Genomic DNA, 57,437 nt, shown 5'->3' on the forward strand with positions numbered 1-57,437 from the left:
CACCGGGCACGGGCGGCAGCCCCGGCTGGGCACCGGGCACGGGCGGCAGCCCCGGCGGGGAAGCCGGGCCGGCACCCGGAACGGGCGGGAGCCCGGGCTGGGCGCTCGGCGGAGCGGTCGAGGGACGTGCCGCCCCGGGCACCGGGGGCAGCCCGGCCCGCACGGCGAGGCCGTCGTCGCCGCGTGGCGGGGTGGTGCGCGACGGCCCTGTGCGCGCAGCGGTGCGCCGGGCAAGGGCCTCCCGCTCCGAGAGCTGCCGCTCATGGGCCCCTGGTTCCGGGGCCGGCTCCGCGGTCCGGCGGGCGGCCCGCCGACGGCCGACCCCCTCGCCCTGGCGGGCCAGCAGCTGCTCGACGGTCACCGGCTCGGCGGCGCCTCCCCTGGCGGAGTGTCCGCGCCGGGTGCGCGCGGGGAGGCCGCGAGCGTCCCCACCGTCCCGCGTCGGCTGATCCCCCACAGGTGTCGACACCTTCTCGTCGTCCGCACGTACGTGTCCCGTCGACCCACGATACGGACAATCGGCCACGGGCCACGCCGACGCGCGGCAGCCCGGTGGACCCGATGGGAGCAACCGAATGGTGGCCGATCGGCGCGGTGCGTAGCGTCGGCCGGGTGCGCCTGCCCTCCGTACCCGGCCCGGCCGACGTCCTCGCGCTGGTGGGAGGCGTCCGGGAGGGGATGACCGACGCGCTCGCACTGGTCCCCCGGGCCGCCGCCGTCCTCGGCCGGGTGGAGGAGCTCCTCGACCGCGTGTCGGGCGTGGTCGGCCGGGTGGACTCGCTCGTCGACCGTGCCGACGACGCCATCGAACGGGTCGGCCGGACCCGGCAGAAGGCCGACGACGCCATCGAACGGGTCGGCCAGACCCAGCAGAAGGCCGACGACGCCATCGAACGGGTCAGCCAGACCCAGCAGAAGGCCGACGACGCCATCGAACGGGTCAGCCAGACCCAGCAGAAGGCCGACGACGCCATCGAACGGGTCAGCCAGACCCAGCAGAAGGCCGACGACGCCATCGAACGGGTCAGCCAGACCCAGCAGAAGGCCGACGACGCCATCGAACGGGTCAGCCAGACCCAGCAGAAGGCCGACGACGCCATCGAACGGGTCAGCCAGACCCAGCAGAAGGCCGACGACGCCATCGAACGGGTCAGCCAGACCCAGCAGAAGGCCGACGACGCCATCGAACGGGTCGGGGACACGACTGGCGCAGCCGACGCGCTGCTGGGCCGCGCCGACGGGCTGGTCGGCCGGGTGGAGCCGCTGCTGGCCGACTACGAGCCGGCGCTGACCGCCATGGCTCCGGGGGTCCGGCGGCTGGCGGCGTCGTTCGACCCCGGCGAGGTCGATGCGCTCATCACCCTGATCGACCGGTTACCGCGGCTGCTGACGCACCTCGACGAGGACATCCTGCCGGTGCTGGAGACGCTGGCGACCGTCGGCACCGACGTGCACGACCTCGTGGACACCGTGCAGGACATGCGTCAGATCGTGAAGGGCTTCCCGGGGTCCCGCCTGTTCCGGCGGCGGGGCGCCGAGGAGATCGCCGAGGACGAGGCGCGGGAGAACGCCGGCTCGTGAGCCGGCGCCCTCCCGTCCCGGCCCCGTCCAGAGGCTCGCCCCCGAGCGTGCGAGGGGGTGAGGAGGACGGGGTCCTCTTACTCGGTCGGGTAGCCCAGCGCGCGGACGACGTCACCGATCCGCTCGAACGTCTCGCCCTCCGGCAGCCGCCGCAGCTCGGCCACCACGGCGTCGGGCGCCCGGTGGTCCAGCGCTGCCTCGACCAGGTCGGGGCCGGTGCTCGGGAAGTCGGCGCGGTCCAGCCAGCGGGCCAGCTCGGCGCGCACGGCGACGGCGTCCTCGGTCATGCCGACGGGGACGCCACCGATGAGCGTCCCGGCCGGGTCGGCGTCGATGTCCGGCTCGCCCTCGGCGACCGGCTCCACCTCGCGCCACTCGTGCGACCGCGTGGCCCGCTCGGCCTTGAGCATGCCCTGCACCTCATGCTCGAGCTCCTCGTCGAGGCGCGGGTTGTGCTTGGTGCTGCGCGAGGACGCTCCGGCGAAGTCGTCCGCTGACTCGGTCACGGTGTCTCCCTGTGTGTCTGGCCCGGGACCCCGGGCACGGTGGATCAGTCCTCGTGCAGGGCGTCGGGCTTGTGCACGGCGGTCCGGCCGCTCTTGTCGCTGCGGACCTCGTACTGCGGGTCGTCCTTGCTCGCCCGCACGGTGCGCCCGGAAGCCTCGGTGTCGGACGTGATCTTCCGTTCCACCGTGCCCTCGGCCTTGGAGCCGTGGCTGTTCCAGGTGACGTGGTCACCCTTCTTCAGGTCGTCGGCCATGCCTCTCCCCCACTCGTGGACGATGCTGCTCGTGCCCTGCCCCCGGCGGGCCGCGGGCACACATCCACGTGCCGGGACCGACGGCACACCTACGCTGGAGCGACGTGACCTCTCCTGACGGCGCCGTCTTCACCGACGGCCTGCGACCGGCCGACGTCCTCACCGTCGTCGCGGTCACCGACGTGACCCCCTCGGTGCGCCGGGTGACCCTCTCCGGCGAGCCCACCGCCGTCGCCGCGGCCGGGCCGACGGTGAACCTGCTGGTGCCACGGGTGGAGGACCCCGACCCGGAGTGGCCGCACATCCAGCGGGACGGGCGGATCGTCTGGCCGCAGGGCAGCCACGGCGTCGCCCTGCGCAGCTACACCGCCCGCCGGCAGGACCCCGCCGCGGGGGAGGTGGACATCGACTTCGTGCTGCACGGCGACGGCCCGGCCGCGGCGTGGGCCGCCGCCGCGCGGCCGGGTGCGCGTCTCGCCGTCGCCGGGGCGGCGTCGCTGGCGGAACGACCGGCCCGGTGGATGCTGCTGGCCGGTGACGAGACGGCGCTGCCGGCGATCAGCCGGCTCCTCGCGGCCGCGGCGCCGGAGACCGTCGGTGTCGCCTTCCTGGAGGTGGCCGGGCCGGAGGAGGAGCAGCAGCTGGCGGCTCCCGCGGGGATCGAGCTGCACTGGCTGCACCGCGGCCCCACCGCGCCGGGCCACAGCACGCTGCTGGTGGACGCCGTCGCCGCGCTGGACCGGCCGCAGGGTGACGACCTCTTCGCCTGGGTCGGGGCGGAGTCGGCCACCGTGCGGGCGATCCGGGCCGACCTGCGCGCGCGCTGGGGCCTGGGGCGGGCGCAGCACCACGCCATCGGCTACTGGCGACTCGGGCGGGCGATGGGCGGCTCATGACTCCCGACCCCGCTTCCACACGTCCCGCGGGAGTGGGTGGCGCGAGCGGCGGGGCTCCCAGACCATTCACAGGTAGCGTCCAGGGCCGGCGCAGCCGGGCGCCCGATCCTCGGGCCATGACGACCGCACCCGCGCACGCGACCGGAGGAGCCGTGTCAGGCAACCAGCCCACGGGGGGCAGCACGCCCGAGGCCCGCCTGCTCGTGGTGGACGACGAGCCCAACATCCGCGAGCTGCTGTCGGCCAGCCTCCGGTACGCCGGCTTCGAGGTCGCCACGGCCGCCGACGGTCAGCAGGCGCTGTCCATGGCCGCGTCGTTCCGGCCCGACCTGCTGGTGCTCGACGTGATGATGCCCGGCCTGGACGGGTTCGCCGTCGTCCGGCGGCTGCGGGAGTCCGGCCGGCACACCCCCGTGCTGTTCCTCACCGCCCGCGACGCGGCGGAGGACAAGGTCTCCGGGCTGACCCTGGGCGGGGACGACTACGTCACCAAGCCGTTCAGCCTCGACGAGGTGGTCGCCCGCATCCGGGCCGTGCTGCGCCGGACCGCGGGCATGCAACGCGCCGCCGACGCCCCCCGGCTGACCTTCGCCGACATCGAACTCGACGAGGAGACCCACGAGGTCATCAAGGCCGGCGAGGTGATCGGCCTGTCGCCGACGGAGTTCAAGCTGCTGCGCTACCTCATGGCCAACGCCGGCCGGGTGCTGTCGAAGGCGCAGATCCTCGACCATGTCTGGAACTACGACTTCAACGGCGAGGCCAACGTCGTCGAGTCCTACATCTCCTACCTGCGCCGCAAGATCGACACGACCGAGCCCCGCCTGCTGCAGACCATCCGCGGCGTCGGCTACACGCTCCGGCTGCCCCGCGGGACATGACCACCGCACCTCCCGGCTCCCGGCGCGCGCGGGTCCCCCTGCGGGTCACGCTCGTCGCCCTGCTCGTCGCCCTCGTCCCCCTCGCCCTGCTGGCGACGGGCGTTGCGGCGACGTCGCTGCTGCGCTCGTTCCTGACCGAGCAGCAGGACAGCCAGCTGCGCGCCACGGCCGACTCGCTGTCCAAGCAGCGGCTGGCGCTGCTGCACCAGTGCACCGTGGGCGGGCCGGCCTACCCGGCGACCGACTACATCGCCTGCCTGCCGCCGGACGGCTCGCAGCTGGTCGTGCTGGCCGGACCGGTCGGCGACGAGGCGGAGCGCCCCGACCTCGACCGGGTGGCCGACCGGATCGCCGACGGCGGCCTCGGTGGCGGCCCGGGGGGCCCGGGACCGGGGGACGACGAGGACGGCGCAGCCGACGAACCGCCGGCGCCGCGCATGTTCACCGTGCCCGCGGAGAACCACGGCACGTCCTGGCGGGTGGCGGCCGTCGAGCTGCCCGACGGGTACACGGCCCTGCTCGCCCGCGACCTGCGCGGCGACGAGCGGGTGATGGGACGCCTGGTGGCGATCCAGGTCGTCGTCGGGTTCATCGTGCTGGCCCTGCTCGGCGTGGCCGGCTACGCGCTCGTGCGCAACAGCCTGCGCCCGCTGGCCGAGGTGGAGCACACCGCCCGGGCGATCGCCGCCGGTGACCTCTCCCGGCGGGTGCCCGAGGGCGACGAGCGGACCGAGGTCGGCCGGCTGTCGGCCGCGCTCAACGGGATGCTCGCCCGCATCGAGAGCGCCTTCCGCGCCCAGCAGTCATCCGAGGAGCAGGCCCGCGGGTCCGAGCAGCGGATGCGGCGGTTCGTCGCCGACGCCAGCCACGAGCTGCGCACCCCGCTGACCTCGATCCGCGGGTTCGCCGAGCTGTACCGCCAGGGAGCCGTGCGGTCGGAGGAGGACGTCGCCCGGCTGATGCAGCGGATCGAGGCGGAGGGCGGCCGGATGGGGCTGCTCGTGGAGGACCTGCTGCTGCTGGCCCGCATGGACCAGCAGCGCCCGCTGTCCATGGCACCGGTCGATCTGGCCGCGGTGGCCGGTGACGCCGTCCACGACGCCCGCGCCGTCCAGCCCGACCGGCCGATCAGCCTGCACCTGGACGAGTCCCTCACCGAGGTCCCCGTGGTGCTCGGCGACGAGAGCCGGCTGCGCCAGGTGGTGGGCAACCTGGTGACCAACGCCCTGACCCACACCCCGCCGGGCACCCGCGTCCTGGTCTCGGTGTCCGCGGCACCCGACGACCCCGGCGTCCTGCTGCTGCGGGTCGCCGACGAGGGGCCTGGCATGGCGCCGGCGGACGCCGAGCGGGCGTTCGAGCGGTTCTACCGGGCGGACGCCTCCCGCACCCGGGCCGCCGGTGGCACGGGCCTGGGGTTGTCGATCGTCAGCTCGCTCGCCGCCGCGCACGGTGGCTCGGCGTCGCTGGAGACGGCTCCGGGGGCCGGGCTCGCCGTCACCGTCCGCCTCCCCCGTCGCGGGCCGGCCGGGGGTCCCGCGCCGCCGTCCTGAACGGGCTTGCGACGATCTGCCGGTGACGACGACCGACGATCCCCGGGACACCGGCGCCCCCTACGACGCCGAGCTGATGGCGGCGTCCACGGATCTGGGTGCCGCGCTGCGGGAGCTGATCGAGGCCTCGGTGGTCAGCACGGTGCCGGCGGAGGAGATCGCTGCCGCCGCCGACCTGGTGCGCCGGGCCACCGCCCGCGTCGGGGAGTCCCGGCGGGCCGCCGCCCAGCTGCCCGCCCTGGACGACCCCTCCGTGGGCCGCCGCGTGTTCAACCCGGTGGTCGGCATCGGCAACGCGATCGCCCCGCCGCTGCTGGTGCGGCGCGAGGAGGGTGGCGTCGTCGCCGAGATCACCCTCGGGGTCGCCTACGAGGGTCCGCCCAGCTACGTGCACGGCGGCATGAGCGCGCTGTTCATGGACCAGCTGCTCGGCAGCGCGGCCGGCGCGGCAGGCCTGTGGGGCATGACCGCCCACCTCGAGCTGGACTACCGCGGGCCGCTGCCGCTGCAGACGCCGCTGGTGCTGCGGGCGTGGGTGGACAGCAACGAGGGGCGCAAGTCGGTCATCGCCGGCACCATCGCGCTCGCCGCCGAGCCGGACCGCCCGCTGGTGGAGGCGCGGGGCATCTTCGTCATGCCGCGGCCGGAGAAGGTGCAGGCCTACTTCGGGGCGATCACCGACGCCGCCGGCAAGCACACCCCGCCGCGCCGGCCGGGCGACGCCACGTCGGTGCAGTGGAGCTGAGCTCCGACGTCGCCGTCGCCGCCCGCGCGGCACGGGCGGCAGCCGAGGCGCTGCTCCCGTTGCGGGCGACCGGGCGGACCGGCCGCGAACTCGGCGACGCCGGGGATGCGGCGGGCCAGCGCGCGATCGCCGGCGTGCTCGCCGCCGAGCGCCCCGACGACGTCGTGTTCAGCGAGGAGGCCGTCGACGACCCCCGGCGGCTCACCGCCGAGCGGGTGTGGATCGTCGACCCCCTCGACGGCACCCGCGAGTACTCCGATCCCGCCCGCGACGACTGGGCGGTGCACGTGGCGCTCTGGTCCGCCGGGGACCTGGTCGCGGCCGCCGTCGCGCTGCCCGCGCTCGGCGAGGTGCACGTCACCGACCCCGCGCCGGTGCCGACGGCCCGCCCGGACGGACCGGTCCGGATCGCCGTCAGCCGCACCCGCCCGCCCGCCGAGGCGCGGGCGGTGGCCTCGGCTCTGGACGGCGAGCTGGTGCCCCTGGGCTCGGCCGGGTACAAGACGCTGGCCGTCGTCCGCGGGGAGGTGGACGCCTACGTGCACTCCGGCGGCATGTACCAGTGGGACTCCGCCGCACCGGTCGCGATCGCCCACGCGGCCGGTCTGGTGACCCGCCGGCTGGACGGCTCCCCACTGGTCTACAACGCCGCCGATCCGTACCTGCCCGACCTGGTCGTGGCCCGCCCCGAGCTGGCCGACCGGGTGCTGGCTGCGGTGCGCGCGGGGCGATAGCGGACACTGGAGGGGAATCCGCACCAGGTCGATCGGGTTGCGCCAGACGCCGACCCGATACCCCGAGTCTTGGAGCATGCCCGCGTGACGACCCCCGACTACCGGCTCAGCCAGCTGGAGACGCTGGAGGCCGAGTCCATCCACGTCATCCGCGAGGTGGTCGCGGAGCTCGAGCGGCCGGTGCTGCTCTTCTCCGGCGGCAAGGACTCCATCGTGATGCTGGAGCTGGCCCGCAAAGCCTTCGCCCCGGCCCGCATCCCGTTCCCGGTGATGCACGTGGACACGGGCCTGAACTTCCCCGAGGTGCTGGAGTTCCGCGACAAGCGGGTCGCCGAGCTGGGCGTGCAGCTGGTCGTGGCCTCGGTGCCCGACGCGATCGCCCGCGGCACGGTGAAGGAGGAGCCCAACGGCTCCCGCAACCGCATCCAGACGCCAGTGCTGCTCGACGCGGTGGAGGAGCACGGCTTCACCGCGCTCTTCGGCGGCGCCCGGCGGGACGAGGACAAGGCCCGGGCCAAGGAGCGGGTGTTCTCCTTCCGCGACGAGTTCGGCCAGTGGGACCCGAAGAACCAGCGCCCCGAGATCTGGGACCTCTACAACGGCCGGATCCACCTCGGTGAGTCCATCCGCGTGTTCCCGCTGTCCAACTGGACCGAGCTCGACATCTGGCAGTACATCGCCCGCGAGCAGATCGCCATCCCCTCGCTGTACCTGGCGCAGGAGCGCGCCGTCGTCGAGCGGCAGGGGATGCTCTACGCGGTCAACGAGTTCATCACCCCCCGCGAGGGCGAGCAGGTGCGCCGGGAGTGGGTCCGCTACCGCACCGTCGGCGACGCCAACCTGACCGCCGCGGTGGCCTCCCGGGCCACGGACGTCGAAGAGGTCATCGCCGAGATCGCGGTGACCCGGATGACCGAGCGCGGCGCCACCCGCGGCGACGACAAGGTCAGCGACGCCGCCATGGAGGACCGGAAGAAGGAGGGCTACTTCTGATGCCCGCCCTTCCGGCGACGGCGCCAGCGGGTCAGCAGCACCCAGGTCACGACGCCGAGCAGCGCCAGACCGGTGGTCCAGCCCACCACCTCCGGCGCCCGCCTGCCCTCCGCGCCCAGCACGTCGCAGATCCACGCGGTCACCGCGTAGCCGATCACGTAACCCAGGACGACGACCAGCAGCGCGGGCGCCGCCAGGGCGAACACGAACACGCACTGCCTCCTCGGGGCCTCCGCTCCAGCGTCCGCGCCGCCGCCGTCCTTCGCCAGGAGAACTCCCGATGAACCCCGTCGACGTGCACTCGGCCGCCGCCGCGCAGGCCCACGACATCGCCGTCGCCCGCAAGGACATCCTGCGGATCGCCACCGCCGGCTCGGTCGACGACGGCAAGAGCACCCTGATCGGCCGGCTGCTCTACGACAGCAAGGCCGTCTTCGAGGACCAGTACGAGGCCGTGGAGCGCGCCAGCAAGGGCGACTTCGTCGACCTCGCGCTGCTCACCGACGGGCTGCGCGCCGAGCGCGAGCAGGGCATCACCATCGACGTCGCCTACCGGTACTTCGCGACGCCGCGGCGCACGTTCATCCTCGCCGACACCCCGGGCCACGTGCAGTACACGCGCAACATGGTGACCGGCGCCTCCACCGCCGACCTCGCGATCGTGCTGGTCGACGCCCGCAAGGGCATGCTCGAGCAGAGCCGCCGGCACGCCTTCCTCGCCTCGCTGCTGCGCGTGCCGCACATCGTCGTCGCGGTGAACAAGATGGACCTGGTCGACTGGTCGGAGGCCACCTTCGAGGCCATCCGCGACGAGTTCAGCGCCTTCGCCGCGAAGCTCGACGTCCCCGACCTCACCGTCGTCCCGATCTCGGCGCTGCACGGCGACAACGTCGTCCGCCGTTCGGAGCACACGCCCTGGTACCAGGGCCCCTCCCTGCTGCACCACCTCGAGAACGTGCACGTGGCCAGCGACCGGAACCTGGTCGACGCCCGGTTCCCCGTGCAGTACGTGATCCGCCCCCAGTCCGACGCCCACCACGACTACCGCGGCTACGCGGGCACCGTGGCCAGCGGCGTGCTGCGCCCGGGCGACGAGGTGCAGGTGCTGCCCAGCGGGCTGACCACCACGGTGGCGGGCATCGAAGGGCCGCGCGGCCCGGTCGAGGAGGCGTTCGCACCGATGTCGGTGACGGTGCGGCTGGCCGACGACCTCGACGTCTCCCGCGGAGACCTCATCTGCCGCCCGACGAACGCGCCACACGTCACGCAGGACCTCGACGCCCTGGTGTGCTGGATGACCGACGAGCCGCTCCGGCCGCGGCAGCGGCTGGCGATCAAGCACACCACCCGCACGGTGCGGGCCATGGTCAAGGACCTGCACTACCGGCTGGACGTCAACACGTTGCACCGCGACCTGGAAGCCGGGGAACTCGGGCTCAACGACATCGGCCGGGTGAAGCTGCGCACCACCCAGCCGCTGTTCGTCGACGAGTACGTACGCAACCGGGTGACCGGCCGGTTCATCATCATCGACGAGGCGACCAACGCCACGGTCGGCGCCGGGATGCTCGTCCCCGGCTCCTGAGGCCCGCTCCGGGGCCGCGGGGGCTCCTCCCTCACGGTTGCGGGTCCTCCCTCACGGTCGACGACGAGGGAGGACCCGGAACGATCAGGTCACCTGGTCGTCAGCGGGCAGGCGGCCGACAGCCCGTGCCGGACTGCGGTGCGGCCGGACGCCGCAGTCCGTCAGCGTGGCCCCGAGGCACAGCACCGCCCCCGTCCGTGGTGCGGGACGGGGGCGGTGCAGAGCTGGTCCGGCCGGTCAGGCCTTGTCGGTCGGCGCGGGGGCGGCGCCCGGGTCGCCGTCCCAGTCCTTGCCGGCGACGTCGGCGTTCTCCGACGCGCTGTCGGTCTGCCCCGCGACGGTCTCGATCATCTCCTCGTCGGAGACGCCCTCACCGGCCGCGTGCGTGTTCTGCTCGCTCATCGCGCACTTCCTTCCTCTGGCTCGCTGCTGCCCTGAGCCCTCCCCGCTCCGGACGTGCGGCAAACCAGCGGTGGGTCACAGGCGCCGGAGACGTCCCAGCTGTGAAGGAAGTCGGCGACTTCCACCGTTCGAGGCGGCCGAAGGTCATGGGGTCTCAGAGGCGGGCGGGGCGCAGTTCGAACCAGACCCGCTTGCCGTCCCGGTGGTCCTCGCAGCCCCAGCGGTCGGCGAGGACCTCGACCATGCGCAGGCCGCGCCCCCGCACGCTCTCGGGGTCGGAGGCCTGCACCGCGGGCCGGGTCGGCGAGCAGTCGACGACGGCCAGCCGCAGCCAGTCCTCGGAGTAGGACGCCTCGAGCGTGAGGCACGACGTGCCACCGACGTGGTCCACCACGTTGGCCACCAGTTCCGTCACGAGCAGAGCGGCGTCGTCGTGGTCCTGGCGCGCGTCCCACCCCTGCAGCAGCTGACGCACGAGCCGACGAGCCACCGGAACGCTCGCGGCGATCGGCGGCAGGTCGATGCTGGCGGTGAGCGTGGACATGCTGACTTCCGTTTCTGCCGGTGGGCTGGGGGAGCGGCCTGGTGCCCGGTCTCTTCTCTTATCGGCAGGAGCAGCACCGACCTGTAAACCGGTTGCGCGCAACTATCCCGACAGCGAGGACATGACGCAACCCCTATTGCATGCCATGGGCATTGCATGCAACGGCCATTGCGCTACTGTCATACGCGTCCCAGCCCGACAGCACCAGAGAGGAGCAGCCGTGAGCGCCCCCCAGCCCGCAGGCGACGACGCGGCGACCCGCGCGCTCGTGGAGCTCATCGACCGGATCGACCGCTCCGTGGAGGAGCTGCAGCGCGCCCGGACGCGCGCCGGCCGGCTGCTGGAGGAGCGCGCGGCCGGCCGGCCCTGGCTGGAGCTGGTGACGACGGCTTCGCGGCCCCTCGTGGTGGAGAGCATCTCCACCGTCCTCTCGGCGCTGGCGACCGCCGGGCACACGTGGCGCCGCGAGGAGGCCGCCGCCCTGCAACGCGAGAACGTGAGCATCAACCGGATCGCGGCGCTGTTCGGGGTCACCCGGCAGCGGATCTCCGCCCTGCTGAAGGAGACCAGGACCGGCACCCCGGCCCCCTGAGATGCCGTCCCGGGTCCCCGAGGGGCCGGCGGACGGGGCCCTCCCTCAGGCCAGCAGCGCGTCGATCGCCTTGACGATCCGCTGCTCGGACACCGGGCGCGGGGTACCCACTGCCTGGGCGAACAGCGACACTCGGAGCTCCTCGAGCATCCAGCGCACACGGACCACCGGGTCGTCGGGCCCGCCGGTCGTCGGCACCTCGCGCCGGAGCTGCTCGTAGTCGGCGGTCACGGCGGCCACCTGCTGCATCCAGAGCTCGTCGCGGACCGCGTTGGCGGGCAGCTTCTCCAGCCGGTGGGCCATCCCCCTGAGGTAGCGCACCAGGTCGGGCAGCCGGCGTCGCCCGGTGGCCGCCACGAAGCCCCGGTGCAGCAGACCGGTCATCTGCCGGCGCAGGTCGGCCACCGCCGCCTCCGGCACCCGGCGGCCGGGAGCGGCACCGATGGCCACGGCGACCTCCCGGGCCTGACCCAGGACCGCCTCGACCTTCTGCACGACGTCGACGGTCAGCCGGTGCAGGTCGGTGCGGGCGGCGGCGACGAGCGCGGCGAACGCCTCGCCGTCCCGCGGGGGGCCGCCGGCGGCCGCGACCAGCTCGTCGGCCGCGGCGTCGACGCAGTCGGCGACCAGATCCGGGATCTCGCCGTCCGGGTTGAACTGCAGGGCGAGCCGGGCACGCGGGCCGAGCGACTTCACCACCTGCTTGGCCGGCGACCCGGCGACCAGCACGAGCAGCCGCCGCGCACCCAGCCAGGACAACCGGCGGGCCTCGGCCTGCGTCGGCACGACCCGCACGCCGACCGTCGCGCCCTCGTCGACCAGTGCGGGGTACGCGGTGACGACGTGCGCACCGCGCTGGACCTCCACCGACGGCGGCAGCGTCCCGAACTCCCACGACGTCAGACCGGTGCGCTCGAGGTCCGAGGCGGCGCGGGCCAGGCTCACCCGGGCCTGCGGGGCGACCTGCGCCTTGAGGGCGGCGAGGTCCTTGCCGGTGGCCAGCGTGCGCTGCTGGTCGTCGAGCACCCGGAACGTGGCGCGCAGGTGACCGGGGACCTGCTCGGGGTGCCACGCGTCGAGCGGGATGGTCACCGCGACAGCGCGACGGAGCTCCCGCTCCAGGGCGGGCAGCAGCGGCTCACCCGGATCGATCCGGGGCAGCACCTCGCGCACCCGGTCCGGGATCGGCACCAGGGCGCGGCGCAGCTGCTTGGGCAGGGTGCGCAGCAGCGCGGTGACCAGCTCCTCGCGCAGCCCGGGCACCGTGAACGCCAGCGACTCCCCCGACGTCCGGTCCGCCACGGTGTCCAGCACACCGAGCGGGACGTCGACGGTGACGCCGTCCTCGGCCGAGCCGGGTGCGAACGCGTAGGACAGCGGCAGGGTCAGGCCCTGCGTCAGCGCGACCTCGTCGGGGAAGTCCTCGACCCGCACGTCGGCGGCCGCCGCCGCGTTGGTGAGCATCTCGGGCGTGAAGGTCAGCAGGTCCGGCTGCTCGTGCCGGACGCGCTTCCACCACCTGTCGAAGTGCCGGGCGGAGACGACGTCGGCCGGGACGCGGGCGTCGTAGAGCTCGAACAGGGTCTCCTCGTCGACGCCGATGTCGCGGCGGCGGGCGCGTTCCTCCAGCTCGGCGACCCGCTCGAGCGCCCGCTGGTTGTCGGCCCAGAACCGGTGGTGCGTCGTCCACTCGCCCAGCACCAGGGCGTGCCGGATGAACAGCTCCCGCGAGACCACCGGGTCGATGGAGCCGTACTGCACCCGGCGGCCGACCACCAGCGGCAGCCCGTAGAGCGTGACCCGCTCGGTGGCGACGACGGAGCCGCGCTTGGCGTCCCAGCGCGGCTCGGAGTACTGGCGCTTGACCAGGTGGTCGGCGAGCTTCTCCACCGTCTCCGGGTCGATCCGGGCGACCGTGCGGGCGAACAACCGGCTGGTCTCGACCAGCTCGGCGGCCACGACCCAGCGCGGCGGCTTCTTCGCCAGCGGGGTGCCGGGGGCGAGCACGAACCGGGTGTTCCGCGTGCCGAGGTACTCGCGGCCGGGGCGGCCGGGCTTCCCGTCCCGGCCCTTCACCGGCTCCGCCTGCATGCCGACATGGCTCAGCAGGCCGGCGAGCAGGGCGGCGGTGATGCCCCGCTCGTCCGGCTCGGCCGCCGGTTCCCCGACGGTCATGCCCAGGCGCCGGGCGGTGCCGCGCAGCTGACCGTGCAGGTCCTGCCACTCGCGGATGCGCAGGTAGTGCAGGAACTCCCGCTTCACCGTGCGGCGGAACTGATTGCCGCTCAACGCCTCCTGCTGCTCCCCCAGGTAGCGCCACAGGTTCAGCAACGCGAGGAAGTCGGAGTTCTCGTCGGCGAACCGGGCGTGCAGCTGGTCGGCCTCCTGCTGGTGCTCGGCCGGGCGCTCGCGCGGGTCCTGGATGGTCAGACCCGCGGCGATCACGAGCACCTCGTCCAGGACGCCGCGCCCGTCCGCCTCGACCACCATGCGGGCCATGCGCGGGTCCAGCGGCAGCGCCGCCAGCGCCCGGCCGGTCGCGGTCAGCTTCCCGTGCTCGTCCAGCGCGTGCAGCTCCTCGAGCAGCGCCAGACCGTCGGCGACCGCCCGGCGGTCCGGCGGGTCGATGAACGGGAAGTGCTCCACCTCGCCCAGGTCCAGGGCGACCATCTGCAGCAGCACCGAGGCCAGGTTGGTGCGCAGGATCTCCGGGTCGGTGAACTCCGGCCGGCCGAGGTAGTCGTCCTCGGTGTAGAGCCGGATCGCGATCCCGTTCGAGGTGCGGCCGCAGCGGCCCGAGCGCTGGCGGGCCGAGGCCTGGCTGATCGGCTCGATCGGCAGCCGCTGCACCTTGGTGCGATGGCTGTAGCGGGAGATCCGCGCCGTCCCCGGATCGATCACGTAGCGGATCCCCGGCACGGTCAGCGAGGTCTCCGCGACGTTGGTCGACAGCACGATCCGCCGTCCGGTGTGCGGGGCGAAGACCTTGTGCTGCTCGGCCGCCGAGAGCCGGCTGTAGAGCGGCACGATCTCGGTGTTCGGCAGGGAGCGCTCGGCCAGCGCGTCCTGGGTGTCGCGGATCTCCCGCTCGCCGGCGAGGAAGACCAGGATGTCCCCCGGCCCCTCGGCGACCAGCTCGTCGACGGCGTCGAGGATCGCGGTGACCTGGTCGCGGTCGGGGTCGGCGTCCTCGTCGTCCGGATCGACGACCGGGCGGTGGCGGACCTCCACCGGGTAGGTGCGCCCGCTGACCTCCACGACCGGCGCGTCCCCGAAGTGCTTCGCGACCCGCGCCACGTCGATCGTCGCGGACGTGATGACGAGCTTCAGGTCCGGCCGGCGCGGGAGCAGCTGGGCCAGGTAGCCCAGCAGGAAGTCGATGTTGAGGCTCCGCTCGTGGGCCTCGTCCAGGATGATCGTGTCGTACTGGCGCAGCAGCCGGTCGTGGGCGATCTCGGCCAGCAGCACGCCATCGGTCATGAGCTTGACCAGCGTCGAATCCGAGACCTGGTCGGTGAAGCGCATCTTGAAGCCGACGACCTCGCCCAGCGGGGTCTGCAGCTCCTCGGCGATCCGCTCCGCCACGCTGCGAGCCGCGATCCGGCGGGGCTGGGTGTGCCCGATCCGGCCCCGGACGCCGCGGCCGAGCTCCAGGGCGATCTTGGGCAGCTGCGTGGTCTTGCCCGACCCGGTCTCCCCGGCGACGACGACCACCTGGGAATCGCGGAGGGCTGCGGAGATGTCGTCCCGGCGGCCGCTGACCGGCAGCTCCTCCGGATAGCCGACCACCGGGACCGCGGCGCGACGGCGGGCGATCCGCTCCTCGGCGGCCACGACATCGGCGACGAGTTCCTCCCGCTGCCGGTCGCGCGCCTGGGGATCACGGGTGCGCCGCAGCCCGTCGAGCCGCCGGCGGAGCCGGTGCTCGTCGAGCAGCGTGAGCTGCGACAGCCGGGACCGCAGGTCGTCGGGCGGTGCGGTCACGGTGGTTCCCGTGCTCCTCTCCGGTCCGGCGGCGTCACCGCCGACGGGTGACCCCCTCCAGCATCGCACCGTCTCCCGGGCGTGCGGGACGGCACGGGAGAACAGATGCATGAGCCCTGCAACAAGGTGTAGCGTGCACTCAGTTCTCCCGCCGCGCACCCGAGGAGCTCCGTGACCGACAGCCCCACCGACGGCGCCCTCGGCGACCCTGGCATCGGCGCCCTGGGTGAGCAGCTGCCCCGCTTCATGCGGCTCATGCACGGCCTGAAGAACCAGCACGCCGCCGAGGGCGGCCGCGACCGCGCCGCCCACGTGCTGCTCTTCCCGCTGTGCCGCCTCGGCCCGCTGCGCCAGGGGGCGCTGGCCGACCTGGTGCACGCCGACCCCTCGACCGTCAGCCGGCACGTGACCCTGCTCGTGGAGCAGGGGCTGGTCCGCCGCGCCGCCGACGAGTCCGACGGCCGGGCCAGCAACCTCGTCCTCACCGATGCGGGCCACGCCCAGCTCGACCGGCTCCGCGTCGAGCGCGAGGCCTACCTGCGCCAGGTGACCGCCGACTGGACCGAGGAGGAGCTGCAGACCTTCACGGCGCTCTTCGCGCGGTTGCTCGACGGGATCGCCGCCACCCTGCCCTCCGATCCCATGTCCACGCCTCCCCACCGGACGGTGCCCGCATGACCTCCACCCGTACGACCTCCGCAGAACGCAGGGGCGCCCGTGCGGCCGCCGCGGCGCCCGGCGCCGACGGCGTCTTCTCCCACCGGCAGATCGTGACGATCCTGGTCGGCCTGATGGTGGCGATGTTCCTCGCCGCGCTGGACCAGACCGTGGTCTCCACCGCGATCAGGACCATTGCCGACGACCTGCAGGGCTACGACCTGCAGGCCTGGGCGACGACCGCGTTCCTGATCACCTCGACGATCTCCACGCCGCTGTACGGGAAGCTGTCGGACATCTACGGCCGCCGGCCGTTCTACCTCTTCGCGATCGCGATCTTCATCCTCGGCTCGGCGCTGTGCGGCCTGGCCGACACGATGTACCAGCTGGCGGCGTTTCGCGCGGTGCAGGGCATCGGCGCCGGCGGCCTCATGTCGCTGGCCCTGGCGATCATCGGCGACATCGTGCCGCCGCGGGAGCGCTCGCGGTACCAGGGCTACTTCATGGCGGTGTTCGGCACCTCCAGCGTGCTCGGCCCGGTCATCGGCGGGTTCTTCGCCGGCCAGGACTCGATCCTCGGCCTCGACGGCTGGCGCTGGATCTTCTGGATCAACGTGCCCCTCGGCGTGCTCGCCTTCGCCGCCGTCTGGCGGGTGCTGCACCTCCCGCACGAGCGCCGCGAGCACCGCATCGACTGGCCCGGTGCGCTGACGCTGATCACGTTCCTCGTACCGCTGCTGGTCGTCGCCGAGCAGGGCCGCATCTGGGGCTGGACCGACGCCCGCTCGATCACCTGCTACGCCATCGGCGCCGTGGGCTTCCTGCTGTTCGTCCTGGCCGAGCGCGCCTACGGCGACGACGCCCTGCTGCCCCTGCGACTGTTCGCCAACCGCAGCTTCGCCGTCAGCGGGATCGGCTCGATCGTCATGGGCGCCGGCATGTTCGGCGGCCTCCTCCTGCTGCCGCAGTACCTGCAGATCGTGCACGGCTCCAGCGCCACCGTCGCCGGGCTGCAGATGATCCCGCTGGTCGCCGGCATCATGACCGGCGCGATGAGCTCGGGCATCGCGATCTCGAAGACCGGCAGGTACAAGGTGTTCCCGCTCGTCGGCATTGCGCTGATGGTGGTGGCGCTGCTGTCGATGTCGTTCGTCGTCGGGGCCGACACCTCGATCTGGGCGATCGTGCCGTTCATGGTGATGCTGGGCCTGGGGCTCGGCTTCAACTTCCAGCCCGTGATCCTCGCGGTGCAGAACGCCGTCTCGCCGCGGGAAATGGGCGTGGCCACCTCCTCGGTCACCTTCTTCCGCCAGATGGGCGGCACGATCGGCACCGCGGCATTCCTGTCGGTCCTCTTCACCCGGCTCCCGCAGGACATCGACGACGCCGTCCAGGAGTCGGTGCGGGCGAACCCGGAGCTGGCCCCGCAGTTCCAGCAGCTCGGTGCCGGCACCGGGGGCAGCCTCGACGACACCTCCTTCATCCAGGAGCTGCCCGCCGCCCTGGCCGAGCCGTTCAAGGTCGGGTTCTCGAACTCGATCGACCTGGTGTTCCTCATCGCCGCCTGCGTGGTGGCCGTCGGGTTCTTCGTGTTCCTGTTCCTCCCTCAGCTGGCGCTGAGCACCAAGTCCGGCATCCAGGCGCGGCAGGGCGACGCGGCGGGCACGGCGACCACCGACCAGGACGACGCCGGGGAGCAGGCGGTCCAGGCCGCGGGCGCCGCGGCCCCGACGTCCACCGCGCCCCCGGTCGGCCGCCCGGGTGACGCCCCGCACTGACCGCCTCCTCCGTGATGATCAGGTCGCCTGATCGTTCCGGGTCCTCCCTCGTGGTCGACCGTGAGGGAGGACCCGCAACGGTGAGGGAGGACGTCGCCCGGTCGGCGCTACGAGGACGGCGACGTCGCCGGTGCCGGCTCGGCCTACTGTGAGATGGCTCCCGTCCGCCGTCCGGAGGTTCCCGTGCCGTCGTCGTCGCTGATCCTGTCCCGCCGTGACCTGGACTTCCTGCTGCACGAGTGGCTCGAGGTCGAGTCGCTGACCAAGCGGCCCCGGTTCGCCGAGCACTCCCGCGAGACCTTCGACGCGGTGATGGACCTGGCGCAGCAGATCGCCACCGACCACTTCGCGCCGCACAACCGCACGGCAGACGAGAACGAGCCGCACATGGTCGACGGCAAGGCCGTGCTCATCCCCGAGGTCGCCAAGGCCCTCAAGGTGTTCACCGACGCGGGGTTGATGGCCGGCTCCTTCGACGAGGAGTACGGCGGCATGCAGCTGCCGCACACCGTCGGGCAGGCGGTGTTCGCCTGGTTCAAGGCGGCCAACGTCGGGACGTCGGCCTACCCGTTCCTCACGATGGGCAACGCCCGCCTGCTGCTCGCCCACGGCAGCCAGGAGCAGATCGACACCTTCGTGCGGCCGGAGCTCGAGGGCCGCTGGTTCGGCACCATGGCGCTGTCGGAGCCGCAGGCCGGCTCCTCGCTGGCCGACATCACCACCAAGGCGGTGCCGCAGGACGACGGCACCTACCGGCTCAGCGGCAACAAGATGTGGATCTCCGGCGGCGACCACGAGCTGACCGAGAACATCGTCCACCTGGTCCTGGCCAAGATCCCCGGCGGGCCGCCCGGGACGAAGGGCATCTCGCTGTTCATCGTGCCGAAGTTCCTGGTCGACGAGGACGGGTCGCTGGGCGAGCGCAACGACGTCGTCCTGGCCGGCCTGAACCACAAGATGGGCTACCGGGGGACGACGAACACGCTGCTGAACTTCGGCGAGGGCGTGCACACCCCCGGCGGACGGCCCGGCGCGGTCGGCTACCTCGTGGGCGAGGAGCACCGCGGCCTGACCTACATGTTCCACATGATGAACGAGGCCCGGATCGGCGTCGGCGTCGGCGCGACGGTGCTCGGCTACACCGGTTACCTGCACGCGCTGGAGTACGCGCGCACCCGCACCCAGGGCAGGCCCGCGGCGGGCAAGACCACGGCATCGAAAGACGCGACCTCGCCGATGGTGCCGATCATCGAGCACACCGACGTTCGCCGGATGCTGCTGGCCGCCAAGTCCTACGCCGAGGGCGGCATGGCGCTGGGCCTGTACTGCGCCCGGTTGGTCGACGAGGAGCAGACGGCCGAGGACGAGGCCGACCGCACCCGCGCCCACCTGCTGCTGGACATGCTCACCCCGGTGGCGAAGGCCTGGCCCTCCCAGTGGGGGCTGGTCGCCAACGACCTGGCGATCCAGGTGCACGGCGGCTACGGGTACACCCGCGACTACCCGGTCGAGCAGTTCTACCGGGACAACCGGCTCAACCCGATCCACGAGGGCACCCAGGGCATCCAGTCGCTGGACCTGCTGGGCCGCAAGGTCGTGATGCAGGGCGGCGCCGGCCTGCAGCTGCTCGGCGAGACGATCGGCGCGACGACCGCGCGGGCCGCGGGCACGGAGTGGGCCGGCTTCGCCGCCGACCTGGACGCCGCCGTAGCCCGGATGGGTGCCGTCACCGCCGCCCTGTGGGGCACCGGCGACCCGGACGTCGCGCTGGCCAACTCGCACGTGTACCTGGAGGCCGCCGGGCACATCGTCGTCGCCTGGCTGTGGCTGGAGCAGGCGCTGGCCTGCGAGGGCGCGACGACCGACTTCCACGAGGGCAAGCGGGCCGCGGCCCGCTACTTCTGGCGGTGGGAGCTCCCCCGCACCCGCGGCTGGTTCGACCTGCTGGAGTCCCTCGACCGCACGGTGCTGGACACCCCGCCCACGGTGCTCTGAGCGACCCGGACAGCACGGCGCCCCGCCCCTCCCGAGGGAGGAACGGGGCGCCGTCGCGTTCGGTGCGTTACGTCAAGCGCGCGCAGCCTCCGGGGCGGTCGAGCGCCCCGCGGAGGCGCGGGTCGCGCGCTGCTCCTGCTCGTAACGGGCGGTGGACTGCGTGCCCATCGCGATGACCAGGGCCGTCAGGACCAGGAACCCCAGCAGGGCCACGGCCGGCCACATCATCATCAGTTCTCCCTACATGCTGTTCCAAGCGCCGCCGGGTCAGGACCGGGCGGTACGTCGTCGGGGCACTCTGTCCCCCGTTCACAGCCGTCTCAACCGTCAATTCCGACACATCACCTGACGGAGTGTGAGCGGAACCACAGCAGGCGGCGCCACAGCCGCCCCGCTCCGGGCCCGGAGGGGGCGTGGTCTGATCGATGCGTGTCCGACCCCACAGCCGCAGCCCGTCCGGCGGTGCTGGTCGTCGCACTCTCCCTCGGCGTCACCACCCTGTCGCTGCTGCAGAGCCTCGTCGTGCCGGCGCTCGGCCGGATCGAGGAGCAGCTCGACGTCTCGGCCGGTGCGGCCGGCTGGGTGCTGACCGCCAACCTCCTCGCCGCCGCCGTCTTCACGCCCCTGCTGGGCCGCCTGGGCGACCTGCGCGGGGCCCGGCCGGTGATCCTCGGCATCCTGGTGGCGATCTCGGCCGGCACGCTGCTGGCCATCGTCACCGAATCGCTACCGCTGCTGCTGGTGGCCCGGGTCCTGCAGGGCGCGTCCTACGGGCTCTTCCCCCTGTCGATCAGCGTGCTCCGCCGCGAGCTGCCCGAACGCCGGCTCAGCGTGGCCATGGCCGTCGTCAGCAGCACCCTGGCGGTGGGCGGCGTCGTGGGTCTGGTCACCACCGGCGTGCTGACCGGGGACGACGGCGACTACCGGGACGCCTTCTGGATCGGTCTCGGCGTCGCGCTGGTCACCCTCGCGCTCACCGCCTGGCTGCTGCCGCGCCGCCCGGTGACGACCACCGGGCGGGTCGACTGGTGGGGCGCGCTGGTGCTCGGCGCGGGCCTGGTCCTCCTGCTGCTCCCCGTCTCCCAGGGGCACCTGTGGGGCTGGTCGTCGGCCGCCACGCTCGGCTGCCTCGCGGGCTCGGTCGTCGTGCTGGCCGGCTGGGTCGTGCTGCAGCGGCGGGTGCCCGACCCGCTGGTGCGCCCCTCGATGCTCACCGACCGCCGCACCGTCGTCCCCAACGTCGCCGGTCTCATGACCGGCATCGCGCTGTTCGCCTCCTTCCTCGCCGTCCTGGGGTACGTGCAGGCACCCCCGGAGGTGACCGGCTACGGCTTCGGGGCCAGCGTGCTGGAGGCCGCGGTCGTCTACCTCCTGCCCGGCGGGATCGCGGGCATCGCCCTGGCCCCGTTCGCGGGCCGGTTGGTCAGCCGCCTCGGGGCGCTGCCCACGCTCGTGGCCGGTGCGGTCTTCGGCGTGGCCGGCTTCGGGCTGCTGGCCGGGCTGCGCGGCGAGCCGTGGCAGGTGATCCTCGCCGGGCTGCTCACGCAGGTGTCGGTCACCGTCGCCTACGCGGCGCTGCCCGCGCTGGTGGTCGACGCGGTCCGGGAGGACGAGACGGGGGTGGCCAACGCGGTGAACTCGATCGCCCGGTCGGTCGGCCAGGCGCTGGGCAGCACCGTCGCCGTCACCATCATCGCGGCCACGCTCGACCCGGGCACGGGCCTGCCGCGGGCGATCGCCTTCACCCTCGTGGCGCTGATCGGCGGCGCCGCGTCGGCCGTCGTCGTGGTGGTGGCCCTGCTGGGCATGCGCGGTGGCCGGCGTCCGGGACGGCAGCCCCGGGAGGGGGCGGAGGACGTCGACGCGGCCACCGCCGGGGGGCCCGAGTGGTCGCCGGTGTCAGGTCTGCGCTGAGTGTCGCCGAACCGTTACCGGCGCGTCCGGCATGGAACGCGATCGTCCGGGGAACCGAGGACAGGACCGCCCCTCGCCGACCGGAGGACTCTTCATGGCCCGAGCCACCGGCTCGTCCAGCCGCACCGCGGCGGACACCCGCTTCCAAGGCAACCACGCAGCGAACGACCCGGCCCCCGACGACGACAACGTCAGCGGCACCCGTTCGGACTTCGCGCCCACCGGCGCGGACCCGAAGCCGACCACCGGTGGCACGCTCAAGCGCACGGTCAAGGAGTTCAGCGAGGACAACCTCACCGACTGGGCCGCCGCGCTCACCTACTACGGCGTCCTCGCGCTGTTCCCCGCGCTGATCGCACTGACCTCGATCGTCGGCCTCTTCGCCACCCCCCAGCAGCTCAGCGACGCGCTGACCACCGTGGTCCCCGCGAGCGCCGCCGACACGCTGAACCCGGTGATCCAGCAGATCGCCGGCAACCAGAGCACCGCGGGCTTCGGCCTGATCATCGGTCTCGCCGCGGCGATCTGGTCGGCGTCGGGCTACGTGGGCGCCTTCACCCGCGCGGCCAACGTCGTCTACGAGACGCCCGAGGGCCGCAAGATCTGGAAGCTCAAGCCGCTCCAGCTGCTGGTGACCCTGATCGGCGTGCTGTTCGCCGCCATCATCGTCGCCCTGCTCGTGCTCAGCGGGCCGGTGGTCGACGCCATCGCCTCGGCGGTGGGCATCGGTGAGACCGGGCAGACCGTGTGGAGCGTCGCCAAGTGGCCGGTGATCCTGGTCCTCCTCGCCCTGATGATCGCCGTCCTGTACTACTCGACGCCGAACGTCAAGCTGCGCGGCTTCAAGTGGGTGAGCCCGGGCGCCGGCGTCGCCATCCTGGTCGCCGTGGTGGCCTCGGCCGCCTTCGCGTTCTACGTGGCCAACTTCAGCAGCTACAACGCCACCTACGGGGCCCTCGCCGGCGTCGTGATCTTCCTCATCTGGTTCTGGCTGATCAACGTCAGCCTGCTGTTCGGCATCGAGCTCGATGCCGAGATGGAGCGGACCAAGGAGCTGAAGGACGGCGTGCCGCGGGCGGACAAGGAGATCCAGCTCGACGCCCGCGCCGAGCCCAAGGACAAGCAGACGACCTAGCAGGACCGCTCCCCGTTCCCGGGGAGCCGAGTGCGACGAACTCGTGGCCATCGAACGCTGATGGCCACGAGTTCGTCGCTGTCGCGGGCGGACCGACCGCGGGTCAGCGGCTGGTCGGCTGGCCCCCCGGCGCGACAGCGGCACCCGCTCGATCACGCCGGCGACCCCCTGGCTCAGCGCCCGCCGGCCGGGGCGAACCGGTCCGGCACGCGACGGATGACCGGTCACAGCACCGGTTCCGCGTGCGCGCATGCCCGGTTGCGCCAGGATCGGCCGGGTAGGCGGAGGAGCGACATCCGCCCGACGAAGAGGCAGGCCTGCGATGATCGACCACTCGACCGTCACCTCGGACTTCTACGACCTCGAGGCCCTGCTGGACGACGACGACCGGGCCCTGCTGCACCGGGTGCGCACGTTCATGGACGAGCAGGTCGAGCCGATCATCAACGAGTACTGGACGCGGGCGGAGTTCCCGAGCCAGCTCATCCCGGCCATGGCCGAACTGGGCATCGCGGGCACCTCGATCCAGGGCTACGGCTGCCGGGGCAGCTCGCCGCTGCTCGACGGGATGATCGCCATGGAGCTGTCCAAGGGGGACCCGTCCATCTCCACCTTCATGGGGGTGCACGGCGGCCTGGCCATGGGCTCGATCTACCTGTGCGGCTCCGAGGAGCAGAAGGAGCGCTGGCTGCCGGCCATGGCGCGCATGGAGCTGATCGGCGCGTTCGGCCTCACCGAGCCCGAGCACGGGTCCGACGTCGCCCGCGGCCTGCAGACGACCTGCCGCCGGGACGGCGACGAGTGGGTGCTCGACGGCGAGAAGAAGTGGATCGGCAACGCCACGTTCGCCGACCTGATCATCATCTGGGCCCGGGACGTCGAGACCGAGCGGGTGCTCGGCTTCGTCGTCGAGCAGGGGACGCCCGGCTTCACCGCGGTGAACCTGGAGGACAAGATCGCCCTGCGCGTGGTGCAGAACGCGCACATCACGCTCGAGGGCGTGCGGGTGCCCGAGGAGAACCGGCTCCAGGAGGCGCACAGCTTCCGGGAGACCGCCGACGTGCTGCGGATGACCCGCGCCGGCGTCGCCTGGTCGGCCGTCGGCTGCTCGCGGGGTGCCTACGAGCACGCCCTGCGCTACGCCCTGGGCCGCGAGCAGTTCGGGCAGCCGATCGTGGAGTTCCAGCTCGTCCAGGACCTGCTGGTGCGGATGCTGGGCAACATCACCGCCTCCGCGGCCATGTGCACCCGGCTGTCGCAGCTGCAGGGCGCGGGCACCATGACCGACGAGCAGGCGTCGCTGGCCAAGGCGTTCTGCACCATGCGGATGCGGGAGACCGTCGGCTGGGCCCGCGAGCTCATGGGCGGGAACGGCATCCTGCTGGAGAACCACGTGGGCCGGTACGTCGCCGACGCCGAGGCGATCTACAGCTACGAGGGCACCCGCGAGGTGAACACGCTGATCGTCGGCCGCGGCGTCACGGGGGCCAGCGCGATCGTCTGACGACGTCCTACTGGCGGTCCCACCAGGCGCGGGCCGCCTCGGCGGGTGTGCGGCCGTCGAGCTCGACCGCGCGGTTGAGCTCGACCAGGTCGGCCGTCGTGAGCCGTGCGCTGGTGTCCTCCAGCGCCGACCGCAGCGGTTCGGCCCACCGGTCGAGCACCTCGGCCCGCACCATGGGGATGACGTTCTCCCGCGGCTGCAACCCGCGGTCGTCGGCCAGCAGGACCACCGGCGCCACCGCCAGCCGGGCGTCGGTCGTCTCGAGCATGCCCACCTGGATCTGGCCGGACAGGAGCGCCTCCAGCGTGGCCGCCCGCGAGGGCATGCTGGTCACCGCGCCGAAGCGGAGCCCGTACCGCTGCTCGAGGCCCAGCAGGCAGAACGGCCGGTCCGGGCACTCCGGCGGACCCCCGAAGGCCAGCTCACCGGCCAGCGGGGTCAGCTCCGACAGCCGGGTGACGCCGTGCGCCTCGGCGAACTCCCTGGTGACGGCGAACCCGTTCTGGTCCTCGGCGGCCGCGGCGGCGAGGACGGCGACCCCCCGGCCGCCCATCGTCCGGGTGAGGACGGCGTGCATCCTCTCCGGCTCCGTCGGAGGGCGCGGGAAGCCGGGGCGGGCGAACGCGAGCGCCGTCCCGAGGTAGTCGATCACGACGTCCACCACGCCCTGCTGCAGCGCCGGCGACACCACCTCCCGCGTGCCGATGCCGTGCTGCACGGAGACGGGCAGACCTCGGCGGCGCGCGGCCTCGGCGTAGACCTCGACCAGGATCTGGTTCTCCGGGAAGTCGTAGGAGGCGAACCGGACGACGTCCGGAGGGTCCGGCGCCGGCCGGCCCCCCGCGCCGCACCCGGTCAGGGCAGCGACCAACAGCAGCACCGCCGCGACCGTCCGGCCACCGTGCACGGCAGTCACCTCCGCCGTTCCGGGCCCGCGCGCCGGTCACCGCCGGTCGCGCGGAGGCGGCCACCGTAGCGCCGCCCGGGGCCAAAGGGATGGTCTCGACGGCCCCGGAGGAGCAGCATCAGCCGGCATGGCGTCGCTGCCGCAGGCGCTCCCGGAGCCGAGGGCGGCGGGTCCGGCCGAGAGACCCGCACCGCCACCCGTCGCGCGCGTCCGGCGTCGTCGTCGGCCCTCGGGCGAGCCGCCGCCGCTGCCCCGGCAGCTCCGTGCGTCGGGCAGGTGGTGGCTGGGGCTCAGCGCGCTGGTGCTGCTGGCGTGCGTGGCGGTCGTGGCCACCGGCACCATCCGCTACGTCGACGTCGCCGACACCCGGGTGCTGCAGGCGATCGCCGAGATCCGCTCCCCCGCGCTGACCGCCGTCGCCGAGGTGCTCGGCCTGCTGGCCAGCGACCCGGTGCTGCACGCCATCTGGCTGGTCGACCTGGTGCTGCTGGCCGTCTTCCGCCGCTGGCGGCACCTGATGGTGTGGCTGGGGGTGGGCCTGCTGGTGATCAACGTGGGCGCCGCCATGGCCACCACCCTGCAGCGCCCACGCCCGTTCGAGGTCGAGGTGCTCGGCGAGTGGTCGGGGTTCGCGATGCCGTCCCTGCCGGTGACGGTGCTCGCCGCCCTCCTGGTGAGCACGCTGTACTCCCTGGTCCCGCCCGGCCGGAAGCGGACGGTCGGCAAGTGGGTGGTCTGCGGGCTGCTGGTGCTCACCGCCGCCTCACGTCTGTACCTGGCCCAGGACCACCCCACGGGCGTGCTGGCCGGCGTCGTGCTGGGCGTGGCCACACCCCTGGCGGCCTTCCGGCTGCTCACGCCCAACTCGGTGCACCCGGTGCGCTACACCCGCGCGCGGCCGGCGCACCTGGACGTCTCCGGCGACCGCGGCGCGGCCATCGTGCGAGCCCTGCGGGACCAGCTGGGCCTGGTGGTCACCGACGTGTCACCGTTCGGCCTGGCCGGGTCGGGCGGCTCCACCCCGCTGAAGATCACCGTCAAGGCCGACGACACCGTCCGCGCCGACGAGAGCTGCGTCTTCGGCAAGCTCTACGCGGCCACCCACGTGCGCTCCGACCGCTGGTACAAGCTGGGCCGCACGCTCCTCTACGGCCGCCTGGAGGACGAGAAGCCCTTCCAGAGCGTGCGCCGGCTGGTGCAGTACGAGGACTACATCCTCCGGCTGTTCAGCGACGGCGGCCTGCGCGTGCCCCAGCCCCTCGGCATCGTCGAGATCACGCCGGAGCGCGAGTACCTGCTGGTGACGGAGTTCATCGCCGGCGCGCGGGAGGCCGGCGAGGCCGAGATCGACGACGCCGTCATCGACCAGGGGCTCGGGATCGTGCGCCGGATGTGGGAGATCGGCATGGCGCACCGGGACATCAAGCCGGCCAACCTGCTGGTGCGCGACGGCACCCTGTACCTGATCGACTCGGCCTTCGCCGAGGTGCGCCCGAGCCCGTGGCGGCAGGCGGTGGACCTGGCGAACATGATGCTGGTCCTGGCCCTGCGCACCGACGCGGAGCGGGTGTACCGGCGAGCCCGCCTGCACTTCTCCGACGAGGAGATCGCCGAGGCCTTCGCCGCCACCCGCGGGTTGACGATGCCCTCGCAATTGCGCCGGATGCTGCGCCAGCAGGGTCGCGACCTGCAGGACCAGTTCCTCGCCCTGCTGCCCTTCCGGCTGCCGCCGGTCCGCATCCAGCGCTGGACGTGGCGGCGGGCCGGCCTCACCGTCGTCGCCCTCGCCGCCGCGGCGATCGCGGCCTACGTGTCGGCCGGAGTGCTGGCGGCACCGCTGTGAGGCGCCGGCTGCACCGCACGGCGCTGCCGCTGCTGGCGGCGGCGCTGCTGGCCGGCTGCGGTCAGCCGGTGGTGCTCGGCGAGGAGACGCTGGCCTGCCGCAACGGCGACGAGAACCTGCCGGCCAACGGCGTCGTGCTCATGGCGCAGTCGGTGCCGAGCGCCACCTGGGTGCCGTGCCTGGAGGTCATGCCCCTGGGCTGGGATCTCGCCGGGATGGAGGCCGACGAGTCCTCCGCACGCTTCTGGCTGGACTCCGACCGCGACGGCGTGCACGCGCTCGAGATCCGCCTGACCGCGTCCTGCGACACCCGGGAGGCCACCGAGATCCCCAGCGAGCGGCAGGGGATGCGCCGGTGGGAACGGGTCACCCAGGTCACCCCGCAGTACGTGGGCACCCGGTTCTACGTGTTCGACGGGGGCTGCCTGAGCGTGCACTTCCGGCTCTCCGGGCAGAACCGCTCGGAGCCCCTGGGCGTGGCGACGCAGGGCGTCGGCGCGGTGACGCGCGACGAGGTGCGCGCCGCCGTCCACGACCAGACCGAAGGACGGCTGCAGCTCGATCCTCCCGAGGACGGTGGGCGGTGAGCGCCGGCGCCGCCGTGCGCATCCGGAGGCCCCGCCCGGGCTGGTACCGCCTCCTGGCGCCGGTGCTGTCGGTGGCCCTCGTCGCCGCCGTCTTCGTCTGGTTCCTCCCGCAGTTCGCCAGCCTGTCGCAGGTGTGGACGGCGATCGTCGGCATGACGTGGGTGGAGAAGTCGGCGCTGGTGCTGGCCGCCGTCTGGAACCTGGCCACCTACCAGTTCGTCGTCGTGGCGACGACGCCCGGCATGACGATGCGGCAGGCGACGGTGGCCACGGAGGCGGCGACGGCGGTGTCCAACACCGTCCTCGGGGGCGCCGCGATCGCGGTGGGCCTCACCTACGCCATGAACTCCTCGTGGGGTTTCTCCCGCTCCCGGACGTCGGTGGCGCTGCTCGTCGCAGGGCTGTGGAACAACTTCGCCAAGCTCGGCCTGCCGGTGCTCGCCCTCGTGCTGCTGGCCTTCTCCACCCCGCCGTCGACCGGTCGGCTGGTCGCCGGGCTGGTCGGGCTGCTCGGGCTGGGCGCGGCCGTCGCGGTCCTCGGGACGGTGCTGCGCAGCACCGAGACGGCGGCGCGGGTGGGGCGGGTCGCGGCGCGGGCGGTCAGTGGCGTGCGCCGGGTGTTCCGCCGCGGGCCGGTGACCGGCTGGGACCGGGCGACGACGAAGTTCCGCGACCGCACCGTCCTGCTGCTGCGGGCCCGGTGGCACTGGATCACCCTGGCCACCCTGGTGAGCCACCTGTCGCTGTTCCTGCTGCTCCTGCTGTCGCTGCGCTTCGTCGGGGTGGCCGCCGACCAGGTGAGCGGCGTGGAGGCACTGGCCGTGTTCGCGTTCGCCCGGTTGCTCACGGCGGTGCCCTTCACCCCGGGCGGCCTCGGCGTCGTGGAGCTGGCGCTGATCACCGGCCTGGCGGCGGCCGGTGGACCGCACGCCCTGGTGGCCGCGTCCGTGCTGGTTTTCCGGGCGCTCAGCTACGTCCTGCCGATCCCGGTGGGGGTGGCCGGGTACCTGTTCTGGCGGCACAACCGGTCGTGGCGGCGCGAACCCGGTACCGCACCGCGGACCGCCCTCGTCCCGGAGGCGGCGTGACCAGCCGCCCCGGCGGCTCCCGGCCATGGGAGGCCTGATGCTGGTCGACTCCCGGCGGGGGCTCGTGGTCAGCGGTGTGCTGCTGGCCGGCGCCGGTCTCGTCGGCCTGCTCGTCGTCTCGCCCGCCACCGCACCGGCCGTCCAGGCGGTGGACGACGAGGTGTGGCGGTGGGCGGGCTCGCTGCGCAGCGACGGCACGACGAGCGTGGCCGTGGCCCTCTCCTGGATCGGCAGCGCCTCGGTCAACTGGGCGCTGCGCGCCGTGGCCATGGTGCTGCTCGCCTGGCGGCGGCACTGGCTGCGGCTGGCCGCTTTCGCCCTCGCCGTCCTGACCAGCGAGCTCTTCATCGGCCCGGTCAAGGCGGCGACCGACCGGCCCCGGCCGCCCGGTGCGCTGATCGAGACGACGGCCGCCTCCTTCCCGTCGGGCCACGCGATCGCCACCGCCGTGACCGCCCTCGGCCTCGTCCTGGTGTTCGCCCCGCCGGGCCCGTCGCGCTGGTGGTGGGAGGTGCACGCGGTGCAGTTCACCGCCGTCATGGCCCTCTCGCGCGTCTACCTGCGGGCGCACTGGCTGTCCGACACCCTGGCCGGCGCGCTGCTCGGGGCGGGGTTGGCGCTGGGCTGGCCCGCCCTGCTCATGGCTCTGCGGCACCGGCGCGACCCGACCGCCTCCACCAGGTGAGACCGCCCTGCCGGACGCCCGGCACTGTGGTTCAGTGAGGAAGGCCACATTCGCGCCTGGACGGACGGCAGCCCCTGCAGGCGGCGCTCGAAGGGAATCCCCATGGCCCAGCCCGCCACCGAACCTGCCCGCACCGCCTCCACGGCCCGGCCCGAGGCGTCCGACGGCGCGCCCCCCGCCGGGTCGCCGGCGCAGGCCGCCGAGGCCGCGACCGGCCTGGACATGGTGCTCGTGGACGCCGCACGCGGTCCGCTGCGCCGTCTCGTGCCGCCGGCCGGGACGGCCCTGCGCCTGGCCTCCGCGCTGGCCCGCAAGCCCGACACCGTCGCGCGACGGGCCGGGGAGCTGGCGCAGGAGCTGGGCCGGATCACCACCGGCCGCTCGGAGCTGGCGCCCGGCAAGAAGGACAAGCGGTTCGCCGACCCCGCGTGGAGCGGGAACCCGCTGCTCAGGCGCGCGATGCAGTTGCACCTGGCCACCGCCCGCACGGCCTGGGAGCTGATCGAGGACGCCGACCTGGAGTGGCAGGACGACGAGCGGATCCGGTTCACCGCGACGAACCTGGTCGATGCGCTGGCGCCGAGCAACGTGCCGGTGCTCAACCCGCTGTCGCTCAAGGCGGCCATCGACACCGGCGGTGCCAGCGCCGTCGAGGGCCTGCGCCGGTTCGTGCGCGACCTCGCCAGCCCGCCGCGGGTCCCGACCATGGTCGAGCCGGACGCGTTCACCGTGGGCGAGGACCTCGCCGTCACGCCGGGCGCCGTCGTGCTGCGGACGCCGGTGTTCGAGCTGATCCAGTACCGGCCGACCACGGAGAAGGTGCGCGCCGTGCCGCTGGTGATGGTCCCGCCGACGATCAACAAGTACTACATCACCGATCTGGCGCCGGGCCGCAGCATCGTGGAGCACTACGTGGGCGCCGGCCAGCAGGTCTTCATGATCTCGTGGCGCAACCCCGACGAGCGGCACGCCGACTGGGACCTCGACACCTACGGGCAGGCGCTGATCGACGCCATGGACGCCGTCGAGCGGATCACCGGCCAGGAGCAGGTCGCGCTCCAGGCGTTCTGCTCCGGCGGGATCATCACCGCGATGGTGCTGGCGCACCTCGCCGCGGTCGGCCGGCAGGACCGGGTGCGCGCGGCCAGCTACGCCGTCACGGTCCTGGACTGGTCGCGCGCCGGCACGGTGTCGGCCCTCATGGACCGCGAGGCGGTGGAGGCGGCCACCGCGCGCTCCCGGAAGAAGGGCTACCTGGACGGCGCCCAGCTGGCCGAGGTCTTCGCCTGGCTGCGGCCCAACGACCTGGTGTGGAACTACTGGGTCAACAACTACCTGCAGGGCAAGCCGCCGCCGAACTTCGACATCCTCTACTGGAACGCCGACACCACCCGGATGACGGCGGGGCTGCACCGCGGCTTCATCGACGTCGCGGTGCGCAACGCGCTGACCCAGCCGGGGGCGGTGAGCATGCTCGGGTCACCGGTGGACCTCTCCGCGGTCACGGTCGACACCTACGCGACCGCGGGCATCGCCGACCACCTGTGCCCGTGGCAGGCCTGCTACCGGACGACGCAGCTGCTGGGCGGCGAGAGCCGGTTCGTGCTCTCGACCAGCGGTCACATCGCCTCGCTGGTGAACCCGCCCGGGAACCCGAAGTCGACCTTCCAGGTGGCGGAGAAGACCCCGCCCGATGCCGATACGTGGCTGGAGCAGGCCGAGACGGTGCAGGGCTCCTGGTGGCCGGACTTCACGGCCTGGCTGGGCGAGCGCTCCGGCGAGGAGATCCCGGCGCCGGAGGCGCTGGGCGGCAACGGGCTCGACGTGCTCGGGGACGCGCCCGGGACCTATGTCTTCGACAAGTAGCCGGGAGGTCGTCCGCAGCCTGACCGTCGGCGGCCGGACGCTGCGCGCCTCGGTCCGGCGCGGTACGGACGACGACGTCCCGCCGCTGCTGCTCATGAACGGCATCGGCGCCAGCCTCGAGGTGCTCCAGCCGTTCGTGGACGCGCTCGATCCCCGGCGGACCGTCATCCGCTTCGACGTCCCCGGGGTGGGCGGGTCGCCGCGGCCCGTCGTCCCCTACGTCCTGTCGACGCTGAGCCCGGTGGTGGCCGGGCTGCTCAGCCGGCTGGGCTACGAGCAGCCGGTCGACGTCCTCGGGCTCTCCTGGGGCGGCGGGCTGGCCCAGCACTTCGCCGTCCAGCACCGGCGGCGCTGCCGGCGGCTGGTGCTCGCCGCGACGGCGACCGGCTCGATCATGGTGCCGGCGCACCCACGGGTGCTCGCGCGCATGCTCACGCCTCGCCGTCACCGGGATCCGGACTACGCCCGGCGCATCGCCGGGGACATCTACGGCGGCACCATGCGGACCGAACCGGAGCGGGCCGCGGCGGTGCTGCACTCGCACACCCGGGTGGGGCCCAAGCGCGGCTACTACTACCAGCTCGCGTCGAGCACCGGCTGGAGCAGCCTGCCGTTCCTCCGGCTGATCCGGCAGCCCACGCTCGTGATCGCCGGCGACGACGACCCGATCATCCCGGTGGTGAACGCCCGGGTCATGGCCCGGCTCATCCCCCGCGCCCAGCTGCACGTCTACGACGGTGGCCACATCGCGCTGATCACCGAGGCCGGCGAGCTGGCCCCGGTGGTCGAGCAGTTCCTCGACGGGTGACGGGAAGGATCAGGCCCCGGCCCGCTGGCCGGCGACGTGCTCCTCGTACCTGTCCAGGACGTCGTCGATCAGCTGCGCGTGTGTGTAGTCGACGACGTCGTAGCCCAGCGGTCCGGGGTCCCGACCGCCCGCGTCGAGCCTGACGACGGCGCCGGACCCGGCCGCAGCATCGGACTGCTCGCCGCGGCCGCCGATGTTCGCGGTGACCCTCGGCCGGATGCAGTACCGGAAGGGCGTCCCGCCGTGGACCTCCGCCGAGAGCTCGACGCCCTGACCCCCCGTTCCCTCGTCGACCATGCGCGTCCGGGATTCGACCTCGCGCGCGCGCAGCTCGGCCGCGGCTTCGGCCAACGCGGGGACGACGGTCTCCCGGAGGTACTGGTCGGCCCGTTCCCGGCCCCGGGGAGCCGACGTGTTGCGCCGCCTCAGCCGGCCCCGCGACCGCATCCGCCGGCGGGCTCCCGGTCGGCCGGTGGGCCAGACCCGGTGCCGGTTGGCCCCGCGGTCGGCCTCCTGGCGCAGCGCCCGGTACAGCCCGACCATCACCAGCACCATCACGAAGCCGAAGGGCAGGCCCATGATGATCGTGGCGTTCTGCAGCGCGGGCACGCCGCCGACCAGCAGCATGGCCGCGGTGAGGACACCGGTCGCCACCGCCCAGAGGATCCTCAAGCCCGCTGCGGCGTCGTCCTGCGGCCGTGGGAGCCGGGAGGACAGGTTGGCCATCACCAGCGCACCGGAATCGGCCGACGTCACGTAGAAGAGCAGCCCGACGAAGGTCGCGATCGCCGCGATGAACGGGAACGCGGGGTAGTCGGCGAGGAGCGTGTAGAAGCCCCGCTCCGGGGTGTTCATCGCCGTCTCCCCGAACGCCGCGTCGCCCTGGCGGATCCGGTCGATCGCGCTGTTCCCGAAGATCGACACCCACATGAGGATGTAGCTGAACGGGAGCAGCAGCGTCCCGGCGACGAACTGGCGGATCGTGCGACCTCGGGAGATGCGGGCGAGGAAGAGGCCGACGAAGGAGGCCCAGGCGATCCACCACGCCCAGAAGAACAGCGTCCAGCCGTTCAGCCACTCGTCAGGCCGGTCGTACGCGAACGTGTCCAAGGTCCGGCCGGGGAAGCTGCTCACGAAGTCGCCGACGTTCTGCACCAGGCCGTTGAGCAGGAAGGCCGTGTTGCCGGTGACGAGGACGAAGGCGGCCAGCCCCATCGCCAGGAGCACATTGAGCTGTGAGAGCCGCTTGATGCCCCGGTCGACGCCGCTCACCGCGGACACCGCGGCCACGCCGACGGCCAGGCCGATCAGGCCCAGCTGCGCAGCCCGGCCCTCGGGGATGCCGAAGAGCACGGACAACCCGTAGTTCAGCTGGACGACGCCGATGCCCAGCGACGTGGCGACGCCGAAGATCGTGCCCAGGACGGCCGCGATGTCCACCCCGTCGCCCAGCGCTCCGTGCACCCGCCGGCCGAAGACCGGGTACAGGGTGGAGCGGATCGCCAGGGGCATGTTCCGGCGGTAGGCGTAGTAGGCCAGCGCCATGCCCATCAGCGCATACATGCCCCAGCCGTTGATGCCGTAGTGGAACAGCGTCCACACCGTCGCCTCGCGGGCGGCCTCCACCGTCTCGCCGTCCCCCACCGGCGGGGCCAGGTACTGGGTGACCGGCTCGGCGACGGCGAAGAACATCAGGTCGGTGCCGATGCCCGCGGCGAAGAGCATCGAGGCCCAGGCGAAGGTGCTGAACTGCGGGGTGGAGTGCTCGGGGCCGAGCTTGACCTTGCCGTACCGGGAGAAGGCGATGGCCAGCACGAAGACCAGCACGGCCGTCGCGAAGGCGATGTAGAACCAGCCGAACCACTCCGACGTCCAGCCCACCAGTGACCCGATGGTGTCCGCCGCCGCCGCAGGGCTCACCGTGGCCCACAGTGCGACTGCCAGAACACCGACGACCGAGCCGACGAGCACCCGGCCCTTCACCCCGGTCCCGGCGTCCGCGGAGTCGACCTCGGGGACGCTCATGCCGGCCCGTCCGGTCCGGTCGCCGCTCGTAGCGCTGCCCTCGGATGCGGTTCGCCGGTCACCGGCCGGATGGTGGCACATCCGGCCGCGGGCGGCAGAACGCAGCTGTCGGTGACGCCTGCCAGAAGGGGGTCAGCGGCCGCCCGGGGTGACGAGATAGCCGCCCGTCGTGCCGTAGGGCTCGACGACGAAGCCGAGCTGGGTGAGCACGTTCGCGACGGCGACGGTCATCGAGAACTGGACCGCGTCCCCGGCCTCGGTGCCGCGCACCTGCTGCACGCTCATCCGGTCGTGCTGCCGCCAGGTGACGACGAGACCGCCGGACTCCGGGTGCGGCGTCAGGCAGGCCCCACCGGAACGGGGGGCGTCCGCGTCCTGGTCGTCGCAGTCGTGCAGGGGCAGACCGGCCTCCAGTAGCGCGGCCGTGACGTCCACGGCGAGCGTCGTCAGCGCGTCGTCGTCCTCGATGAACGCGGTCCACTCCACCGGCAGGCGGTCGAGCTGGCGCCCCAGCTCCTCCAGCCAGGCCCGCTCCTGCGGGGACTGCCGGCGCAGCACGCTGCCGTCCTCGCGCTGGGCGCCGTAGACCGCGCGCGCCGTCTCGGGCAGCGCCAGGGCGAAGGCCGCCCACTCCGCGTCGATCTCGTCGTCGAAGGGACCGGCCAGCGGCGCGCCGGGCCCGTCCACGAGCCACCACCCGGTGGCCATCGGGGCCAAGGCGGTCAGCCGCCCGGCAGGGTGCGTCGCCACGGGCACCGGTGCGGGGGTGGCCTGCGCCGCCGGCCGGTGCACGGCAGCGGGCTGCGCGGACCCCTGCGACCCGGGGCTGTTCCGGGCAGCAGCCGGCTGCTGCGGCGCGACCGTCGGGGCCGCGGTGCTCGCCTGCGGGTCACCGGCGGTGGCATCGGCGACGGCGTCCCGCCGGCTGGGTGCGCCGGAGCGTTCGAGCTCGTAGCGCGCCGTGGAACTGGCCCCCAGCACGATGACCAGCCCGAGGCTGGCGAACAGGGCGACCGCGAGCCACATCAGCTCACCAGGCACGCCAGGCCCCCCGCGGCCCCTCGCCCCAGGCAGCCGCCCGGTGCGTCCAGTCCTGGGCACGGGCCAGCAGCCCGGGGCCGGGAGCAGTCACCGGCGAGGGCAGCGGCGCGGGCTCCATCAGCTCCAGCAGCAGTCCGATGCCGCCGTCGACGGGCAGCCCTCCACCCGTGGCGGGAGAGGTGTGCACCGACTGGCCGGACGTGTTCACGCTGAGCTCCTCACGGTCGTGCTCCGCGGCTGGGGAAGCGCCGCGGACAGCCCGAAGGCTAGGTCCGGGAAGGGGCTCGGAAGGCCGCCGCGGAACACCCCGTGGACGGCACGTTTCCGATTCGTTGTGGAGGCCTGTTCGGCCGGTCGATGACCCGTCCTCCGGGCGGCCGCCTTGTCGACAAACCGTGGATTCCGAGCGTGGAGGGGCGGGATCGCGGTGTCGGTCATCCCGGCGGCACTCCGGCACGACGGCGTGTCGGAGGCCGGCCGCCCGGGCGGAGCGGGGTGCTCCACGCCGGCGCGTCCCTCCCTCCATCGGCAGGGCGGCCCGCCACCGGTACCGCCGCAGGTCCATCAGGGGCCCAGTCGTCCGCTCCGGGGGTTCTGTTCGCTTCGGCGGTCCTGCAGGACTGCCGGTGCGCGAGGACCACCCCCGGAGCGGGACGAGCGGCGGCCGTCGGCTCAGCGGAGCGGGCCGCCGACCTCGGCGAGCCCCGGGCCACCGAGGACGACGGTGGCCCCGCCGGCCTCGATCGCCTGCAGCGTCCGGAGCTGCAGGAGCCCCGGCTGCTCGGCGACCATCTTCGCCGCGTTGGCCAGCGCCCGCGCGGCCGCGACCTCCGACCGCGCGCGCTCCAGGGCCGCCTGCCCCTGCGCGCGCGCCGTCACGACCTCCGCGGCCGCACGCCGCAGCTCCGCCGGCACCATGACGTCGCGCAGCGCCAGCGTCTCGATGCCGATCCCGACCGCGGCCGCCGCGGCGGTGGCAGCCTCGCGGATCTCGTCCGGGACCGTCCGCCGGTCGCTGAGCAGGGTCTCCAGCGACCGCGCCGCGACGGCCTCCCGCAGCGCGAGCTGCAACGCGGCGTACAGGTGGCCGTCGGAGTCGTCGACGGCCTCGTGCCAGCGGCGGGCGTCCACGGTCCGGCAGGACACGGCGAGGCTCACCTTCACCGACAGCCCGTCGGCGGTGAGCACCTCCTGGGTCGGGACGACCAGCATCCGCGGCCGCACGGCGACGCGGACCCTCCGCCGCCGCCACCGGGTGCGCCGGTGCGCGCCGGCGCCGAGCACCTCCTCGAAGCGCCCGTCGCGGTAGACGAGCACCCGTTCCCACTCCTGCACGACGATCCGCACGTCCGACGACCTCCCTCCGGTGTCCTGGGGACGCGGACCGCCCGGCGCGTGGTCGGGCGGCGGCGGGGAGCGCACGGGGCGCTGCAGACCGCCGACACCGGGATGACCACGCGCCGAACGGCGTCGGGAGTCGAACCCGCGCGTTCCTGAGACGCTTGCCCACATGGCATGCCCGTGACCGACGCGCAGGACCTGCGGCGGCGATGCCGCCCGGCTGCTGATCACGAGCGGAGGGACGGTAGCGAGGGACCGGGCCCGCCCGCACCCGGTTTTCCGGATCAGGGGCTGGTCAGGACGACGAGCCGCTGGGTGGCCCTGGTCATGGCGACGTAGCGGTCGACCGCGCCCTCGATCCCACCGCCGAACCTCTCCGGGTCGACGAGGACGACGAGGTCGAACTCCAGCCCCTTCCCCAGCGCCGGCGTCAGCGACCGGACGCGGGAGGTCGCCGGGAACGCCGGATCCCCGATGACGCAGGCGACGCCCTCGTCGTGCTCGGCCAGCCAGCCGGCGAGGACCGCGTCCCGCTCCGACAGCCGCCCGTGCACGACGGGCACGCCGCTGCTGCGGATGGAGGTCGGCACGTTCGCGTCCGGGCGCGCGGCCCGGATGACCGGCTCGGCCTCGGCCATGACCTCCTCCGGCGTCCGGTAGTTGAGGGTGAGGGAGGCGAGGGTGACGCGGTCGAGCCCGACCCGCTCCAGCCGTTCCTGCCACGACTCGGCGAACCCGTGCCGGGCCTGGGCGCGGTCACCGACGATGGTGAAGCTCCGGGACGGGCAGCGCAGCAGCAGCATCTGCCACTCGGCGTCCGTCAGCTCCTGGGCCTCGTCGACGACGATGTGCGCGAACGGGCCGGCCAGCACGTCCGGGTCGGCGGTGGGCAGCGCCGCCCGGTCGACCAGGGCGTCCTGCAGGTCCCCGTGCCGCAGGCTGGTCATGAGCAGCAGCTCGGAGTCGTCGGCCGCGATCAGCTCCTCGATGACGGTGGCCATGCGCTCCCGCTCGGCCGCGACGACCGCCTCCTGCCGCCGGGTGCGCCGCGCGCTCTCCGGATCCCCGAGCCGCTGGCGTGCGGCGTCCAGGAGCGGCAGGTCGGACAGCGTCCAGGCCTGGGCGTTGTCGCGCTGCAGCGTCCGGACGTCCTCCGGGCTCAGCCACGGGGCGCACGTCCTCAGGTAGGCGGGCACCGACCACAGGTCGCCGACGACGTCGGCCGCCTCGAGCAGCGGCCACGCCCGGTCGAAGGCGGCGCGCAGCTCCCGGTTCCGGGACAGCGACGTCCGCAGGTGCTCGCCGTCCTCGTCGCCGTCGGCCTTGTCCTCGAGGATCGCGAGCAGCTCCTCCCAGACCTGGGCACGCGCCTCGTTGTGCGGGGTCCCGGGGTCGGGCGCCTCGAAGGCCTCGGCCCAGTCGTCGGCGGTCAGGTGGAGGTCGGAGGAGTCGGTCTCGACCGTCATGCCCCTGCGGGGCGGCTCCTCGTGGAACCGGACGGCGGCCTCGATCGCGCGCACCAGGTCCGCGACGCCTTCAGGCGGGCGACCTCGGGGTCGTTCTCGGCCGGTGCGGCCGCACCCACGGGGACGAGGTCGCGCAGGGTGCAGGTCCGCACGCCGTCCTCGCCGAGGCCGGGGAGGACGTCGGAGACGTAGGCCAGGTACGGCTCGTGCGGCCCGACGAACAGCACCCCGCCCCGGTCGTGGCCCAGGCGCGGATCGGCGTAGAGGAGGTAGGCGGTCCGGTGCAGGGCGACGACGGTCTTCCCCGTGCCCGGTCCACCGTCGACGACGAGTGCACCCTGGGAGCCCGCGCGGATGATGGCGTCCTGGTCGGCCTGGATGGTGCCGAGCACGTCGCGCATGCGCGCCGACCGGTTGCTCCCGAGGCTGGCGATGAACGCCGACTGGTCGTCGAGCGCGGCATGCCCCTCCAGCCCCTCGGGGGTGAACACCTCGTCCCAGTAGTCGGTGATCCGGCCGCGGGTCCAGCGGTACCGGCGGCGGCTGATCAGGCCCATCGGGTGGGCGTGGGTGGCGCCGAAGAAGGGCTCGGCCGCCGGTGACCGCCAGTCGAGCAGCAGCCGGCGCCCGGTGCTGTCGGTGAGCCCCAACCGGCCGACGTAGACGGGCTCGGGGTCGTCGGCGGCGACGATGCGGCCGAGGCAGAGGTCCAGGCCGAACCGGCGGAGGGTGCGCAGGCGGGCGCTGAGCCGGTGGATCTCCAGGTCCCGGTTGAGGGCTTCCTCCCCGCTGCCGCCGGGCCTACGGCGTTCGGCGTCGAGGCGCTCGGAGAGCTCGGCGATCGACCGCCGGAGGGTTTCGGCGACGGCGGTGAGGTGCCGCTCGTCGCCGGCGATGAGGGCCGGATCGGCCTTGGCGGAAAGGGTGCCGGGAAGGGCGAACGCGCTGGTGGTGGGGGACGTCATGGCATCAGCTCCGAGTCCGAGGCCGCGACCCTAGAACGAAATTTCCGGGCTCATGAGGAAGCCCGGGAGCTGCTACAAAGGACATGGCGGGCAGTGCTTCGCGACCGTTGCCCGCGAGGTGTCACGACGCGGTGCCGCGGGCCCGGAGTGCCTCGACCCGGCAGGGGCGGCCCGGGGGCCGTGGTCCCGACCACCGGGCCTGGAGGCATGGGCTGCCGGGCGGCCGGCTGTCCGGCGTCCCGGTTCTCCCGCGGGCTCACGGCCCCGGGGTCTCGCCGTCCGGGTGGGTCAGCCGCGCCGGGGCTTGGGCAGCTCGCCGGTGTGCACCAGTTCGTCGGCGACCACCCGCAGCTTGGTGTTGGTGCGGTTGGACGCCTCGTTCAGGAGCTGGAAAGCCTGGTCGGCGGTCACCTTGTACCGCTCCATGAGGATGCCCTTGGCCTGGTCGATCACCGCGCGGGACTCCAGCGCCACCTCGAGGTTGCGCGCCACGTCCTTGGCGGCCTCGTAGTCGAACATGTTGCCCACGGCCACCGACGCATAGGGGGCGAACCGGCGGGCGGCGGACCGTGCGTCGTCGTCGAAGGCGTGGGCCTCGCGGGCGTAGATGTTCAGCGCCCCGGAGACGCCGTCGTCGATGACCAGGGGCACCGAGAGGGAACTCAGGTTGCCGTGCTCGGCCGCCCGTCGCATGTAGTCCACCCACCGGGTCTCGGTGCGGGTGTCGGGGACCTCGGTCAGCTCCCCGGTGCTGGCCGCGTGCAGGCACGGCCCCTGATTCTTGGAGTACTGCACCTCGTCCAGGGCCAGGGCCAGCTGACCGGTGGACGACACGGTGACCCGCTGATGACGGTCCTGGATGAACACCGAGGTCTCGGGGTTTCCCGGCATGACCTTCTTGCTCAGCTCGGCGACTGCCTGGAGCAGCGAGTCCATCGAGTACTGCCGCAGTGACATGCGGCCGAGCTCGTCCAGGGCCTCGTCGGCCTGCGCGCTGCGGGAGGTTTCACTGCTGGACATACGTCAGCTCCGGTGGTGTGCACCGGGGTGGCGACCTCGGCAGGAACCCCGCACTGGGGCCCCGCGTGCATGCGCCGACTGTGTGACGCGACTACTGCTGTTGACCTTACCCCCGGGGCCCTGGTCTGGACCCACGCGGATCGCGCCGCGCGGCGGCGACCGCCGACGGAGGAGTCCGCGAGTGGGCCCCGTGGGGATCGAACCCACAACCCGCGGATTTCAGGGCGACATTGTCCGCCGCTGTCCGGCCGTAACCGCCGTCCCCCCTCACCTGCGCTGACAGCCCCTCGGTACGCTCCGCCACTGACCGCTGAAAGCTGTGACCTACCGTGATTTTCGAGGGCTTCTCGTGGGGAGACCGGCGCTGCCGATCGGCACCTTCGGCAAGATCAAGACCTACCCAACCCAAACCGGCTACCGAGCACGCTGCCTCTACCGGGACTACGACGGCAAGGTCCGCAGCGTCGAGAAGGCCGGGCGGACCAAGGCCGGCGCCGAAGCTGCGCTCAAGCTGGCCCTGCGTGACCGCGGTCGAGTCGTGGGCAGCGGCGACATCACCAGCGACACGCGAGTGAGAGCCGTCGCCGAACTCTGGTTCGCCGGACTGCGCGACAAGAGCCCGACCACCCTGGAGTCCTACCGGCGCATCCTTGATCGCCACATCGTGGGCGCCGGCCCGAAGCCTGCTGGAGCCAAGGCTCCCCCCGTCCTGCTGGCCGACTTGCGCCTGCGCGAGCTCACGATCGGCATCGTCGATCGCTTCCTACTCAAGCTCGCAGAGCAACACGGCGCAGCGACAGCCAAGCTCGCCCGCAGCGTGCTCTCAGGGATCTGCGGCCTAGCGGCCCGCCACGACGCCCTGGACCGCAACCCGGTGCGAGACGTCAGCCGGGTCGAGACAACGCCACGGCGAGCCCCCAGGGCCCTCACAACGGCCCAGGCGAGACAGCTGATGGCGATGGTGACCTACGACGACGGCGCCGTGAGCCGAGACCTTCCCGACTTCATCGCCTTCATGCTGGCAACGGGCGTCCGCATCGGAGAGGCAGCAGCGATGACCTGGGACGCAGTTGACCTCGACGCCGGCACCGTTGAGGTCCGCTCGACCGTTGTCCGGGTGAAGGGCCAGGGCCTGATCGCAAAGAGCACCAAGACCGACGCCGGCGCCCGCGCCTTGGTCCTGCCGAGCTGGTGCGTGGAGATGCTTCGCGGCCGCGGGACCGACGGGGCCGGCCCAGTGTTTTCAGCCGTCCGGGGCGGCTGGAGGGACCCGTCGAACACCCAGAGCGATCTGCGAGCAGCCTTCACCAACGCTGGCTTCGACTGGGTGACCTCCCACGTGCTGCGAAAGACCGTCGCCACGGTGATGGATCACGCCGGATTGTCGTCTCGAGCGGCCGCCGACCAGCTCGGCCACGCCAACCCCTCGATGACCGCTGACGTCTACATGGGCCGCAAGGTCGCATCGACCGGAGCCGCCATCGCACTCGAAGCCCTCGGCCCGGCCTGATCACGGCACCCGCTGTGACACCGCTCCGGCAGACCCGGTGGCGGTCCGTGACTGACCCGTCTCGTACCGTCGCCCCGTGGTCGATCGACGAGTTGGTCGAGAAGAGCACCGCTTGGCCTGGCACCTGGTCCGCCAGAAGCTCAAGGTCGTCCAGCAAGCGCCGTGCGGCCCGTACCGCATCGACGTCGGCATCTGGCCAGTCGCCGTCGAGGTGCACTCCAGCGACACCGCCCCCGAGCGTTACCCGCACCTGATGAGTCGAGCGCAGTACCTCATCGAGCACGGCTGGTCGGTCTTCTATCTCTGGCTGGGTCGCCACGGGAAGTTCCTGACGGGCAAGTGGGGCACGCCTTCGGAGATCGCCTTCTACCGACACCAAGTCCTCGCCGGCGACGCTCGGCCCTTCCGCATGAGCCGGATCGGTGGGGTGCCCCACGATGAAGGCGAGATCGTCGACGGCCGCCTCGTCGTCGGGATCGCCCCCGATCCGTTGCCCGAGAACTTCACCAGTCCGTTAGCCCACAGCATCTGGGCCGCCCTCAGTGACGAGGAACGAGCCGCCTGGAAGCGCCGAGAGACCCAGCTGTGCCCGACGGGCGGGGTCGAGCCCTACGAGAAGACACCGATCGTCGTTGGTCGGGGCTACTACCGCAGGAAGATCTGGATCTGACCGAGCTAGGCCCGCTGCCTTCCCCTTGGGTGCGGCGCTGAAGGCGCCTCCTTAGTGAGTTCGCGAGCAGGTACAAGGTGTCGTGCGACCAGCTTCATCGAAGATCCACTCGGTGAAGTCGCAGGTCGCGCAGCCCTTGTCATTGCTCCACCCCGGCAGCGCCCCAGGGAGGACAGGCGCCGAAGGCGGCGATGATCCTTGTCTCCTCCGTGGGACCCAACTTCGACGCGATGACGGTCGTAAGCCCTGTTTGCCAGATGACGATGGAGAGCCAACACCCCCACCGCCGTCCACCGGGCGGGGGTTACTCACTACATAAGTGGTTGAGACGCCATCTGTGTCGTGTAGGTGTGACCTGCGGCTTCTCGCCCTCCTCCTACCGCGGCCAGGGGTCTTGGTGAAGACGAAGTAGTACCGGTTCGTCCTCTTGCGCCGGTACTGGCCAGTGGCCTCGTCACGAACGGGAGGCGATGGGTAGACCAGGAGGTAGCCGGCGTCACGCAGCTCCCGGATGTGGCGCTGCACAGTCCGCACCGAGACGCCGAGCATGCGAGCGACGCGAACCTGCGACGGCCACACCTTCCCCGCATCGTCGCCACTGTGCTCGAGCAGGACTGCAAACGTCGCCAGCGTTGAGCGGATGATGGAGTGATCGGATCGGACGTGGCTAAGGACCTGGCGCCGACGGTGCGGATTTTTCCGAAGCTGCCTGGTCTGACGCTCGGCGTCTCGGCGTACGGGTCGGCTTGGTCTGTCGACGTCACCGAGGACGCCGGGGTCAAGAAGTAAAGACAAAAGAGCTCCAATAGTTGCGAAGGATGAACTCGGCCTTTCGCAACTGCGCCGCCGTCGGAGCGTGAGCTACTAGCCCCACAACCAAGAAGCCCGCACATCGTTTAGACGATGCGCTACAGTGGAAATGAATCTGTTGATCACTTGGGCTTCAAGGATCTGAGTTAGAGCGAGGGTTGGTCTGCCAGGACCGGCCCTCGTTGCATGTTCGGGATTGGGTCAGCTCGCCGTAGCGACCTCCTCGGCTTCGTCGGCAGCAAGATCAGCCAGCAGTCGAGTCCTTAGGTACTGCGACCGGGTCATGCCGTGGCGGGCCGCTGCCGCATCTAGCCGTCTGGCCGTGCCGCTTGGGAACTTCGTTATGAGCCGCTCACATGCGCTTCCATCGGGACTAAGTGGTTGCCGTGCCATAAGGGCATACGATTTCGCGAATACTGCTTGCGCGCGCGGATGGTCGCTATCCGAACTGATCAGCGCCTATGGCCGAGCGAGCGCAGCGGGCGAGGCCCGGCCGAATTGACCGGGACCCGATGCCTAGGCGCCGACCATCGTTCATTTGTCTCACACTCTTCCTACCCTTGCCTGTCATGGATGAAGAACTAGTCAAGGGCATAGCCCGCATGATCAAAGCAACTTTGACCCCGACAGAGCCAGAGGAATGGATTCCAATCAACCGCTACGTCGCCCCCGGTCAGGAGGTGCCATGCTCACCTCCTGACGGACCGGGACTCAACTAGCGTCAGAACTGTCCTCCTTTCCACGAGTGGCCTTCGCAGCCACTCCAGCCGTCTGCATGACTTTTCGGTGATGATGGGGGTTTGAACCGCAGTTCGACCCGTCGCAGCCTTCACAGACCACGACGGCCACCACGGGTTCCATCACCTCTGTCGATCGCTCGGCCGCCACCTCAAGGAACGCAGCAACATCACCAGCCCAATCCTTTGGGTAGTTGGTGAGCCAGCGAAGGGCGAGTTCGTACCACTGCTCACGGTCATTCAGCTCCTTGCAGCTGGAGCAGATTTGCACGCCGGTACGAGGGCGCATCCAGTGGGCAATGCGTTTGCAGTACGCACAGCGGATGGTGGGTAGTTTGTTGTCAGTACTCAAGGGTGTCTCCTTGTTGCTCATCCCCCGGCCGCTATCTACGGCGCGGGGCTTTTCTTTTCTCTGATTGCAGTAGTGCGGTTCTAGGAACCGCCTCCGCTGCCTTGCGGAGGCATAGCTGCCGACAGCTCGCCCGGCTCGTCGGGTCAAGCAGCGGGAGCCCACTTGTTGCGTGGCGGAGTTGAGAAAGGAATGGGGCCGCGCAGCGGCCACCGAAGATGCCGCCGCAAGAAGTTGGCGGGAGCGCTTGAGGCGATGAGCTGGGTGGGCGCCACGACGCCGGCAGGCGTCGCCATGAGCGCCGCGTGCAGCGGTGCTCGAGAGGGTAAGCCCGCAGGGCTGCCGCTGACTGCCCGTTGAGCACCTAGCCAGCGGAGCCGTGTCGCGCGAGCATCGCTGTGGCCCAGACGAGCACCGCTACACCGGAGAGTCAGTGTCCACCGAGACCGCTGTTCTGCTCGACGAAGCCCTCCTGACGGAGCTTGAACCCTCCATCCCGTGCGGAATGCGCTGGGGGGACGACGATCCTTGCCCGGCAGAGGCCGACTACGCCGTCCAAGTCATCTGCGAGCTGTGCGGGGACCGCTGGGCCTTCATCTGCGAACCGTGCCTCGACCTGCTCGAAGCGACGCTAGGCACGCTGACGACCTGTCGCGGCAACTGGGTCTGCGCAACAACCGGCCCCTTGATCATCGCCGTCGTGACAATCAAGCCCTTGAGCTGACCTGGCACGGGTGCTCGCAAGGGCCTCCCGCAAGCGATCGCAGGCGTCGGTCCAGACACTCGTCCCAACCGCTCCGAGGCCGGCCGGATGGCACTGACGCTGACGCCGCCCTGCCACGCATGCTGAGGTTCCATGGAACCTCCGATTAGGCTCCCCACGGCCGTCGACGCCGAAGGTCGGCCGACAGGTTGAGCGGCAGCCCGTCGCCTGGGGGAGGAAGCTGAGTGCCGAGGTACGAAGGTCGCCTGGAGCTGACCTGGACCAACAAGCACGAGAGGCTTCTCGCTCACGACGACGGCTCCTATGAGTGGCTTCCGGCGTCTGACTATCGAGTCGCCGAGGTGCGGCTTCTACGGAACATCGGCGATGTCGGAGGGGTACGCAAGCGCCGAGCCGAAGACAATTTGCTGATCCGCGGTGACGCACTGAGCGCACTGACTAGCCTTACTAAGCTCCCCGAATTCAGACGTGAGTACGTCGGCAAGGTCAAAGTCGCCTACCTGGACCCGCCTTTCAACACCGGCCAGGCGTTTTCCCACTATGACGACGCGCTTGAGCATTCGGTCTGGCTCACGATGATGCGCGATCGCCTGTTGCAGATCTGGGAGCTACTCCGGGAGGACGGCTCCGTTTGGGTGCACCTCGACGACAGCGAAGCTTCATACTGTCGAGTCCTCCTTGACGAGTTGTTTGGGCGGGAGAACTTCGTCACATCCGTCGTCTGGGAGAAGGATCAGGGGCGACGCAACGACACAGACATCTCCACGGTCCACGACTACATCCTCGTCTTCGCGAAGAACCGTCAAGCCTGGAAGAAGACCCGCAACCTGTTACCGCGGCTAGAGGACCAGATCAAGCGGTACCGCAACCCGGATAACGATCCTCGCGGTCCATGGCTCCAGGGAGCGGACAGCACCGCTAAGAGCGGAACCGAAAAGAACAGATTCGAGGTCTTGCTTCCTTCCGGGCGACAAGTTCGGCCACCTAAAGGCGTCTACTGGCGCTTCAGCCCCGACACGTTCGATCAGGCGTTGTTTGAGGGACGGGTCTACTTCGGGGCCGACGGCAATGGAATGCCGATCATCAAGCGGTACTTGACGGACGTGCAGCAAGGGGTCGTGCCGAGAACATGGTGGCCAGCTAGTGAAGTTGGCAGCAACATGAGCGCCAAGCGCGATCATCTGCGAAAACTACTTCCTGATGTCGAGCCTTTTGCTACGCCTAAGCCAGAGCCCTTGCTGCACCGAATCCTGCACATAGCGTCCAACCCGGGAGATATCGTCCTTGACTGCTTCGCAGGATCTGGAACAACCGCCGCTGTAGCTCAAAAGATGGGTCGCCGCTGGGTCGCTATTGAACGTGTCCCTGACACGGTGGAGACCTATACCCTCCCGAGGCTCACGAAAGTCCTGAAGGGAGAGGATCCCGGCGGCATCACCAGCTTGGTTGGCTGGACGGGCGGAGGGGTGGGCTTTCGCGTGTTGGATGTAGCTCCGTCGATGTTCGAGAGCGAGAACGGCCTCGTCTATCTCCACGACGCCATGAGCAACGGGGACCTAGCGGAGGCGACCGCCGCTCAGCTCGGCTATGAGTACAAGCCGGAGCCGCCGTTCGCCGGCCTCAAGGGACGCACTCGACTTGCCGTCGTAGATGGAGTGGTCAACGAGGACGTTGTTCGTCTGCTGGTCTCCGCCCTAGCGGACAGCGAGCGCGTAGTGATCTGCGGAACCGGCCTGGACTCCGAGGCCCGAGCCGTGCTTCGAGAGCTACGCCCCGGCTCATCACTGCGGAAGATTCCGGCCGCCTTGCTCGAGCGCTACCGGGCGCCGCATCGACGGGTACGGCGTGAGGCTCCCGAGTCGACCGCCGAACCGGTCCTGACTGGAACCGACGCGTGATGACCGCTCCGCTTGAGCTCCATGAGGACGTCATTGCTGACCTGGCGTCCCGCCTGGAGCTTCGGGAGCCAAACCGCCTGGCCGTAGAGACGCTGGCCGCGGAGTTGTCCCAGCACTACAACGTCGACGACGGGCAGCCGCCGTTCGAGGCGGTCTTCGACGTGGCGACCGGGGTCGGCAAGACCTACATCCTTGCTGGCTCCATGGAGCTGCTCGTCGAGGCCTACGGCATCCGGGACTTCGTGATCATCACGCCGGGCAGCACGATCCTCAACAAGACCCGAGACAACTTTACGCCGGGGCATGCCAAGAGCTTGCTCGGGCCTATGAGCTTCCAGCCGGTCGTGATTACCGCCGACAACTTTGCGACGCCGGCCATGCGAGCTGCGATGGACGACGAGACGCAGGTCAAGGTTTACCTGTTCACCGTGCAGTCGCTCGTCCGGCCGACTTCGAAGACCGCCCGCAAGGTCCACAAGTTCCAAGAGGGGCTCGGGACAGAGTTCTACGAGCACCTGCAGCGCACCGACCTCCTTGCCGTCTTCGCTGACGAGCACCACACCTACTACGGCCCAGCGTTCTCCACGGCCGTGCGTGACCTCAACCCGTGGCTACTGCTCGGGCTCACTGCTACGCCGCACAAGCAGACGCCCACCGACCAGATCGTCTACCGCTACCCACTAGCGGCAGCCATCGCCGACAAACTGGTCAAGACGCCCGTCATCGTGGGCCGCAAGGACGACCGAACGGACTCCCTCACCAAGCTGACCGACGGCGTGACCTTGCTGCGAGCCAAGGCGGAGGCCGTCGACGCACACGTCGCCGCAACCGGCGGCGAGCCAGTGAACCCCGTGATGTTGGTCGTCGCCAAGACGATCAACGAGGCCGAGGAGTACGGCGAGATCCTGCGCTCGCAGGAGTTCTTCGGCGGCGCCTACGCCGATGCGGTTCTCGTCGTGCACTCCAGCGCGCCTGACGAGGCGCTCACCGGCCTCGCCGCTGTCGAAGACGCTGACTCGCCGGTGCGGATCATCATCTCGGTTGGGATGCTCAAAGAGGGCTGGGACGTCCGCAACGTCTACGTCATCGCCTCGATGCGAGCGAGCGTCTCGGAGATCCTCACTGAGCAGACCCTGGGCCGGGGCATGCGCCTGCCCTTCGGGCAGTACACCGCCGTCGAGATTCTCGACACGCTCGAGGTCATCGCTCACGAGCGCTACCAGGACCTCTTGAAGAAAGCCGGCGTGCTGAACCAGGCCTTCGTCGACTACCGCACCCGAGCGGTCGTACGAACCAACGCCAAGGGCGAGCAGGTCGTCGTCACCGAGACGACCACCTCGACCGTCCAGCCGGTGATCGCAACGACCGACGGTGCCCCGGCGCCTCAGCCCGCCGACGAGGACCCCACCCCAGTCGTCACCACCGTGCAGGACCGCACTCAGCAGGTCATCGAGGCGGTCACCAGGCTCAAGCAGGAGATCGCCAGGCGACCCGATGCCCCTGCCATCAAGCTTCCCGTCCTGCGCATGTCGGTCGTCCGAAGCAGCTTCTCGCTCGCCGACATCACAGACACCGACGCCTTCCGAAAGCTAGGGGCGTCCCTCGGCGCCGACCCCGCCGGTGAGCTCAGCCGCACGCTGCTTGGCGCTCGCATCGTGGAGGGGTCCGACGGCATGCGCCGTACCGAGCTGGTGACCACGACTGCGGCCGACCGAGTGCGCTCCACGCCGACGCTCTTCCCGGAAAGCGACCTGCGGAACAGCCTTGCCGAGATGGTGCTCGGATCGTCGGCAGTACCGGCCCGCAAGAGCGAACGAGCAGCACTTGGCCCGTTGCTCGACGCCTTCTTTGAGGGCCTCGGGACCAAGGCGGTCGAAGTGCTCTCTGCCAACCTCGACCGGGCCGGTGCTCGCCTCGTGCGCCTCGTCGAGTCCGAGCAGCGCCGCTTCATGGCCAAGCCGAGCTTCGAAGAAGTCGTGGAGGTCAAGACCTTCGACCCGCTCCGGGTGACCGACAAGGATGTCTCTGCCAACCGCCATGGCGCCTTCTCGAAGGCACTGGCTTACGAGGGCTGGCAGCGGGCGATATTCCCCATTGCCTGGTTTGACTCGGCTCCTGAGCGCACCGTCGCCAACGTCGTCGACGACGACGACTCGGTGGCCTGGTGGGTGCGCCTGCATATCAATGACTTGCCCATCCTTTGGAACGGGGCTGGCCAGCGGTACAACCCCGACCTGATCGTCATCGAGACCGACGGCACTCACTGGGTCGTCGAGGTCAAGATGGACAAGGAAATGACTTCGGCTGACGTCCAGGCCAAGCGCGAGGCCGCCAAACGCTGGGCCAACCACGTGTCGGCTGACTCGAGCGTTGGAACGCGATGGCGCTACCTGATCGTCTCTGAGTCAGACATCAACGACGCCAAGGGGTCGTGGGACGCGCTAAAGAGGCTCGGCAGCTGAGCCGAGGGCATCCTCATGCCTTATCTCCCCACGCTGGCTGTTGCTGCGTTAACCCGGTGCCTGGTAGTCGAATAGGTCCGCGTCGCTGAGCCCGATGCCTATTCGATGACTGGAGTATGTGATCTGCACGCCCTCAGAAAGATGAGCAATAAGCGTCATCGTCGGTGTTATCTGAAGCTGACCGTTGGCGAGTCGCCGAACGTCTTGAAGCGTGGTGTGCCAGTCCACATATGGGTACGGCTGACCCGCCTCACCCATGCGGTGCGGGTCCTGTACCTCCCCATGCAGCTCGCCTCTTACTTCGTGCCAGGTCGGACTGACATCGAGCGGCCGTTTCGCTTCAAGCTCGGAGCGCACTGTCTCGGGCAGGTCGAGCAGCTCAAGCAGGCCCGCTCGGACGTAGTCCAGGAGCGTACGTCCGTGCTCCTCGGCTACCGCTCGATACATCGGCACCTTCATGAAACCATGCTCGAAGCCGTCGCTGGCCTTCCTGGCTGCGTCGTAGGTCACCTTGTCTCCCCGACAAAGCACGTCACGTCGGACCCAGCCCAGTAGTACGTCGTTCCAATTCTTCCGCGTGACATCGACTCCGAGATGTAAAGCGTGCTCTCGGGGATCAGCGAGACCGAACTGTTCTCGCTGTCTCCGCTCGGCGACGGGCCCAAGTGCTTCGAGGGCCATGTACAGATGCGCAAGCGCCAGTGGAAGACCCGCTGTTGTCCAATGACTAAGGGCGACGTGGTATTGGCTCACTGCTCGGCCGATGCGCTCTTGCTCGGCATCCTCGAGGAAGGCTTCGAGAAATGGGAACAGGAGCTTGTCGTCTAACTGTCGACTGGGCCGGGGTAGACCTTGCTGGAAGTCGAATTGCTTCTGCCAGAACTGTCGGCGGGTCAGCCCAGGCGCCGCCTCGTACGCCAGGTATGGCACCGCAGGCGGCACGAAGGCGTTGACCGTGAATGAAAGCAGTGCGACCACGGCGCTTGCCACGGCCCCCGCTTGGGCAATCGCAGCGTCGGCATCCTCAGCCGATAGACGCACCTCTAGGACCAGCTCCCTCGGTACGAGGTCAGTCAGGCCTGCGTCCTCGAAGCGATTGGCCAGGACGACGTCTACCGGTTGGTCATCTGTGGGCAGCTGGCGTAGCCCAAGTCGCTGATCCGGCAGCAGACTGGCGCCGCCCGACGTCAGGAGGATCACCAACCACGGCGTCGACTCGGCCTGAGTCGGCGCTTCTGGCCTACCTACGTCAGCAAACACAGACCCACACTAATGACGACAAGGAGGGCTGCTCCGCTAGAACCCGCTCAACGCCTACGCCCCCCAACAGGACCCGACCCGACTCCATCGGCGGGACGCGGAGTCGGGTCGGTGGCCTGTTCCAGATACTTTACGGCCTGAGCAGGACAGCGCCTGACTCTCTTAGTGGTGCCGACGTGAAGTCAGGTTGAAGAGCGGCAAGAGACCACACAGCGCCAGCGTGTTGGTTACTCGCTCAGAAGGTTCATGGACGATGAGGTGAGAGCCGTTGTCCTTGGCATACCGGTGAGCGGCCACCAGCACGTTGATTCCTGTGGAGTCAATAAAGGCGACACCACTCATGTCCACCTCTATGTCACGGGCATCGCAACCGTTGATTGCATCACAAAGGTCGCTCCCCAATTGCGCGGAGTTCGAAATGTCTATCTCGCCGACAAGTTCGACATGGCAGGGCCTTAGCCAGAGGGCCGACAGGCCTTTTTGGGCTGGGGGCATAGACACAGACACACTCTCCTCACGATGGCAAAGGGCGAGTGCATGGACTCTTGCCTCATTGCGCTAGCCATCGATCATCCTCATTCGAATCGCTCAGAGAATCAACGTGTATTTCTGCATGGCGCCTCTAGCGTTGAAGGCATAGGCTTCTGCGCCGGCTCACTAGCTGTTTCCTAAGGAGTAAGCGTCCCTCCGGGTAGCAACGTCGGCGAGGAAGCTAAGTGCTCGACAACCGGCAAGCGGTCGCCCATAAGCGATTCGAGCACGCCCGAATCGGTGGTCCACCAGTTCACAATGGTCCATGACTGCCTGACCAATTCATGAAGCTGAAGGACCCGCTCACAGTCTGGGCCACCCAAGACAAAGTCAGTGATGATGGCGCTGGCGGCATCGGCATCCTCCACGCCAACGGCGACGAAGTAGCTGGACCATTCGGGCCTCCAGCCAACCATTAGCGGAAGACCGTGCTGGAGGCTTTCCACCTTGTACTTGCGTTCGCCCACGACTGAACCCCCCAGCCCTACATTCGCGACTCGCATCTAGGAAAGAGAACGTATAGGCCAAAATTCCCGGCCGCTTGAGGCATTTGACCTATCCCGGAGAGCGCTAGAGATGAGGTGCCCACGGGGTATCGCAATGCAGCTAGCGTCCTGGGGTGTCGACTTAAGCTCGGCTCTCAGGCATGGGCTGACCGAGTCTGGGAACGAGGGAAGAGCACGAGCTCGGCGGCCGGCCCCAGCCGGTAGGCGCGGGGTCGGTTCGAGGGAGGGCACCCCGCCGTCCGCTCTGGCTGCCCGGAGGTAGGAGTACCCGTCCATGGATGATCCGCTGCGCTCGCTGCTACACGCCTCCCATCTGCTGGCGGCCGACCACCTGGCCTCGGTCGCCGCCGCCCATGCCCGTTCCATGGGGGCTCGCGAGACCGTGATCTATCTCGCCGACTACGAGCAAGCCACTTTGTTGCCACTCGGCGGTGCCGGGATACCCGGACGCCAGGGCCTCGCGATCGACTTCACGCTGGCGGGACGGGCGTTTCGCCACGTCGAAGTGCTAACTAGCTCGCCCGCTGAGGGCACCTACCGGCTATGGGTTCCTCTGCTCAACGGCGTGGAGCGTCTCGGCGTCGTCGAGATGGTGTTTGCCACCGCACCGAGCGAGGGCCTCGAGGCCGACGTTCGAGTCTTCGTCACGCTGCTTGCCGAGCTGATCGTCGTCAACGACGCCTACAGCGATGTCTTCGCTCGGCTGCGTCGCCGCAAGACCCTCAGCCTGGCCGCCGAGATTCAGTGGGACTTGCTTCCGCCACTGGCCTTTGGCACCGAGCGGGTCGTGATCACCGGAGGGCTAGAGCCGGCATATGACATTGGCGGGGACACCTTCGACTACGCCGTAAACGGCTCGGCGGCCGATCTTCTGGTCCTCGACTCGATCGGCCATGGCCTGCCCGCAGCCGTGCTGGCTGGCGTGGCCATCGGCGCGTATCGCTACGCACGACGCAACATGGCCGACCTGCCCGAGATGGCTCGTGAGATCAACGACGCCATAGCCGGTCAGTTCGGTGGGAGTCAGTTCGCCACCGCTGTCCTGGCTCAGCTTGACATCGACACTGGGCGACTGCAATGGATCAACGCCGGCCACCCCACACCCCTGATCGTGCGAGGCGCCTCCCTCATCGAGCCGCCGCACTGCCCGCCCGATCGACCTCTAGGTCTCCAAGACAACAAGCCTGGCTGTTGCGAGACCCGTCTGCAGCCCGGCGATCGCCTGCTGCTCTACACCGATGGCATCACAGAGGCTCGATCGCCGGAAGGTGAGTTCTTTGGCGAAGAGCGCCTGGCCAACTTCATCGCCACCGCGGCGGCTGCGGGTGACCCGGCACCAGAGATGGTCCGGCGCCTCATGCGTCGACTACTTGCCCATCAAGGCGACCAACTACAAGACGACGCCAGCATCGTCGTGCTGGAGTGGCTCACTGGCGATGAACGCCAGATGGAGTTGTAGTCACTCAGCCAGACACGCACAGCTGATGTCCGTAGATAAAGGACGTTATCTACGGGTGCTTGTCACACCCTTCGGCTAACGTCCCCGAACATGAGTTCGACTCCGAACGACTGGACCGGCGGCTGGATGGCGGCCATGTCGTCACAGTGGGCTCAGCCCCTCGCCAGGCTGAGCGAGCAGCTGGGCCGCCAGTGGACAGAGCCTCTGGCCGAGGGCCTCCGGCTCGCCATGCCCAGGTTCGTGCCCCACTACAAGATCGGGCCGTTTCCAGAGCTCAAGGCAACCCTCGACGACATCCGTCGGCGCCACTTCCCGCCGAACTGGCCCGAGGACATCAAGCTGGGTCGGGTCGTCGAGGTCATCCAGCAAGACGGACTACCCCTGGTGTGGGTCCCTCGACGTTCTGACCTCGTCGCCAGCGTCTTGAATGCGGCCGACCGCCCGGCTCGAGTTGCTCTCCTCGTCGATCACAGCGACGAACTGATCGAGGACTGCCGAAGCGTCCTCGTCCCGGTCACGACCGATCGGGTCGCTTCTCAGCTCCCCCTTGCCCCTCGAGCTATCGATGCCTTCGCAGCTGGTCACCATGAAGCCGCTCAAGCGCTCGCAGTGCTGGTGACCGATGCCGCCCTGCAGGGTTGGATCACCGGCAACTACGAAGCTGTCGCCGAGGCAGTCCGCTTCGATCCCAAGGAGGTGCCCTTCACCTTGTTGCGGCTCCAAGCCGCCGTGGCACCCCTCGACAGCTTCAAGAAGCGGTACTTCGGCGAGGAGTCTCTGCCAGAGCCCCTCAGCCGCAACGTGGTCGTTCACTACGCGGATGCTGCCCACTTCACCCGGGCCAACGCACTGATCGCCCTCTTGCTCATGGCTTCGATCCTTCGGACGCTTCAGGACTTCGAGGAGCGAGCCGACCAGCGACGAGGAAGCGCCGCATGACCATCGAGGCCTCTCTAGTCGGCCCGCTCACCGCGGCGGCCCGTCCCTCATGGGTCGTCCCGGCCGAGCGGACCACTGCCGTCGGCCGACTGCCCGGCGACGACGTCACCGACCCCTTCATACGGCTCGTCGTGGCCATGCTCGCCGGCTATCCCGACAAGACCGCCCGGAGTTACCTCAGCGACCTACGGGCCTGGTCGGCCTGGTGTGAGCACCTCGGCGTGCATCCCTTCGACGCTCGCCGGCATCACACCGACCTGTGGGTACGTCACTTGACGACTGAGCCTCAGCCCAGCAACGACGGCCAACCGCTCTCTCCTGCCTCGGTGGCTCGCCGGCTCTCAGCCGTCTCGGCGCTCTACGCCTACGGCATCAGCGTCGAAGTGCTCAGCTACTCCCCCACAACCGGCGTTCGCCGGCCGAAGGTCTCCGATGAGTCCTCGACTGCTGGCCTCACCGCAGACGAGCTGGTGATGCTCCTCGACGCTGCCGACGCTCACTCGCCTCGGATCGCAGCGCTGGTCTCAGTCATGGTCTTCACTGGCTGTCGCATCTCCGAAGCGCTCAACGCTGACGTGGACGACTACCGCTACGACCGAGGCCATCGGGTGCTGCGCATCAAGCGCAAGGGTGGCAAGACCGCATCGGTGGCCCTTCCGCCGTCGACGGTCCGGGCGCTCGACGAGCTGATCTGCCAGCGCCATGACGGACCGATCTTTCTCGCTCGCGACGGCCTGTCCCGGTACTCGTACACCAGCGCTTATGAGCAGCTGAAGCGCCTCGCCAAGTCGGCGGGCATCGCCTCGGCCAAGTTCATCAAGCCCCACAGCCTGCGCCATGGATTCGCCACCGAGAGCCTGGCGCTCGGTGTCCCCTTGCAGGACGTCCAAGACGCCCTCGGCCACGCCGACCCGCGCACGACGAGACGCTACGACCGGTCCCGTCACAACCTCGACCGCTCCCCCGCCTACGCGCTCGCTCAAGCGCTACGTCGCGGCTAGCCCTCAACCGCCACGAACTGTCACTGCCTCTGCGTAGCCTCGGATCGACGAAGGGTGACTCTGACATGTCTATGTCTGCAACGGATCGCAAGGCTCTGCTTTCGGGCTGGATCAAGCCGTCGAGCGATAACGAGAAGGACCAGCAGGATCGCGCCGAACGTATGGTGCGAGATGCAATCGAATCCAGCGATGCGTTCGAGGGATCCAATTACTCGATCTACACCAAAGGCAGCTATCCCAACAACACCAACGTCCGACAAGACAGCGACGTCGACGTGGTGGTCGAACTACGGGAATGCTTCTACTGGGACTACGGCTCTGGCGTGACTCCAGCGGACCCAAAGGTTGTCACTCCGTACGGGGGGTCGTGGACGCCGGCGACCTGGCGCAAAGCGGTCAAGAGCGCTCTCGTGGAGCACTTCGGTGCGTCAGGGGTAGACAGCTCAGGAGAAGTTGCGATCAACATCAGTGCCGTGGCAGGCAGTCGTCCCAGCGCCGATGTGGTGCCGAGCTTTCTCTACTACCGCTACGACAATACCGAGTGCACTCAAAGCGAACAGGGAAGCTGCGTGTTTCCTCGCTCGGGCGGAGCCAAGATCGTCAACTGGCCTCATCACCAACTCGACAAGGGCAGGTCGAAGAACAACGCCACTGGCGGAAGATACAAGGACTACGTTCGCGCCCTGAAGAATGTTGAGAACGTTCTCGCCGACGACGGCGTGATCGACGATCTCCCGTCGTACTTTATGGAATGTCTCGTCTTCAACGTCCCCAACTCGATCCTCAAATCAGGCGGTAGCCTGGACGATGACTTCCGAGCAACGCTGGTCGAGCTTTGGCGTCAGCTTGGCGACGAGGACACCGAGACCGCGATGGTGGAACCCAACTACATGAAGTGGCTCTTTCAAGGGGACAAGAAGTGGACGCTTCAGGACGGCAAGGACCTGATTCAGGCCACCTGGACATACCTCGACTACGCCAGTTGATCCGCCATCACTAGGCCCGCGGCTTTGGTCCGCATCGTCGCCATCGCCGCCGGCGTTGTCTACTCGCTGGCTCTCGTGCTCTCCGGCATCAGGCTGGACAGCACGACCAAGATGTTGCTCGGCTGGTTCCCCGCCGCTTGCTCTCTACTCCTCGTCATCTGGGACGTCATCGGGTGGCGGCTGCCAGGTTTGCAGAAGCTCACGCATCGGCCCCGCATTGATGGTCTATGGGCGGTGACCCTTAAGCCCACCATCGAGAGCCACATCCCCGACGGTGGCAATCGGGGCCCGATCAGCGCCTACCTCGTCGTCAGTCAGTCGTACTGGTCGGTCCATGCGCGGCAGTTGACCGAGCAGAGCAGCAGTGACAGCCGATCCTTCTACTGGTCCCGGCCGGCGGGCGCCGACGTTGACCGCCTTACATTCTTGTATGAGAACACTCCTCTACCGGAGCACCGCTCGAGGAGCCCTCGTCATCAGGGGCTTTGCTCTCTCGACGTCGCCCGACTCATCTCCAAGGAAATCCAGGGCAACTACTTCACCGACCGCTACACACAGGGGTCGATGGAGCTTCGCCTGGTCGACCGCAGCAAGGGATACGCCTCCTTTGCCGAAGCGCATCAGCACACCAGCAATCCCTAGCTCTGCCACTCAGGCGATATTGCTTGATCATGCTCCGGTCTCTACATGGTCTGATTCGTTAAGTCGACAAGGTGATCGAACAGCTCTTCCAGTGGGGTTGATTTCTCAAAGTAACCATGTGCCCCCGCTGCTCTCGCCTTCGGCTCCGTAGCCGGACGCGGACCGCTTGAGAACATGACAACGGTCGTTCGTGGAGAGCTTGCGCGAAGCTGAGGCAAAGCCTCGACACCGTCCATCTCAGGCATCTCCATATCGAGGATGATCGCATCGGGCTGAGTGCTTGTCACGACTTCGATACCTTCGACTCCGTTGGTAGCTTCGGCCACCAGGGTCACCCGCCGATCCTGGGCGATGAAGGATCGCAAGAGCGCCCTAATCATCGGGTCGTCATCGATTACAACCACTGTAGGCATCGGTATTTCATTCCCCTGCGTAGGATACGTAGGGCTATCTGCCCGATAAGCGACATAGCAACCATAGAAACCGATTAAGAGAACCCTTCTTTTCGCAAACAGCGAGATGTGGCGTCCTCGACGGCTGATCCAACCAGACGGTTCACCAGACGCCGGCGGTGAGAGAAATACCCTGGGCACTGTGCTGTTCTGCGTCACCGAGGCAGGTATCGTCGCCTGGTCCACCAGCGCCTCCTGGTTGCCCGCGGGTCAGCTGGTGCTCGAAGGAACTAAACGCCGTCGCAGGGCCCGCGTTCTTATGGACAGTCCACGAACGATCGCAATAACGTCTCGGCATGTGCTGACGAACCGGCAGCCGCAGAAAGGCCCTCATGCTCAAATTTCTCGTCTTTTGCATCCTTGCCGTCCTCCTCTGGCCAGTCGCCCTCCTCGTGGGGCTGCTTTGGATTCTTCTGATCACCGCAAAGTTGACGCTCAAAGCAGTGGGGACCGTTTGGGCCGCGCCCAACTCCTTTGCTGCAAGTCTCGACACACTCTCCGGCAAGATAGAGAAATTGCCGAGGCAATTTGGGACAACTGCCGACACTGCCCCGAAGCAGCGCCCAGGGCCAACGGACCCGAGTGCGTGGCGGCCTACAGGGACGCAGCGCCGGTGAAACAAGATT

General features: G+C 70.4%; 52 protein-coding genes and 1 pseudogene. 31 read left to right on the forward strand and 22 right to left on the reverse strand.

From position 1 onward, the window contains the following. A pseudogene (locus C5507_RS22770) lies at positions 1–361 on the reverse strand (LytR family transcriptional regulator); the annotation flags it as partial. Positions 362–612: 251 nt separating this feature from the next. On the opposite strand from C5507_RS22770, the gene C5507_RS01325 reads away from it, so the two are divergent. Then, entirely contained in the window at positions 613–1,581 is a 969-nt protein-coding gene (locus tag C5507_RS01325) for an alanine-zipper protein (RefSeq protein ID WP_104526750.1), read from the forward strand. A 77-nt stretch (positions 1,582–1,658) separates the two neighbouring features. Here C5507_RS01325 and C5507_RS01330 read toward each other — a convergent pair whose 3' ends face one another. Then, the gene (locus C5507_RS01330) at positions 1,659–2,087 is read right to left on the reverse strand and encodes a DUF2795 domain-containing protein (RefSeq protein WP_104526751.1); all 429 of its coding nucleotides are present in this window, start codon (positions 2,085–2,087) and stop codon (positions 1,659–1,661) included. A gap of 44 nt (positions 2,088–2,131) precedes the next feature. Continuing rightward, complete coding sequence (locus C5507_RS01335; protein WP_104526752.1) at positions 2,132–2,341, reverse strand: hypervirulence associated TUDOR domain-containing protein; 210 nt, start codon at positions 2,339–2,341, stop codon at positions 2,132–2,134. A 104-nt stretch (positions 2,342–2,445) separates the two neighbouring features. Here C5507_RS01335 and C5507_RS01340 point away from each other — a divergent pair, with 104 nt between their 5' ends. The 6 genes from C5507_RS01340 to cysD all read left to right on the forward strand — a co-directional run bounded on the left by C5507_RS01340 (position 2,446) and on the right by cysD (position 8,143). After that, entirely contained in the window at positions 2,446–3,237 is a 792-nt protein-coding gene (locus tag C5507_RS01340) for a siderophore-interacting protein (RefSeq protein ID WP_104526753.1), read from the forward strand. A gap of 116 nt (positions 3,238–3,353) precedes the next feature. Next, the gene (locus tag C5507_RS01345; RefSeq protein ID WP_242611186.1) at positions 3,354–4,118 is read left to right on the forward strand and encodes a response regulator transcription factor; all 765 of its coding nucleotides are present in this window, start codon (positions 3,354–3,356) and stop codon (positions 4,116–4,118) included. Continuing rightward, on the forward strand, positions 4,115–5,671 hold the full coding sequence (locus tag C5507_RS01350) for a sensor histidine kinase (RefSeq protein ID WP_104526755.1): 1,557 nt from the start codon (positions 4,115–4,117) through the stop codon (positions 5,669–5,671). Before C5507_RS01345 ends, C5507_RS01350 begins: the two co-directional genes overlap by 4 nt. 22 nt (positions 5,672–5,693) lie before the next feature. After that, entirely contained in the window at positions 5,694–6,416 is a 723-nt protein-coding gene (locus tag C5507_RS01355; RefSeq protein WP_242611187.1) for a PaaI family thioesterase, read from the forward strand. Next, entirely contained in the window at positions 6,407–7,150 is a 744-nt protein-coding gene (locus tag C5507_RS01360; protein ID WP_242611188.1) for an inositol monophosphatase family protein, read from the forward strand. Before C5507_RS01355 ends, C5507_RS01360 begins: the two co-directional genes overlap by 10 nt. Positions 7,151–7,234: 84 nt before the next feature. Beyond that, positions 7,235–8,143: a sulfate adenylyltransferase subunit CysD gene (gene cysD, locus C5507_RS01365; protein ID WP_104526756.1), complete on the forward strand. Its 909-nt coding sequence runs from the start codon at positions 7,235–7,237 to the stop codon at positions 8,141–8,143. Here cysD and C5507_RS01370 read toward each other — a convergent pair. Beyond that, entirely contained in the window at positions 8,134–8,355 is a 222-nt protein-coding gene (locus tag C5507_RS01370) for a hypothetical protein (protein WP_104526757.1), read from the reverse strand. The two genes, cysD and C5507_RS01370, sit on opposite strands and share 10 nt — an antisense overlap. A gap of 68 nt (positions 8,356–8,423) precedes the next feature. Between C5507_RS01370 and C5507_RS01375 the strand changes: the two genes are divergently transcribed. Then, complete coding sequence (locus tag C5507_RS01375) at positions 8,424–9,728, forward strand: sulfate adenylyltransferase subunit 1 (RefSeq protein WP_242611189.1); 1,305 nt, start codon at positions 8,424–8,426, stop codon at positions 9,726–9,728. 237 nt (positions 9,729–9,965) lie between these two features. Here the strand turns inward: C5507_RS01375 and C5507_RS22580 are convergent, their stop codons facing one another. Then, complete coding sequence (locus C5507_RS22580) at positions 9,966–10,130, reverse strand: hypothetical protein (protein WP_165400463.1); 165 nt, start codon at positions 10,128–10,130, stop codon at positions 9,966–9,968. A 154-nt stretch (positions 10,131–10,284) separates the two neighbouring features. After that, positions 10,285–10,674, reverse strand: coding sequence for an ATP-binding protein (locus C5507_RS01380; RefSeq protein ID WP_104526758.1), 390 nt, complete (start codon positions 10,672–10,674; stop codon positions 10,285–10,287). A gap of 220 nt (positions 10,675–10,894) precedes the next feature. On the opposite strand from C5507_RS01380, the gene C5507_RS01385 reads away from it, so the two are divergent. Continuing rightward, positions 10,895–11,266: a hypothetical protein gene (locus C5507_RS01385; protein ID WP_104526759.1), complete on the forward strand. Its 372-nt coding sequence runs from the start codon at positions 10,895–10,897 to the stop codon at positions 11,264–11,266. Positions 11,267–11,311: 45 nt separating this feature from the next. Here the strand turns inward: C5507_RS01385 and hrpA are convergent, their stop codons facing one another. Continuing rightward, positions 11,312–15,250, reverse strand: a complete 3,939-nt coding sequence (hrpA, locus tag C5507_RS01390; RefSeq protein ID WP_207225854.1) for an ATP-dependent RNA helicase HrpA — start codon at positions 15,248–15,250, stop codon at positions 11,312–11,314. Between the two features lie 171 nt (positions 15,251–15,421). Between hrpA and C5507_RS01395 the strand changes: the two genes are divergently transcribed. The 3 genes from C5507_RS01395 to C5507_RS01405 all read left to right on the forward strand — a co-directional run bounded on the left by C5507_RS01395 (position 15,422) and on the right by C5507_RS01405 (position 19,680). Continuing rightward, positions 15,422–15,928, forward strand: coding sequence for a MarR family winged helix-turn-helix transcriptional regulator (locus tag C5507_RS01395; RefSeq protein WP_242611190.1), 507 nt, complete (start codon positions 15,422–15,424; stop codon positions 15,926–15,928). Further along, a complete protein-coding gene (locus C5507_RS01400) occupies positions 15,925–17,685 on the forward strand; it encodes an MDR family MFS transporter (protein WP_104526761.1) in 1,761 nt (586 codons plus the stop codon). Before C5507_RS01395 ends, C5507_RS01400 begins: the two co-directional genes overlap by 4 nt. Positions 17,686–17,868: 183 nt before the next feature. Further along, positions 17,869–19,680 carry an acyl-CoA dehydrogenase gene (locus tag C5507_RS01405; protein ID WP_242611191.1) on the forward strand — a complete coding sequence of 604 codons (1,812 nt, stop codon included), beginning with the start codon at positions 17,869–17,871 and terminating at the stop codon, positions 19,678–19,680. Between the two features lie 72 nt (positions 19,681–19,752). Here C5507_RS01405 and C5507_RS22585 read toward each other — a convergent pair whose 3' ends face one another. After that, the gene (locus C5507_RS22585) at positions 19,753–19,911 is read right to left on the reverse strand and encodes a hypothetical protein (RefSeq protein ID WP_165400464.1); all 159 of its coding nucleotides are present in this window, start codon (positions 19,909–19,911) and stop codon (positions 19,753–19,755) included. 198 nt (positions 19,912–20,109) lie between these two features. Here C5507_RS22585 and C5507_RS01410 point away from each other — a divergent pair, with 198 nt between their 5' ends. The 3 genes from C5507_RS01410 to C5507_RS01420 all read left to right on the forward strand — a co-directional run bounded on the left by C5507_RS01410 (position 20,110) and on the right by C5507_RS01420 (position 24,233). Next, complete coding sequence (locus C5507_RS01410) at positions 20,110–21,594, forward strand: MFS transporter (protein ID WP_104526763.1); 1,485 nt, start codon at positions 20,110–20,112, stop codon at positions 21,592–21,594. Positions 21,595–21,688: 94 nt separating this feature from the next. After that, on the forward strand, positions 21,689–22,729 hold the full coding sequence (locus C5507_RS01415; protein WP_104526764.1) for a YihY/virulence factor BrkB family protein: 1,041 nt from the start codon (positions 21,689–21,691) through the stop codon (positions 22,727–22,729). Positions 22,730–23,051: 322 nt separating this feature from the next. Continuing rightward, on the forward strand, positions 23,052–24,233 hold the full coding sequence (locus C5507_RS01420) for an acyl-CoA dehydrogenase family protein (RefSeq protein ID WP_104526765.1): 1,182 nt from the start codon (positions 23,052–23,054) through the stop codon (positions 24,231–24,233). A 7-nt stretch (positions 24,234–24,240) separates the two neighbouring features. Here the strand turns inward: C5507_RS01420 and C5507_RS01425 are convergent, their stop codons facing one another. Next, positions 24,241–25,113, reverse strand: a complete 873-nt coding sequence (locus C5507_RS01425; RefSeq protein WP_242611192.1) for an ABC transporter substrate-binding protein — start codon at positions 25,111–25,113, stop codon at positions 24,241–24,243. A 154-nt stretch (positions 25,114–25,267) separates the two neighbouring features. Here C5507_RS01425 and C5507_RS01430 point away from each other — a divergent pair, with 154 nt between their 5' ends. From C5507_RS01430 to phaZ, 6 genes are all read left to right on the forward strand, one after another. Next, positions 25,268–26,983 carry a phosphatase PAP2 family protein gene (locus C5507_RS01430; RefSeq protein WP_104526767.1) on the forward strand — a complete coding sequence of 572 codons (1,716 nt, stop codon included), beginning with the start codon at positions 25,268–25,270 and terminating at the stop codon, positions 26,981–26,983. Beyond that, positions 26,980–27,570 carry a hypothetical protein gene (locus tag C5507_RS01435; protein WP_242611193.1) on the forward strand — a complete coding sequence of 197 codons (591 nt, stop codon included), beginning with the start codon at positions 26,980–26,982 and terminating at the stop codon, positions 27,568–27,570. Before C5507_RS01430 ends, C5507_RS01435 begins: the two co-directional genes overlap by 4 nt. Then, on the forward strand, positions 27,567–28,658 hold the full coding sequence (locus C5507_RS01440) for a lysylphosphatidylglycerol synthase transmembrane domain-containing protein (protein ID WP_104526768.1): 1,092 nt from the start codon (positions 27,567–27,569) through the stop codon (positions 28,656–28,658). The genes C5507_RS01435 and C5507_RS01440 overlap by 4 nt, the downstream gene beginning before the upstream one ends. A gap of 37 nt (positions 28,659–28,695) precedes the next feature. Continuing rightward, a complete protein-coding gene (locus tag C5507_RS01445) occupies positions 28,696–29,343 on the forward strand; it encodes a phosphatase PAP2 family protein (protein WP_104526926.1) in 648 nt (215 codons plus the stop codon). A 102-nt stretch (positions 29,344–29,445) separates the two neighbouring features. Beyond that, the gene (locus C5507_RS01450) at positions 29,446–31,209 is read left to right on the forward strand and encodes a PHA/PHB synthase family protein (RefSeq protein ID WP_104526769.1); all 1,764 of its coding nucleotides are present in this window, start codon (positions 29,446–29,448) and stop codon (positions 31,207–31,209) included. Next, positions 31,193–32,017: a poly(3-hydroxyalkanoate) depolymerase gene (gene phaZ / locus C5507_RS01455; protein WP_104526770.1), complete on the forward strand. Its 825-nt coding sequence runs from the start codon at positions 31,193–31,195 to the stop codon at positions 32,015–32,017. Before C5507_RS01450 ends, phaZ begins: the two co-directional genes overlap by 17 nt. A 9-nt stretch (positions 32,018–32,026) precedes the next feature. Here phaZ and betT read toward each other — a convergent pair whose 3' ends face one another. The 7 genes from betT to C5507_RS01485 form a co-directional block, all read right to left on the reverse strand. Then, positions 32,027–34,042 (reverse strand): choline BCCT transporter BetT, encoded by a 2,016-nt coding sequence (gene betT / locus C5507_RS01460; RefSeq protein WP_104526771.1) that lies wholly within the window; start codon positions 34,040–34,042, stop codon positions 32,027–32,029. A gap of 132 nt (positions 34,043–34,174) precedes the next feature. Beyond that, positions 34,175–35,083, reverse strand: coding sequence for a hypothetical protein (locus C5507_RS01465; protein ID WP_104526772.1), 909 nt, complete (start codon positions 35,081–35,083; stop codon positions 34,175–34,177). Next, a complete protein-coding gene (locus tag C5507_RS01470; protein ID WP_104526773.1) occupies positions 35,073–35,291 on the reverse strand; it encodes a hypothetical protein in 219 nt (72 codons plus the stop codon). Before C5507_RS01470 ends, C5507_RS01465 begins: the two co-directional genes overlap by 11 nt. A 464-nt stretch (positions 35,292–35,755) precedes the next feature. After that, the gene (locus C5507_RS01475; RefSeq protein ID WP_104526774.1) at positions 35,756–36,430 is read right to left on the reverse strand and encodes a slipin family protein; all 675 of its coding nucleotides are present in this window, start codon (positions 36,428–36,430) and stop codon (positions 35,756–35,758) included. Between the two features lie 278 nt (positions 36,431–36,708). Further along, positions 36,709–37,944, reverse strand: a complete 1,236-nt coding sequence (locus tag C5507_RS22960; protein ID WP_242611194.1) for a hypothetical protein — start codon at positions 37,942–37,944, stop codon at positions 36,709–36,711. Beyond that, positions 37,887–38,855, reverse strand: coding sequence for a helicase domain-containing protein (locus tag C5507_RS22965; RefSeq protein ID WP_242611195.1), 969 nt, complete (start codon positions 38,853–38,855; stop codon positions 37,887–37,889). The genes C5507_RS22960 and C5507_RS22965 overlap by 58 nt, the downstream gene beginning before the upstream one ends. A gap of 288 nt (positions 38,856–39,143) precedes the next feature. Next, positions 39,144–39,875, reverse strand: coding sequence for a GAF and ANTAR domain-containing protein (locus tag C5507_RS01485; protein WP_165400465.1), 732 nt, complete (start codon positions 39,873–39,875; stop codon positions 39,144–39,146). A 319-nt stretch (positions 39,876–40,194) separates the two neighbouring features. On the opposite strand from C5507_RS01485, the gene C5507_RS01490 reads away from it, so the two are divergent. Both C5507_RS01490 and C5507_RS01495 read left to right on the forward strand, forming a co-directional pair. Beyond that, entirely contained in the window at positions 40,195–41,385 is a 1,191-nt protein-coding gene (locus tag C5507_RS01490) for a site-specific integrase (protein ID WP_242611196.1), read from the forward strand. 76 nt (positions 41,386–41,461) lie between these two features. After that, positions 41,462–42,055, forward strand: coding sequence for a hypothetical protein (locus tag C5507_RS01495; RefSeq protein WP_130504264.1), 594 nt, complete (start codon positions 41,462–41,464; stop codon positions 42,053–42,055). A gap of 51 nt (positions 42,056–42,106) precedes the next feature. Here C5507_RS01495 and C5507_RS23455 read toward each other — a convergent pair whose 3' ends face one another. Then, positions 42,107–42,850 carry a helix-turn-helix domain-containing protein gene (locus C5507_RS23455; protein WP_158657454.1) on the reverse strand — a complete coding sequence of 248 codons (744 nt, stop codon included), beginning with the start codon at positions 42,848–42,850 and terminating at the stop codon, positions 42,107–42,109. A gap of 726 nt (positions 42,851–43,576) precedes the next feature. After that, complete coding sequence (locus tag C5507_RS22030; protein WP_130504265.1) at positions 43,577–43,975, reverse strand: hypothetical protein; 399 nt, start codon at positions 43,973–43,975, stop codon at positions 43,577–43,579. 409 nt (positions 43,976–44,384) lie between these two features. Between C5507_RS22030 and C5507_RS01505 the strand changes: the two genes are divergently transcribed. The 3 genes from C5507_RS01505 to C5507_RS01515 all read left to right on the forward strand — a co-directional run bounded on the left by C5507_RS01505 (position 44,385) and on the right by C5507_RS01515 (position 49,035). Continuing rightward, positions 44,385–44,675 carry a hypothetical protein gene (locus tag C5507_RS01505; protein WP_104526778.1) on the forward strand — a complete coding sequence of 97 codons (291 nt, stop codon included), beginning with the start codon at positions 44,385–44,387 and terminating at the stop codon, positions 44,673–44,675. 224 nt (positions 44,676–44,899) lie between these two features. After that, on the forward strand, positions 44,900–46,573 hold the full coding sequence (locus tag C5507_RS01510; RefSeq protein WP_104526779.1) for a site-specific DNA-methyltransferase: 1,674 nt from the start codon (positions 44,900–44,902) through the stop codon (positions 46,571–46,573). After that, positions 46,573–49,035 carry a DEAD/DEAH box helicase gene (locus C5507_RS01515; protein ID WP_165400466.1) on the forward strand — a complete coding sequence of 821 codons (2,463 nt, stop codon included), beginning with the start codon at positions 46,573–46,575 and terminating at the stop codon, positions 49,033–49,035. Before C5507_RS01510 ends, C5507_RS01515 begins: the two co-directional genes overlap by 1 nt. Before the next feature lie 48 nt (positions 49,036–49,083). Here C5507_RS01515 and C5507_RS22035 read toward each other — a convergent pair whose 3' ends face one another. The 3 genes from C5507_RS22035 to C5507_RS01535 form a co-directional block, all read right to left on the reverse strand. Beyond that, positions 49,084–50,238 carry a hypothetical protein gene (locus C5507_RS22035; protein ID WP_130504266.1) on the reverse strand — a complete coding sequence of 385 codons (1,155 nt, stop codon included), beginning with the start codon at positions 50,236–50,238 and terminating at the stop codon, positions 49,084–49,086. 219 nt (positions 50,239–50,457) lie between these two features. After that, positions 50,458–50,790, reverse strand: coding sequence for an STAS domain-containing protein (locus tag C5507_RS01530; RefSeq protein WP_242611386.1), 333 nt, complete (start codon positions 50,788–50,790; stop codon positions 50,458–50,460). Between the two features lie 173 nt (positions 50,791–50,963). Further along, positions 50,964–51,293: a hypothetical protein gene (locus C5507_RS01535; protein ID WP_104526784.1), complete on the reverse strand. Its 330-nt coding sequence runs from the start codon at positions 51,291–51,293 to the stop codon at positions 50,964–50,966. A gap of 313 nt (positions 51,294–51,606) precedes the next feature. On the opposite strand from C5507_RS01535, the gene C5507_RS01540 reads away from it, so the two are divergent. From C5507_RS01540 to C5507_RS01560, 5 genes are all read left to right on the forward strand, one after another. Further along, positions 51,607–52,791 carry a PP2C family protein-serine/threonine phosphatase gene (locus C5507_RS01540; protein ID WP_104526785.1) on the forward strand — a complete coding sequence of 395 codons (1,185 nt, stop codon included), beginning with the start codon at positions 51,607–51,609 and terminating at the stop codon, positions 52,789–52,791. 90 nt (positions 52,792–52,881) lie between these two features. Further along, positions 52,882–53,730 (forward strand): hypothetical protein, encoded by an 849-nt coding sequence (locus C5507_RS01545; RefSeq protein ID WP_130504267.1) that lies wholly within the window; start codon positions 52,882–52,884, stop codon positions 53,728–53,730. After that, positions 53,727–54,731, forward strand: coding sequence for a tyrosine-type recombinase/integrase (locus C5507_RS01550; RefSeq protein ID WP_104526787.1), 1,005 nt, complete (start codon positions 53,727–53,729; stop codon positions 54,729–54,731). The genes C5507_RS01545 and C5507_RS01550 overlap by 4 nt, the downstream gene beginning before the upstream one ends. Before the next feature lie 65 nt (positions 54,732–54,796). Continuing rightward, positions 54,797–55,717, forward strand: coding sequence for a nucleotidyltransferase domain-containing protein (locus C5507_RS22040; RefSeq protein WP_158657455.1), 921 nt, complete (start codon positions 54,797–54,799; stop codon positions 55,715–55,717). A 24-nt stretch (positions 55,718–55,741) separates the two neighbouring features. Then, entirely contained in the window at positions 55,742–56,359 is a 618-nt protein-coding gene (locus C5507_RS01560; RefSeq protein WP_104526789.1) for a Cap15 family cyclic dinucleotide receptor domain-containing protein, read from the forward strand. 41 nt (positions 56,360–56,400) lie between these two features. Here C5507_RS01560 and C5507_RS22970 read toward each other — a convergent pair whose 3' ends face one another. Beyond that, a complete protein-coding gene (locus C5507_RS22970) occupies positions 56,401–56,772 on the reverse strand; it encodes a response regulator (protein WP_104526790.1) in 372 nt (123 codons plus the stop codon). Positions 56,773–57,437 lie beyond the last annotated feature (665 nt).

Source organism: Blastococcus saxobsidens, assembly GCF_002938435.1.
Lineage (GTDB): Bacteria > Actinomycetota > Actinomycetes > Mycobacteriales > Geodermatophilaceae > Blastococcus > Blastococcus saxobsidens.

What these genes read in the sequence shown, in the direction of transcription:
- C5507_RS01335 (WP_104526752.1), bottom strand. Translation starts at nt 2,341, where the DNA reads ATGGCCGACGACCTGAAGAAGGGTGACCACGTCACCTGGAACAGCCAC.
- C5507_RS01345 (WP_242611186.1), top strand. Translation starts at nt 3,354, where the DNA reads ATGACGACCGCACCCGCGCACGCGACCGGAGGAGCCGTGTCAGGCAAC.
- C5507_RS01350 (WP_104526755.1), top strand. Translation starts at nt 4,115, where the DNA reads ATGACCACCGCACCTCCCGGCTCCCGGCGCGCGCGGGTCCCCCTGCGG.
- C5507_RS01375 (WP_242611189.1), top strand. Translation starts at nt 8,424, where the DNA reads ATGAACCCCGTCGACGTGCACTCGGCCGCCGCCGCGCAGGCCCACGAC.
- C5507_RS22580 (WP_165400463.1), bottom strand. Translation starts at nt 10,130, where the DNA reads ATGAGCGAGCAGAACACGCACGCGGCCGGTGAGGGCGTCTCCGACGAG.
- C5507_RS01380 (WP_104526758.1), bottom strand. Translation starts at nt 10,674, where the DNA reads ATGTCCACGCTCACCGCCAGCATCGACCTGCCGCCGATCGCCGCGAGC.
- C5507_RS01400 (WP_104526761.1), top strand. Translation starts at nt 15,925, where the DNA reads ATGACCTCCACCCGTACGACCTCCGCAGAACGCAGGGGCGCCCGTGCG.
- C5507_RS22585 (WP_165400464.1), bottom strand. Translation starts at nt 19,911, where the DNA reads ATGATGATGTGGCCGGCCGTGGCCCTGCTGGGGTTCCTGGTCCTGACG.
- C5507_RS01415 (WP_104526764.1), top strand. Translation starts at nt 21,689, where the DNA reads ATGGCCCGAGCCACCGGCTCGTCCAGCCGCACCGCGGCGGACACCCGC.
- C5507_RS01420 (WP_104526765.1), top strand. Translation starts at nt 23,052, where the DNA reads ATGATCGACCACTCGACCGTCACCTCGGACTTCTACGACCTCGAGGCC.
- C5507_RS01430 (WP_104526767.1), top strand. Translation starts at nt 25,268, where the DNA reads ATGGCGTCGCTGCCGCAGGCGCTCCCGGAGCCGAGGGCGGCGGGTCCG.
- C5507_RS01445 (WP_104526926.1), top strand. Translation starts at nt 28,696, where the DNA reads ATGCTGGTCGACTCCCGGCGGGGGCTCGTGGTCAGCGGTGTGCTGCTG.
- C5507_RS01450 (WP_104526769.1), top strand. Translation starts at nt 29,446, where the DNA reads ATGGCCCAGCCCGCCACCGAACCTGCCCGCACCGCCTCCACGGCCCGG.
- phaZ (WP_104526770.1), top strand. Translation starts at nt 31,193, where the DNA reads ATGTCTTCGACAAGTAGCCGGGAGGTCGTCCGCAGCCTGACCGTCGGC.
- betT (WP_104526771.1), bottom strand. Translation starts at nt 34,042, where the DNA reads ATGAGCGTCCCCGAGGTCGACTCCGCGGACGCCGGGACCGGGGTGAAG.
- C5507_RS22965 (WP_242611195.1), bottom strand. Translation starts at nt 38,855, where the DNA reads ATGACGTCCCCCACCACCAGCGCGTTCGCCCTTCCCGGCACCCTTTCC.
- C5507_RS01485 (WP_165400465.1), bottom strand. Translation starts at nt 39,875, where the DNA reads ATGTCCAGCAGTGAAACCTCCCGCAGCGCGCAGGCCGACGAGGCCCTG.
- C5507_RS22030 (WP_130504265.1), bottom strand. Translation starts at nt 43,975, where the DNA reads ATGAGCAACAAGGAGACACCCTTGAGTACTGACAACAAACTACCCACC.
- C5507_RS01515 (WP_165400466.1), top strand. Translation starts at nt 46,573, where the DNA reads ATGACCGCTCCGCTTGAGCTCCATGAGGACGTCATTGCTGACCTGGCG.
- C5507_RS01530 (WP_242611386.1), bottom strand. Translation starts at nt 50,790, where the DNA reads ATGCCCCCAGCCCAAAAAGGCCTGTCGGCCCTCTGGCTAAGGCCCTGC.
- C5507_RS01540 (WP_104526785.1), top strand. Translation starts at nt 51,607, where the DNA reads ATGGATGATCCGCTGCGCTCGCTGCTACACGCCTCCCATCTGCTGGCG.
- C5507_RS01545 (WP_130504267.1), top strand. Translation starts at nt 52,882, where the DNA reads ATGAGTTCGACTCCGAACGACTGGACCGGCGGCTGGATGGCGGCCATG.
- C5507_RS01550 (WP_104526787.1), top strand. Translation starts at nt 53,727, where the DNA reads ATGACCATCGAGGCCTCTCTAGTCGGCCCGCTCACCGCGGCGGCCCGT.
- C5507_RS22040 (WP_158657455.1), top strand. Translation starts at nt 54,797, where the DNA reads ATGTCTATGTCTGCAACGGATCGCAAGGCTCTGCTTTCGGGCTGGATC.
- C5507_RS22970 (WP_104526790.1), bottom strand. Translation starts at nt 56,772, where the DNA reads ATGCCTACAGTGGTTGTAATCGATGACGACCCGATGATTAGGGCGCTC.